The organism is Ottowia sp. VDI28 (genome assembly GCF_049532675.1).
Classification (GTDB): Bacteria; Pseudomonadota; Gammaproteobacteria; order Burkholderiales; family Burkholderiaceae_C; genus Ottowia.
Window position 1 is genome coordinate 969,638 of sequence record NZ_CP149820.1, and the last position, 55,188, is coordinate 1,024,825.

General features: G+C 61.9%; 57 protein-coding genes and 4 pseudogenes (2 of these 61 only partly in view). 25 read left to right on the forward strand and 36 right to left on the reverse strand.

What is annotated here, in order from left to right:
- The 5 genes in view from WJU18_RS04520 to WJU18_RS04540 are tightly spaced (at most 45 nt apart) and all read left to right on the forward strand, a layout consistent with a single transcriptional unit that may run on beyond the window.
- A protein-coding gene (locus tag WJU18_RS04520) for a bifunctional 3-(3-hydroxy-phenyl)propionate/3-hydroxycinnamic acid hydroxylase (protein ID WP_423458948.1) crosses the window boundary here: on the forward strand, positions 1–61 show its final stretch. Its footprint begins 1,535 nt before the window's first position; the window shows 61 of its 1,596 coding nt (coding positions 1,536–1,596); its start codon lies off the left edge, out of view; its stop codon occupies positions 59–61.
- Positions 62–106: 45 nt separating this feature from the next.
- The gene (locus tag WJU18_RS04525; protein ID WP_423458949.1) at positions 107–1,081 is read left to right on the forward strand and encodes a Bug family tripartite tricarboxylate transporter substrate binding protein; all 975 of its coding nucleotides are present in this window, start codon (positions 107–109) and stop codon (positions 1,079–1,081) included.
- Between the two features lie 42 nt (positions 1,082–1,123).
- Complete coding sequence (locus WJU18_RS04530; protein WP_423458950.1) at positions 1,124–2,104, forward strand: tripartite tricarboxylate transporter substrate-binding protein; 981 nt, start codon at positions 1,124–1,126, stop codon at positions 2,102–2,104.
- Position 2,105: 1 nt separating this feature from the next.
- On the forward strand, positions 2,106–3,833 hold the full coding sequence (locus WJU18_RS04535; protein ID WP_423458951.1) for a thiamine pyrophosphate-binding protein: 1,728 nt from the start codon (positions 2,106–2,108) through the stop codon (positions 3,831–3,833).
- 43 nt (positions 3,834–3,876) lie between these two features.
- Entirely contained in the window at positions 3,877–4,302 is a 426-nt protein-coding gene (locus tag WJU18_RS04540) for a GlcG/HbpS family heme-binding protein (protein WP_423458952.1), read from the forward strand.
- Between the two features lie 89 nt (positions 4,303–4,391).
- On the opposite strand, the gene WJU18_RS04545 is transcribed toward WJU18_RS04540, so the two are convergent.
- The 3 genes from WJU18_RS04545 to WJU18_RS04555 are packed head-to-tail and all read right to left on the reverse strand — an operon-like array spanning position 4,392 to position 7,248.
- On the reverse strand, positions 4,392–5,084 hold the full coding sequence (locus WJU18_RS04545) for a nitroreductase (RefSeq protein WP_423458953.1): 693 nt from the start codon (positions 5,082–5,084) through the stop codon (positions 4,392–4,394).
- A gap of 20 nt (positions 5,085–5,104) precedes the next feature.
- Positions 5,105–6,067, reverse strand: a complete 963-nt coding sequence (locus WJU18_RS04550) for a Bug family tripartite tricarboxylate transporter substrate binding protein (RefSeq protein ID WP_423458954.1) — start codon at positions 6,065–6,067, stop codon at positions 5,105–5,107.
- Positions 6,068–6,108: 41 nt separating this feature from the next.
- Complete coding sequence (locus WJU18_RS04555) at positions 6,109–7,248, reverse strand: CaiB/BaiF CoA transferase family protein (RefSeq protein WP_423458955.1); 1,140 nt, start codon at positions 7,246–7,248, stop codon at positions 6,109–6,111.
- Between the two features lie 122 nt (positions 7,249–7,370).
- Between WJU18_RS04555 and WJU18_RS04560 the strand changes: the two genes are divergently transcribed.
- A complete protein-coding gene (locus WJU18_RS04560; protein ID WP_423458956.1) occupies positions 7,371–8,312 on the forward strand; it encodes a LysR family transcriptional regulator in 942 nt (313 codons plus the stop codon).
- Positions 8,313–8,348: 36 nt separating this feature from the next.
- On the opposite strand, the gene WJU18_RS04565 is transcribed toward WJU18_RS04560, so the two are convergent.
- The 3 genes from WJU18_RS04565 to WJU18_RS04575 form a co-directional block, all read right to left on the reverse strand.
- Positions 8,349–8,675 carry an RNA recognition motif domain-containing protein gene (locus WJU18_RS04565; RefSeq protein WP_423458957.1) on the reverse strand — a complete coding sequence of 109 codons (327 nt, stop codon included), beginning with the start codon at positions 8,673–8,675 and terminating at the stop codon, positions 8,349–8,351.
- Between the two features lie 69 nt (positions 8,676–8,744).
- Complete coding sequence (gene infA, locus WJU18_RS04570; RefSeq protein ID WP_423458958.1) at positions 8,745–9,011, reverse strand: translation initiation factor IF-1; 267 nt, start codon at positions 9,009–9,011, stop codon at positions 8,745–8,747.
- A gap of 32 nt (positions 9,012–9,043) precedes the next feature.
- The gene (locus WJU18_RS04575; RefSeq protein WP_423458959.1) at positions 9,044–9,259 is read right to left on the reverse strand and encodes a hypothetical protein; all 216 of its coding nucleotides are present in this window, start codon (positions 9,257–9,259) and stop codon (positions 9,044–9,046) included.
- Positions 9,260–9,625: 366 nt separating this feature from the next.
- On the opposite strand from WJU18_RS04575, the gene WJU18_RS04580 reads away from it, so the two are divergent.
- Positions 9,626–9,838 (forward strand): hypothetical protein, encoded by a 213-nt coding sequence (locus WJU18_RS04580; RefSeq protein WP_423458960.1) that lies wholly within the window; start codon positions 9,626–9,628, stop codon positions 9,836–9,838.
- A gap of 26 nt (positions 9,839–9,864) precedes the next feature.
- On the opposite strand, the gene WJU18_RS04585 is transcribed toward WJU18_RS04580, so the two are convergent.
- The 3 genes from WJU18_RS04585 to WJU18_RS04595 form a co-directional block, all read right to left on the reverse strand.
- Entirely contained in the window at positions 9,865–10,692 is an 828-nt protein-coding gene (locus tag WJU18_RS04585; RefSeq protein WP_423458961.1) for a TauD/TfdA dioxygenase family protein, read from the reverse strand.
- Between the two features lie 10 nt (positions 10,693–10,702).
- The gene (locus WJU18_RS04590; RefSeq protein ID WP_423458962.1) at positions 10,703–11,053 is read right to left on the reverse strand and encodes a RidA family protein; all 351 of its coding nucleotides are present in this window, start codon (positions 11,051–11,053) and stop codon (positions 10,703–10,705) included.
- A gap of 67 nt (positions 11,054–11,120) precedes the next feature.
- Positions 11,121–12,182 carry a Bug family tripartite tricarboxylate transporter substrate binding protein gene (locus WJU18_RS04595; RefSeq protein ID WP_423458963.1) on the reverse strand — a complete coding sequence of 354 codons (1,062 nt, stop codon included), beginning with the start codon at positions 12,180–12,182 and terminating at the stop codon, positions 11,121–11,123.
- A gap of 196 nt (positions 12,183–12,378) precedes the next feature.
- Here WJU18_RS04595 and WJU18_RS04600 point away from each other — a divergent pair.
- Both WJU18_RS04600 and WJU18_RS04605 read left to right on the forward strand, forming a co-directional pair.
- Positions 12,379–12,645 (forward strand): annotated as a pseudogene (locus WJU18_RS04600) (helix-turn-helix domain-containing protein); the annotation flags it as partial.
- A gap of 218 nt (positions 12,646–12,863) precedes the next feature.
- The gene (locus tag WJU18_RS04605) at positions 12,864–13,025 is read left to right on the forward strand and encodes a cupin domain-containing protein (protein ID WP_423460934.1); all 162 of its coding nucleotides are present in this window, start codon (positions 12,864–12,866) and stop codon (positions 13,023–13,025) included.
- Here the strand turns inward: WJU18_RS04605 and WJU18_RS04610 are convergent.
- Positions 13,003–14,067, reverse strand: coding sequence for an AraC family transcriptional regulator (locus tag WJU18_RS04610; protein WP_423458964.1), 1,065 nt, complete (start codon positions 14,065–14,067; stop codon positions 13,003–13,005). The genes WJU18_RS04605 and WJU18_RS04610 overlap by 23 nt on opposite strands.
- Positions 14,068–14,177: 110 nt before the next feature.
- Between WJU18_RS04610 and WJU18_RS04615 the strand changes: the two are divergent.
- The 5 genes and pseudogenes from WJU18_RS04615 to WJU18_RS04635 all read left to right on the forward strand — a co-directional run bounded on the left by WJU18_RS04615 (position 14,178) and on the right by WJU18_RS04635 (position 18,233).
- Positions 14,178–15,360, forward strand: a pseudogene (locus WJU18_RS04615) (lipid-transfer protein).
- Between the two features lie 13 nt (positions 15,361–15,373).
- Positions 15,374–15,814 (forward strand): MaoC family dehydratase N-terminal domain-containing protein, encoded by a 441-nt coding sequence (locus tag WJU18_RS04620; protein WP_423458965.1) that lies wholly within the window; start codon positions 15,374–15,376, stop codon positions 15,812–15,814.
- Positions 15,815–15,824: 10 nt separating this feature from the next.
- The gene (locus WJU18_RS04625) at positions 15,825–16,238 is read left to right on the forward strand and encodes a MaoC family dehydratase (RefSeq protein WP_423458966.1); all 414 of its coding nucleotides are present in this window, start codon (positions 15,825–15,827) and stop codon (positions 16,236–16,238) included.
- A gap of 30 nt (positions 16,239–16,268) precedes the next feature.
- Positions 16,269–17,099: an SDR family NAD(P)-dependent oxidoreductase gene (locus tag WJU18_RS04630; RefSeq protein WP_423458967.1), complete on the forward strand. Its 831-nt coding sequence runs from the start codon at positions 16,269–16,271 to the stop codon at positions 17,097–17,099.
- A gap of 2 nt (positions 17,100–17,101) precedes the next feature.
- Positions 17,102–18,233: pseudogene (locus WJU18_RS04635) on the forward strand (acyl-CoA dehydrogenase family protein).
- Between the two features lie 192 nt (positions 18,234–18,425).
- Here the strand turns inward: WJU18_RS04635 and WJU18_RS04640 are convergent.
- Genes WJU18_RS04640 through WJU18_RS04695 form a run of 12 tightly spaced genes read right to left on the reverse strand, consistent with a single transcriptional unit; the run spans position 18,426 to position 29,512 of the window.
- Positions 18,426–18,995 carry a carboxymuconolactone decarboxylase family protein gene (locus WJU18_RS04640; protein ID WP_423458968.1) on the reverse strand — a complete coding sequence of 190 codons (570 nt, stop codon included), beginning with the start codon at positions 18,993–18,995 and terminating at the stop codon, positions 18,426–18,428.
- Positions 18,996–19,005: 10 nt separating this feature from the next.
- A complete protein-coding gene (locus WJU18_RS04645) occupies positions 19,006–19,998 on the reverse strand; it encodes a Bug family tripartite tricarboxylate transporter substrate binding protein (protein WP_423458969.1) in 993 nt (330 codons plus the stop codon).
- 42 nt (positions 19,999–20,040) lie between these two features.
- Positions 20,041–21,672, reverse strand: coding sequence for an AMP-binding protein (locus tag WJU18_RS04650; protein ID WP_423458970.1), 1,632 nt, complete (start codon positions 21,670–21,672; stop codon positions 20,041–20,043).
- Between the two features lie 32 nt (positions 21,673–21,704).
- The gene (locus WJU18_RS04655; RefSeq protein WP_423458971.1) at positions 21,705–22,406 is read right to left on the reverse strand and encodes an ABC transporter ATP-binding protein; all 702 of its coding nucleotides are present in this window, start codon (positions 22,404–22,406) and stop codon (positions 21,705–21,707) included.
- Positions 22,399–23,244, reverse strand: coding sequence for an ABC transporter ATP-binding protein (locus WJU18_RS04660; RefSeq protein ID WP_423458972.1), 846 nt, complete (start codon positions 23,242–23,244; stop codon positions 22,399–22,401). The genes WJU18_RS04655 and WJU18_RS04660 overlap by 8 nt, the downstream gene beginning before the upstream one ends.
- Entirely contained in the window at positions 23,195–24,187 is a 993-nt protein-coding gene (locus WJU18_RS04665; protein WP_423458973.1) for a branched-chain amino acid ABC transporter permease, read from the reverse strand. Before WJU18_RS04665 ends, WJU18_RS04660 begins: the two co-directional genes overlap by 50 nt.
- A 27-nt stretch (positions 24,188–24,214) precedes the next feature.
- On the reverse strand, positions 24,215–25,108 hold the full coding sequence (locus tag WJU18_RS04670) for a branched-chain amino acid ABC transporter permease (protein ID WP_423458974.1): 894 nt from the start codon (positions 25,106–25,108) through the stop codon (positions 24,215–24,217).
- Between the two features lie 15 nt (positions 25,109–25,123).
- Positions 25,124–26,383, reverse strand: coding sequence for an ABC transporter substrate-binding protein (locus tag WJU18_RS04675; RefSeq protein WP_423458975.1), 1,260 nt, complete (start codon positions 26,381–26,383; stop codon positions 25,124–25,126).
- Positions 26,384–26,432: 49 nt separating this feature from the next.
- Positions 26,433–27,227, reverse strand: a complete 795-nt coding sequence (locus WJU18_RS04680; protein WP_423458976.1) for an enoyl-CoA hydratase-related protein — start codon at positions 27,225–27,227, stop codon at positions 26,433–26,435.
- Between the two features lie 14 nt (positions 27,228–27,241).
- Positions 27,242–28,303 carry an acyl-CoA dehydrogenase family protein gene (locus tag WJU18_RS04685; protein WP_423460935.1) on the reverse strand — a complete coding sequence of 354 codons (1,062 nt, stop codon included), beginning with the start codon at positions 28,301–28,303 and terminating at the stop codon, positions 27,242–27,244.
- 5 nt (positions 28,304–28,308) lie between these two features.
- Complete coding sequence (locus WJU18_RS04690) at positions 28,309–29,076, reverse strand: acyl-CoA dehydrogenase family protein (protein ID WP_423458977.1); 768 nt, start codon at positions 29,074–29,076, stop codon at positions 28,309–28,311.
- Positions 29,063–29,512: an acyl-CoA dehydrogenase family protein gene (locus tag WJU18_RS04695; protein WP_423458978.1), complete on the reverse strand. Its 450-nt coding sequence runs from the start codon at positions 29,510–29,512 to the stop codon at positions 29,063–29,065. The genes WJU18_RS04690 and WJU18_RS04695 overlap by 14 nt, the downstream gene beginning before the upstream one ends.
- A gap of 186 nt (positions 29,513–29,698) precedes the next feature.
- Between WJU18_RS04695 and WJU18_RS04700 the strand changes: the two genes are divergently transcribed.
- A complete protein-coding gene (locus WJU18_RS04700) occupies positions 29,699–30,376 on the forward strand; it encodes a TetR/AcrR family transcriptional regulator (protein WP_423458979.1) in 678 nt (225 codons plus the stop codon).
- Positions 30,377–30,379: 3 nt separating this feature from the next.
- Here WJU18_RS04700 and WJU18_RS04705 read toward each other — a convergent pair whose 3' ends face one another.
- A complete protein-coding gene (locus WJU18_RS04705) occupies positions 30,380–31,327 on the reverse strand; it encodes a LysR family transcriptional regulator (RefSeq protein WP_423458980.1) in 948 nt (315 codons plus the stop codon).
- A 107-nt stretch (positions 31,328–31,434) separates the two neighbouring features.
- On the opposite strand from WJU18_RS04705, the gene WJU18_RS04710 reads away from it, so the two are divergent.
- Complete coding sequence (locus tag WJU18_RS04710; protein ID WP_423458981.1) at positions 31,435–32,463, forward strand: Bug family tripartite tricarboxylate transporter substrate binding protein; 1,029 nt, start codon at positions 31,435–31,437, stop codon at positions 32,461–32,463.
- A gap of 58 nt (positions 32,464–32,521) precedes the next feature.
- A complete protein-coding gene (locus WJU18_RS04715; protein ID WP_423460936.1) occupies positions 32,522–33,646 on the forward strand; it encodes a CaiB/BaiF CoA transferase family protein in 1,125 nt (374 codons plus the stop codon).
- 2 nt (positions 33,647–33,648) lie between these two features.
- On the opposite strand, the gene WJU18_RS04720 is transcribed toward WJU18_RS04715, so the two are convergent.
- On the reverse strand, positions 33,649–35,187 hold the full coding sequence (locus WJU18_RS04720; RefSeq protein ID WP_423458982.1) for an ATP-binding protein: 1,539 nt from the start codon (positions 35,185–35,187) through the stop codon (positions 33,649–33,651).
- A 228-nt stretch (positions 35,188–35,415) separates the two neighbouring features.
- Here WJU18_RS04720 and phnD point away from each other — a divergent pair, with 228 nt between their 5' ends.
- The gene (gene phnD, locus WJU18_RS04725; protein WP_423458983.1) at positions 35,416–36,438 is read left to right on the forward strand and encodes a phosphate/phosphite/phosphonate ABC transporter substrate-binding protein; all 1,023 of its coding nucleotides are present in this window, start codon (positions 35,416–35,418) and stop codon (positions 36,436–36,438) included.
- A complete protein-coding gene (locus WJU18_RS04730; protein ID WP_423458984.1) occupies positions 36,435–37,433 on the forward strand; it encodes a PfkB family carbohydrate kinase in 999 nt (332 codons plus the stop codon). Before phnD ends, WJU18_RS04730 begins: the two co-directional genes overlap by 4 nt.
- A gap of 56 nt (positions 37,434–37,489) precedes the next feature.
- On the opposite strand, the gene WJU18_RS04735 is transcribed toward WJU18_RS04730, so the two are convergent.
- The 3 genes from WJU18_RS04735 to tssJ form a co-directional block, all read right to left on the reverse strand.
- Positions 37,490–38,311, reverse strand: a complete 822-nt coding sequence (locus WJU18_RS04735; protein ID WP_423458985.1) for a GntR family transcriptional regulator — start codon at positions 38,309–38,311, stop codon at positions 37,490–37,492.
- 169 nt (positions 38,312–38,480) lie between these two features.
- On the reverse strand, positions 38,481–39,176 hold the full coding sequence (locus WJU18_RS04740; protein WP_423458986.1) for a response regulator: 696 nt from the start codon (positions 39,174–39,176) through the stop codon (positions 38,481–38,483).
- A gap of 138 nt (positions 39,177–39,314) precedes the next feature.
- Positions 39,315–39,833, reverse strand: coding sequence for a type VI secretion system lipoprotein TssJ (gene tssJ, locus WJU18_RS04745; protein WP_423458987.1), 519 nt, complete (start codon positions 39,831–39,833; stop codon positions 39,315–39,317).
- Between the two features lie 73 nt (positions 39,834–39,906).
- On the opposite strand from tssJ, the gene tssA reads away from it, so the two are divergent.
- The 6 genes from tssA (at position 39,907) to WJU18_RS04775 (ending at position 45,003) form a co-directional block, all read left to right on the forward strand.
- On the forward strand, positions 39,907–40,932 hold the full coding sequence (gene tssA / locus WJU18_RS04750; RefSeq protein WP_423458988.1) for a type VI secretion system protein TssA: 1,026 nt from the start codon (positions 39,907–39,909) through the stop codon (positions 40,930–40,932).
- 148 nt (positions 40,933–41,080) lie between these two features.
- Positions 41,081–41,602, forward strand: coding sequence for a type VI secretion system contractile sheath small subunit (gene tssB / locus WJU18_RS04755; protein ID WP_423458989.1), 522 nt, complete (start codon positions 41,081–41,083; stop codon positions 41,600–41,602).
- A gap of 33 nt (positions 41,603–41,635) precedes the next feature.
- A complete protein-coding gene (gene tssC / locus WJU18_RS04760) occupies positions 41,636–43,132 on the forward strand; it encodes a type VI secretion system contractile sheath large subunit (RefSeq protein ID WP_423458990.1) in 1,497 nt (498 codons plus the stop codon).
- A 143-nt stretch (positions 43,133–43,275) separates the two neighbouring features.
- Entirely contained in the window at positions 43,276–43,755 is a 480-nt protein-coding gene (locus WJU18_RS04765; RefSeq protein WP_423458991.1) for an Hcp family type VI secretion system effector, read from the forward strand.
- A 37-nt stretch (positions 43,756–43,792) separates the two neighbouring features.
- On the forward strand, positions 43,793–44,350 hold the full coding sequence (locus WJU18_RS04770) for a peptidoglycan-binding protein (protein WP_423458992.1): 558 nt from the start codon (positions 43,793–43,795) through the stop codon (positions 44,348–44,350).
- A 95-nt stretch (positions 44,351–44,445) separates the two neighbouring features.
- The gene (locus WJU18_RS04775) at positions 44,446–45,003 is read left to right on the forward strand and encodes a peptidoglycan-binding protein (protein WP_423458993.1); all 558 of its coding nucleotides are present in this window, start codon (positions 44,446–44,448) and stop codon (positions 45,001–45,003) included.
- Positions 45,004–45,035: 32 nt separating this feature from the next.
- On the opposite strand, the gene WJU18_RS04780 is transcribed toward WJU18_RS04775, so the two are convergent.
- From WJU18_RS04780 to tssH, 9 genes and pseudogenes are all read right to left on the reverse strand, one after another.
- Complete coding sequence (locus WJU18_RS04780; RefSeq protein ID WP_423458994.1) at positions 45,036–45,812, reverse strand: PP2C family protein-serine/threonine phosphatase; 777 nt, start codon at positions 45,810–45,812, stop codon at positions 45,036–45,038.
- 10 nt (positions 45,813–45,822) lie between these two features.
- Positions 45,823–47,436 carry a type VI secretion system-associated FHA domain protein TagH gene (gene tagH, locus WJU18_RS04785; protein ID WP_423458995.1) on the reverse strand — a complete coding sequence of 538 codons (1,614 nt, stop codon included), beginning with the start codon at positions 47,434–47,436 and terminating at the stop codon, positions 45,823–45,825.
- Between the two features lie 16 nt (positions 47,437–47,452).
- Positions 47,453–47,848 (reverse strand): DUF4150 domain-containing protein, encoded by a 396-nt coding sequence (locus tag WJU18_RS04790; protein ID WP_423458996.1) that lies wholly within the window; start codon positions 47,846–47,848, stop codon positions 47,453–47,455.
- A 15-nt stretch (positions 47,849–47,863) separates the two neighbouring features.
- Positions 47,864–48,505, reverse strand: coding sequence for a DUF3540 domain-containing protein (locus tag WJU18_RS04795; protein ID WP_423458997.1), 642 nt, complete (start codon positions 48,503–48,505; stop codon positions 47,864–47,866).
- Positions 48,506–48,515: 10 nt separating this feature from the next.
- Positions 48,516–49,565: a pentapeptide repeat-containing protein gene (locus WJU18_RS04800; protein ID WP_423458998.1), complete on the reverse strand. Its 1,050-nt coding sequence runs from the start codon at positions 49,563–49,565 to the stop codon at positions 48,516–48,518.
- The gene (locus WJU18_RS04805; RefSeq protein WP_423458999.1) at positions 49,562–51,028 is read right to left on the reverse strand and encodes a pentapeptide repeat-containing protein; all 1,467 of its coding nucleotides are present in this window, start codon (positions 51,026–51,028) and stop codon (positions 49,562–49,564) included. The genes WJU18_RS04800 and WJU18_RS04805 overlap by 4 nt, the downstream gene beginning before the upstream one ends.
- On the reverse strand, positions 50,914–52,206 hold the full coding sequence (locus WJU18_RS04810) for a DUF2169 family type VI secretion system accessory protein (RefSeq protein WP_423459000.1): 1,293 nt from the start codon (positions 52,204–52,206) through the stop codon (positions 50,914–50,916). Before WJU18_RS04810 ends, WJU18_RS04805 begins: the two co-directional genes overlap by 115 nt.
- A gap of 16 nt (positions 52,207–52,222) precedes the next feature.
- The gene (locus WJU18_RS04815; protein WP_423459001.1) at positions 52,223–54,619 is read right to left on the reverse strand and encodes a type VI secretion system Vgr family protein; all 2,397 of its coding nucleotides are present in this window, start codon (positions 54,617–54,619) and stop codon (positions 52,223–52,225) included.
- Between the two features lie 10 nt (positions 54,620–54,629).
- Positions 54,630–55,188 (reverse strand): annotated as a pseudogene (gene tssH, locus WJU18_RS04820) (type VI secretion system ATPase TssH) (it continues 2,139 nt past the right edge of the window).

Consider the following 55,188-nt stretch of genomic DNA (forward strand, 5'->3'; position numbering starts at 1 on the left):
TGCAGCGCTGCTGGACGACGCGGCTACCCAGTTGGGCCTCGGGCTTGCCTGCGAGGCATGACACTGATCACGACACGACATATCCACCTGGAAGAAGGAGACAAACATGAACCGTAGGCATATTCAACTGGGCGCCATTGTCTTGGCGCTGTCGCTTGCCGCGCCCCTCGCGGCGGCCCAGAGTTGGCCCAGCAAGCCCGTCAAGCTGATCCTGTCGCAGCCAGCAGGCTCGGGCCCCGATTCGGTAGCCCGCCTGATCGGCGACCAGCTTTCCCGCAAGTGGGGGCAGCCGGTCATCGTCGAGAACCGTCCGGGCGGCCAGAATGCCATCGGCGCCCAGGCCGCCGCAAAGGCCGCGCCAGACGGCTACACCTTCTATTTCGCGACGGCGGCAGCGCTGGTCACGAACGTCTACCTTTTCAAGAACCTGCCCTACGATCCGCAGAAGAACTTCACGCCTGTGGGCATGATCGGGAAGGTGCCTTTCGCGGTCTCGGTCAATGCGGCGTCGAAGCTCAAATCCTGGCCCGAACTGGTGGCCTTTGCCAAATCGAATCCCGGCAAGCTCACGGTGGCCAACGAAGGGCCGAAGACCTTCAGCGGCATGGTGACGCGCATCCTGGGATCGAACTTGGGCGTGGAGGTGAATTCGGTACCGTTCTCCTCGGTGTCGGCGGCGGTGACCGACACGATTGGCGGACAGACGGAGGTGCTGGTGAGCGATGTCCCTTCTGTGGCGCAAATGGTCTCCACCGGCAAGCTGCGTCCGCTGGCCGTCACCACGGCTCGCCGCATCGTGGGATGGGATGCCGTGCCTGCCATCGCCGAATCGCTGCCGGGTTTCGACTACGCCGGCTGGATGAGCATCGTCGCGCCGGCGGGAACGCCGGCGGCGGTGGTGGAGCGCTTCAACCGCGACCTGGATACGGTCCTGAAGGACAAGGACATGACGGCCCGCCTGCTGGCCATCGGCCCCATGACTGAAGGGGCTGGCACCGTGCCGCAGATGAATGCCTTCCTGACGGAGGAGCATGCGCGCTGGTCCAAGCTTTCGGTGGAACTGAACATCCTGCCTGAATAGAAAGTAGAAAGGCGCCTGTCGGGATCAAACCAGAGGTCCATCATGCAACGACGAATCGTGCTCAAGCGTGCGGGAGGCATGGCCCTGTCCGCTACCCTTGTCCCGGCCGCCCTGGCCCAGAGTGACAAGACGGCCTTCATCATCTCGGGATTCCCCGCTGGTGGCATGGGCGATCAGGTCGCGCGGCCGATGGCCGAGAAGCTGCGAGGCAGCTATGCTTCCAGCGTGGTGGCTGATTCCCGGGTAGGGGCGGGCGGGCGCATTGCGGTGGATTTCGTCCGCCGTGCGCAGGCAGACGGGATGACTATCCTGCAGATACCGAGTTCGCCCATGACGCTGTATCCGAACACATACCGGAAGCTTTCCTACGATCCGCTGGCAGACTTCATTCCCGTCACCAGCACGGTGAAGTATTCATTCGTGTTCACCGCGGGGCCAGGTGTGCCGCCCGAGGTCAAGTCGATCGCCGATTACATCAAGTGGGTGCAAGCCCATCCGAGGGAAGCGAATTATGGCGTGCCCGCCGCCGGATCGGCGCTGCACTTCGTGGGGATGCTGCTGGACAAACATATTGGCCAGCGCCTGACGGCGGTGCCTTACAAAGGCGGTGCACCGCTGCTCAACGACGTGCTCGGCGGGCAGGTGCCAGTCAGCGTGAGCGTGCTCGGCGAGGTGATGCCGTATATCCGCAGCGGCCGCTTGCGCGGGCTCGCCGTATCCAGCGCGGAGCGTTCGCCTTTTCTTCCCGGCGTGCCGACCTTTTCCGAGCAGGGCTTTCGGGACATCGTGGTACAGGAGTGGCTGGGTTGGTTTCTGCCGGCGAAGTCGCCTCAGGAGCGTGTGCAGTTGCTGAACAAGCTGGTGCGCGATGGATTGCAGGATCCGGCGCTTGTCGAATCGTTGGCCAAGAATGGGCTGCAACCTTTTCACCAGTCGCCAGAGGAGTTCGCACAGCTGATGCGCGGCGATCTTGCGCGCTGGACGCCGATCGTGAAAGCATCGGGTTTCACGGCGGAGGATTGAAATGGCATTGAAAATGACGGGTGCGCAGGCGCTGGTTCGTGTATGGCTGGGCGAGCAGGTGCGGCATGTGTACGGCATCGTCGGGGGCAAGCTCGGGCCGCTGCTGCAAGCCATTTCGGAACAGTCTCAACTGCGCTTCATCGGCACCCGTCACGAAGGCGTGGCACCGATGATGGCGGCTGCGGCTTTCGCCGGAACGGGCCAGTTGGCCGTTGCCATCGCGGAGATGGGGCCGGGGGGGCTGAACCTGATCTCGGGCTTGGGTGTGGCATTCAACAACAATCTGCCGTTGTTGGCGATCACGACCAACCAGCACCGGGCGGCCGCTTATCCGCACAGTGGGATGTTCATGGATCTCGACTCCGTGGCGGTGAGCCGGCCCATCACCAAATGGAACGCTGTCGTTCACGATGCGCGCCGCATGCCCGAGCTCGCGCGGCGGGCCTTGCGCGAAGCACTGAGCGGCCGGCCGGGGCCGGTACATCTGGATGTTCCGCAGGACGTGCTCGGCCAGGTATGCGAGTTCGCCGATGATGAGTTCGATCTCGTGCCCGCACAGTACAGGCCCATTGGCCGCGTGCGGCCGGATGCGCAGGCCGTTAAGCAAGCCGTCGAGATGCTTCGGGCCGCGCGCAGGCCGTTGATTGTGGCTGGAGGTGGTGTGGTCGCCAGCGAGGCGGCCAGGCAGGTGCGCGCATTGGCCGAGAGCTTGAATGCGCCCGTCATCCCTACCCAGATGGCCCTTGGTGTCGTGCCCACCAGCAGCCCCCACTTCATCGGCCATGGCGGATTGATCGCTGGCGCGCCGGTCAAGGAAGCGTTCGAGCAGGCCGACGTGATCCTGAGCGTGGGCTGCCGCTGGTCCTCCTGGATGTGGGACGAGATGGGACCACTCGCGCGGCGCGGGCACCGTTCCATTGCCATCAACATCGATCCATCCGCCCTGGGGCAACCGGTGATTCATCAGGTGGCCATGCAGGCGGACGCGGGCGCGGCGCTGGATGAACTGCTCGTCGCCATGAGCGGAGTGTGGGAGACCGGGACGGAGGAGGGCTGGCTGGCGCGGCTCAAGGGCGCGCGTGAGCGCTATGAGCAGGCGTTTGCGGCAGGAGCGGCAGAGGCCGGGCCGGTGATGCATCCGGCCGCGCTCGCACGAGAGATCGCCGCCGCACTGCCTGCCGATACGTTGGCCGTCTACGATGGCGGCCATACGACCTTCTGGTCCAACGACCTGACACCAGCCCATGAGGTGCGGTCGCACTTTCATGAACCAGGCATGAGCCATCTGGGCTTTGGCTTGCCCTACGCCTTGGCACTCAAGGCCGCACGGCCGGAGCGTCCCGTGGTGCTGATCACGGGTGATGGATCCTTCGGCTTCACCATGAACGAGCTCGACACCGCGCGGCGCTATGGCTTGGCGGTGGTCACCATCATTCACAACAACGAGAGCTGGGGCACCATCCGTTCGGGTCAGCGGAACGCGCTGGATTTCGAGTTGGGCACTTCGCTGGAGGGTTCGGACTACGCGGCCATCGCCCGAGGCTTTGGCTGCCATGGCGAGCGCGCCGATGCGCTGGAGGCGGTGGCGCCGGCGGTCAGGCGCGCGCTTGCCAGCGGCCTGCCCGCGGTGATCGACTGCCGGACACGCTTCGTACCGCACCCTGCCGCCCCGATGTTTGGCAGCATGAATCGCTACGGTTTTGCTGCGTTGACGAACCCGGCGGCCTAGCGGGCCGCCCCGCAATGAGCGATTGACTCTGGAGATACATATCGTGAATAGCCTGACCTTGGAACAAGCCAACAACATCATCGCCGGCGCCCTGGCTCGATCGAAGACATCCGGCTTCAAGCCCATGGGTATCGCCGTGCTGGATGCCGCCGGCAACCTCAAGGCCTTTGCCAGCGAGGACGGTGCCAGCATGTTCCGCTTCGATGTGGCCCGGGCCAAGGCCTGGGGAGCCATTGGCATGGGCGTGTCCAGCCGCGCGCTGGCCGAACGCGCAAAAGACAACCCGAACTTCTTCGTCTCGCTGGCCGCGACAGCCCAAGGCCGGTTTCTGCCGCAAACAGGGGCCGTGGTTATCAAGGATGCCAGCGGCGTCATCATGGGCGCGGTGGGCGCCAGCGGCGGAACAGGTGATGAGGATGAGTTGATCTGTATCGCGGGCGTGGAGGCTGCAGGTCTCTTGCACGGTTAGATCAGACCGGTGGCTATACGCACAAGCAGGTGCTTGTCCGGGGATATTTGCCGAACATCTGGACACGCCGTAGCAGGGCGAGGCGGGAATCAATCACGGAATTCCGCGAAGCTGTTCAAAGGCTCCCGCTCAGACCTCAGTGCATTTTCGGGTTTGCTCAGGTCCGCATAGCCCAGGCTCAGGCCGCAGACGATGATCTCGTCGTTCGAGAGCGCAAGCTGTTCCCGTATCACTTGATGAAGGGGCGCGAATGCCGCCTGGATGCATGTGCCCAGGCCTCTTGCTTGAGCCGCGATGGCGATGCTTTGCAAGAATCCGCCGTAGTCGATCCAAGAGCCGAGTTCGAGCTGCCGGCTGATCGTGAAAATCATGCCCACGGGCGCATCGAAGAAGGACAGGTTGCGCCCATGCTGGTGCAGCATCCCTTTTCTGTTGCCCCGTGTGATGCCGAGCAGGCCGTACAGATCCCAGCCCAGCTTGCGACGGCGCGCGAGATAGGGCTCTGGCCATTGATCGGGGTAGTAGGGCTTCTCGTGCCGGTGCATGCGCGCCGCTTCGGGATCGTCATGCACTTCCAGCAGTGCGCGCGAGAGCGTGGCCTTGGATGCGCCTGTGAGTACATAGGCCCGCCAGGGTTGGATGTTGGTTCCCGAGGGGGACCGGCTGGCGACGCGAAGAATGTCTTCGATGACCTTTCGTGCCACGGGCGTGGGCAGAAAGGCGCGAACCGATCGCCGGCCCTCGATGGCTTCGTCTACCGCGGCGGCCGGATCAAGTGCCATGGATGGTTCGGACCGCTTCATTATTCAAGGGGGATGTGGGCCGCGGCGGCGATTTTCTTGTACTTTTCAATCTCGCTTGCATGAAAGCGGGACATCTGCTTGTCGTCGTAGGCCAGCAGGAAGGCGCCTTGCTTGTCGGAAAACTCTTTGGTGGCGGGTTCGGCCAGGATCTTCATCATGGTCGCCGTCAGCTTGGCGGCGATGGGATTCGGCGTATCCGCCCGCACGGCAACTGAGACCCAGGCCGATTTCCCGTAGGCGGGTAGCCCTGCTTCACGCAGCGTCGGCGTTTGCGGCAGCAGGGGATGGCGCTCATCACCGGTGACTACGAGGGCGCGCAGCTGGCCTCCCTGGATGAGCGGTGCCACCGCCACGGAGTCGACCATGGCGAAATCGAGCTGGCCGCCGATCAGATCAGTGGTGACCTGTGGCGCGCCTTTGTAGGGGATGAACGAGGTCTGGATGCCCGTGGCCTGGTTGAACCACTCCGTGGACAACCTGTAGGCGGCCGCATAGCTGCCGTAGTTGAGCTTCTTGGGTTGGGCTTTCGCGGCGGCGATCAGCGCGTTGACTGTCGTGTAGGGCGAGTTGGCGGGTACGACCAGAACCGCCATGCCTTCGAAGATGCCGGAGATCCAGCGGAAATCCTTCACAGGGTCATACGGCATGGACTTGAACAGCGCCATGTTCTGGGCCATCGGCGAGCTGCCCGCGATAAAGACGGTATAGCCATCCGGCGGCGCCTGGGTGACGGTGGTGGCGCCAATGAAGCCATTGCCTCCCGCACGGTTCTCCACGGTGACTGGTTGTCCCAGCAGCGTGGTCAGACGTCCGGCGAAATAGCGCGCATAGATGTCGGAGGAGTTTCCGGGGGGCCCAGGAACCACCAGCCGGATGGGCTTGGCCGGCCAGTCCTGGGCCACGGCCGGAGCTCCCGCCCACAGGGCGGCCGCTGAGAAGAGGGCAAGAAAGAGTGAACGCATGGTGTGTCTCCTGGGTGAATCTGTTTTAGGCTTTATCCCGATTAAAGGCGCGGCGAATTCTGGAACCGGGCATCATGTTCACCTAGTTTGGGCGCCGGTCGTTCCACGGGCGGGCGGCTGCCGTGCAATGTGAACGGCAAGGCCGTGAGCCGCATGGGTGTGCCGCCCACGGTTTGCACCATCGCCAGGGCTTGTACTTGAGGATGTGAGAGGGCCTCGGCGACGGAGTTGAGTTCGCAGCAGGGAACGCCCGCCAGTTTGAAGGACTCGATCCACGCATCGCGGCTGCGTTCGAGCAGCAGGGCCTTCAGTTCACCGAGAAGCGAATCCTTGTTCAGCAACCGTTGGCGGTTGGTGGCATAGCGAGGGTCGGCCGCCCAGTCCGGCCTTTGCATGACGGCTGAGAGCTTCGCGAAGAGGCGGTCGTTGCCGCAGCAGATCAGCATGGGATCATCGGCGGTGTCGAACATTTCATAGGGGCACAACTGCGGGTGTCCTGAGCGATGCCGTGGGGGAATCATTCCCTCGTTGAGCCAGCCGTCGGACTTCTGTGCATTCCAGGCGAGAGCGGTTTCCAGCAGGGAGAGCTGGACGATCCCGCCCTGCCCTGTGCGCTGACGCTCTGACAGCATCGCGAGCGCACCGATCACCGCCCACATGCCGGTGCCCTGGTCGCACACGGAGGCGCCCAGACGCGTCGGCGGGTCCTCCGGGCCGCCATTCATGCTCGAGAGGCCGCTGAAGGCTTGCACGAGGGGCTCGAAGCCCGGCTCCATCCGCATGGGCCCGGTGTGTCCAAACGCGGAGATATGGGCATAGATCAGCTGCGGATACCGGCTGCACATGGCGGGTCCGTCGATGCCAAAGCGCTCGGAAACGCCGGGGCGCAGATTGTTGATCAGGATGTCGCACTCACTCGCCAGTGCATGAAAAGCCTCGAGATCCGGTGCCACCTCCATGTCGAGCGCGACAGATTTTTTCCCGCGGTTGAAGACATGGAACGCCAGCGCGTCCTCGTTGAAAAAGGCGGCCCCCATCCGCCGGGCATCATCGCCGATGCCGGGGCGCTCGACCTTGATGACCTCAGCACCGAGGTCGGCCAAGATCGAGCCCGCATAAGGGCCGGCAAGCATCTGCCCAAGCTCCAGTACCTTGATCCCCGCGAGCACCTGTCTTGCCATGCTGCCTCCTCCTTGCGGTCACGCCGCGTTCCATGGACTTTAGCCCTGCAAATTCATAACAGGAAATACAATTGTTCTATGTCAGTCATGCAATATGCTGATGAATGGAGCAGAGCGGAGATATGGCAGCACCTCACTCGCACAGACTTCCTTCCCTCAAACAGCTGGAGGCGTTTCTGGTGATCGAATCCACCCGGAACCTGACTGAAGCGGCGAATCGCCTTCATGTATCGCAGCCAGCGCTCAGCCGGACGCTCCAGTTGATGGAGGAGGCCGTGCAGGCACGGTTATTCGAACGCAATACACGCTCCATGGAACTCACGCCGGCAGGCGTGGCCATGCTGCCGATTGCCAAGCGCCTGGTGGGGGAGTTCCACGAGTCGTTCGGCCGATTTGGAGAGTTTCTCGGCGGGCAACGCGGGCAGGTGGTGGTTGCCGGACTTCCTTCGGTCGTGGTGGCCTTGATGCCCCTTGCCATCCAGCGCCTGGCTCAGGTCTCACCGGGTGTCGAGGTAAAAGTGCTGAGCTTCGTGGAGCAGCAAGTGCTGGCGGCTGTCCGGGCGGGCAGCGTCGACTTTGCGCTGGCCACGCAGCCGGCATCAAGCGGCGGCCTGAGTTTCGAGCAGCTCTTGAACGACGAGTACGTGCTGGTCTGCAGAAAGGATGATCCGCTTGCGCGGCGCAGAACGGCTCCGTGGTCCGCTGTCGAGCGCCGGTCCTTCGTGGCCATGGCCCCTTCAAGCAGCGTGCGTCCCGTGACCGATCGGGTGTTCGTGGAGCTTGGTATTGCAGTGGAGGTGCGCTATGAGTCCGACAACATCAGCCTGATGGGACCGATGGTTGCGGCGGGCCTTGGCGTGTCGGTATTGCCTCGGCTTGCGCTTGCATTGACAGACTGCTCCCAGTTGGCCGTCGTGCGGCTGACGAGTCCGGAGGTCAGCCGGTCCGTGGGGTTGTTGCAGCGAGTGGATGCACCGCTGTCGCCTGTGGCTGGGCGTCTGCTGGAAATACTCCGGGAGACGCCGAGGCATGCCGGTTACAAGCGAGCCTCGCGGCAGACTTAACGGCTACCATGCATGGCTGGCGTGAACCCACCCAGTTTAGTAGCGCTGGCGCGAACCGCCATAGCCGCCACCACCACCGCGGCGATCGCCACCACCGAAGCCGCCGGAGCGTGGTTCCATCGGCTTCGCGATGTTGACCGTCAGGGCTCGGCCGTCCACTTGCTTGCCATTGAGGCCTTCGATGGCCGCTTGGGCTTCTGCCGGCGAGCCCATTTCCACAAAGCCGAAGCCCTTGGAGCGGCCGGTGTCGCGCTCCATCATAACTTTGGCGGAAGTCACGTGGCCAAAGGCCGCGAATTGCTGTTGCAGCGTGTCATCGCGCATCGAGTAGGAGAGATTGCCAACGTAGAGTCTGTTTTCCATGAGTTGCTTTCTTGAGTGATTTTCTGAGGCTGTATTGTGAGGGCCTCGGGGGAAATCGCAGCCGCCTGCCTATCTGGCAGGACGTCGTGCGGGGGAGGACCCACCTTGAGCGCGGGGTTCGAGATGGCGGAACGTAATCCGTCCCTTGTTGAGATCATAAGGCGACATTTCGAGTGAAACCCTGTCGCCAGCAAGCACGCGGATCCGGTGCTTGCGCATCTTGCCGCCCGAGTAGCAGATCAGACTATGGCCGTTGTCGAGGGTAACGCGAAAACGCGAATCGGGCAGCACTTCCTGGACGCGGCCTTGCATTTCAATCAGTTCTTCTTTGCTCACGAAGCTCCTTCAGTGATTGGTCCGAGATGTGCTCAGGCCAGTTGATTGTTCAGAACGAAGTGACGCCCTTGCGCCAGCGCGTAGCGTGCCGCTTGGGCTGAATTGCTGAAGCGAGGAATGAGCCGGAACACCCGGTCGTGCGCGCCGCGGCGGATGGAGACCGAGGCAGCGTATTGACCGGTCTCGATGAGTTTCGTCATCGGTGTGACGTGATACTTGCCCACTGCGTGGGTCTGAGGAGTTTGCATGTAATGGAATGTGTGGCCGCCGGGTGGCTAGCCAAGGTGGGCGTGCGGCTAATAGCCATGCAGGCACGCAGGTTGAATCCGTGGAGGAAACTGGAACGGTCCGTAGGCTGTTCTGTTGAACGGACCGACGATGAAGCTCGCCGATGAAAAGTGACGTTCGGTGGGAAGAGCGAGGCGAGGGCTCTTCCGAACTGAAACCTCTGCGGCCAACGATTGCCGCAAGGTGTCACTCAAGGACCGAGGCAACGAGCAAGCCAACGGTCGATTCGTGAATTATAGTGATTTTCCGGGTTGAGTGCTTTTAAATGACCCATATAGGGCTCGCGAGTGGTACGCTGGCTTGATCCGATGGCATGAAAGGCCAGCATGAATACCGCGCTCTTTTCCCAGCACCGACGGGAAGCGCTTCGCGTTGAACTGCCCCGCGTGGCCGACCTTCTGCGCCAGCGGCGCGCTGGTGAGATCGACGAGGCCATGGTGGACGATCTGATCTCGTTGTCTTGGCTGGAATGGCTGGGCGGATCGTTGCAACTTACCACCACAGGCATGAACATCTGCCGCCAGCAAATACCCAAGTAGGCCGTAGCGCACAAGAGAGATGCCTTCTACGACTTTCCGGTACGGCGGACGACTTCAACTCCATTCTTGGTGTTGTGAAAGATGCGTACTTGAACTTCGTGAATGACCCGGCGCTCCGGGACGTCAAAGCCCAGGCTGTGGTGCATCAGTGGAATGTTGTGCCAGGCAATCAGATCGTGCGGCTGCCAGGTGTGCCGGTAGACGTTGCTGGAACGGGTGGCACGCTGCATCAGTTCACCGAGAAGACCGTCGCTGGCTTTGCGCTCCATTCCTATCACCTGCGCCGCATGAAAGCCGAGCAGCAGATAGGGGTCCTGCGTGCCTCCTACCAGCGGCATGGTGCCTTTGCGTGAGGGATCCTCCAGGCGCGCGGTGGTGTGCCTTACAGATGTGAAATCATGCGCCACTTCCAGCGAACGCAGCCGGTGCTGATCTTCGGGGGGCAGCTCCGACCAGGCGCGCCGGTTGGACACAAGTTCGAACTCGCCATCTTCCGAGGGAAACTCACGGATGGACATGACCGTCAACTCACAGGCCCTGCCATCGACCAGATTGCCGACGTGATGCCAGCGCGATTGGCCAGACGGGCCGGTGGGACCCTCGACGACAAAGCGTTTGACTTCGCTGCACCCCTGGCCAAGCTGTCCGCCAACCTCGGCCAACTGCTCGTCGTCAAGCGGTGCATTGCGGATGATCACCAGGTCGTGATCCGAGAGCAATCGGTGCAACGTATCCGTGATGCTCTCTGTATCCTGCCGCGTCATCCTGACCTCCACGCTATGCGGGATGATGGCGTTCAGTGCGCGGCTGGCGTCATCGACGAGGAGCGCCGCGGGAGTGGAGTGGGTGTTCATGCCATGGCACCTATTTCTTGGCAGCGACCAGCATGATCTCAACCAGCATGCGCGGATTGCCGAGCTTGGCTTCGACCGTGGCACGAGCCGGAAGATGTGCAGGATCAGCCCATTCGATCCAGGCCTCATTCATCTCGTCACGCGTGCGGATGTCCGCCAGCCAGATGTTGACCGAGAGGATATGAGATTTGTCTGAACCGACGCTTGCCAACAGCCGATCGATTGTGGCGAGAATCTCCCTGGTCTGGCCCCGCACGTCCTGATCCAGATTGTCTGCCACCTGGCCGGCCAGGTAGATGCGCCCGTCGTGTTCGACGATGTCGCTAAGGACTTTGCTGGGCAAATGGCGTGTGATGGTCATGCGTGTGCTTTCAGTGAAGAAAATAAGGAACGATCCTGCGCGAGTAGTGCGAGGTATTTGCGCGGGCCTAATTGAGGGCTGCGCCGGTGGTCTGAACGATCTTGGCCCAGTGAGCCGTCTCGCCGCGGATACGGGTCGCGAATTCCTCGGGCGTCAGTGCCATCGGTTCGGCGGCTTGGCCTTCCACGAGTGTTCGCATTTCACTTGTGGCCATGATCTTGGCAATTTCGGAATAGAGCCGCTTGACGATCGGAGCGGGTGTTCCGGCAGGTGCGAAGAGGCCAACCCAGGAGTTGATGTCCTCCATGCCTTTCACGCCTTGTTCGGCCAAGGTCGGGATATTCGGCAGCACGGGACTGCGCTTGGCCGACGTGAGGCCGATGGCGCGCAGCTTGTGGTCTCTCAGGTAGCCAAAAGTGCTGGGGCCGCCTGCGCAGTACAACTGCACCCGCCCTGCCAGAAGATCTGTAGTGGCGACCGAGCCGCCCTTGTAGGGCACATGCACGATGTCGATGCCAGCTTGCCGCTTGAACCATTCGCCGCACAGGTGAGGCGTGGTGCCGTTGCCGGAGGAGACAAAGTTCAAGGTGCCAGGCTGCGTCCTGGCCAGCTTGATGAAATCCTGCGCGTTGTGGGCAGGAACAGTGGGCGGTACCACGAGCATGTAGGGCACCAGGGCGAACAACGATATGGGCTGCAGATCTTTTTGGGGATCAAAGGGCATTTTCGGGCCGTAGACGCTAGGCGAGATCGTGATCGTTCCGTTGGCCGCAAGCAGCAGCGTGTAGCCATCCGGTGCCGACTTGGCCACCTGGTCGGCGCCCAACGTACCCCCCGCGCCAGGCTTGTTCTCGACGACCACGGTCTGGCCGAGCGCTTGCCCCAGTTTGTCAGCCATGGCACGCCCGAACACGTCGCTGCTGGTCTGGCCGGGCGGGAAGGGAATGATCATCTTGATGACCCGTTTCGGCCAATCATCAGCCGCAGAGGCGTTGCCAACTGCCGCGAGCGCCAGAGTCATCACCGAGGCTGCCGCGCATGCCAGGCGGCACCACCGGGCTTTCACCTGACGGGGCCGCGTTGAGGCCGGTACGCTCTTGCGGGATGCATTCAGTGACGTAGCTTTCATGTCGGGTGCCCCTTTGCTGTGATGATCAATCGCCCGGTGGCGGAAATTCACTGTAGTGAGATTCGGCGGTTGAAAATTAAAATCATTGAAAATTTTCATGATCTTATGCCGATAAATTATTCTTCCATTGAAATTAAAGGTCAAATGATAGGGAAAACGCTAAGAGAAGTTCATCTAAAATGAAAAGAACGCTCTTGTGGAGCCAAAGCCTCCTTGGCCACCGAAGGACAGAACCTTGCTCACCTCCATCACGACACCTCTTCAGGAAGAAAGCGATTACGACGCCCTGGGCGATCTGGGTGCGCGATTGCGCGAGCTGCGCAATGAAAAGAAGATGACACTGGCCGAGCTGTCGCTGCGCAGCCAGGTATCGATCGGGATGCTCAGCCACATTGAGCGCGGGCAAACTTCACCTTCATTGAAAACGCTCGAGCGGTTGCGTCTGGCGCTGGAGGTGCCGTTGGCCAGCTTCTTCGAGCGCGAGGACCCTGCTCCGAAGAACGAGGGCACCGTGGTGCGTGCCCATGCGCGCGCGCGCTTGCCTTTCAAGAAACTGGGTCTGGTGAAGGAGCGCCTGTCGCCGCCGGGGCACTCAGACCTGGATGTCCTGATGCTGGTGATCGAGCCGGGGGAGGCTCAGGAGCTGAACCATGGACTCGCCAGGGCGAAAAAGCCGGTCTGGTGCTGGAGGGAACCTTTGAGTTGCACGTGGGCGATGCCAGTCACGTGCTTCGAGAAGGCGACAGTTTCCAGTTTGATGGCAGTCAACCTCATACCTTTCGCAATCCGAACGAGACCACAGCGCGCGTGTTGTGGATCATCAAGTCGGATGAGGCGGGCTGAGCGGTTGAGCCACAAAGCCAGGTGATCTTGAAGGGGCCAGGCGCGTCCGGTAGGCACCAGGTGGGCTCCCCGTCCAGGCTTTGAACGCCCGTTGGAAAGTCGCCGAATCGGCAAAGCCTAGTTCGATGGCCAGGTCGCCAGCAGTCGTGCTCCTGTTGCCCAGGTGAGCGATGGCAATATCCCGTCGCAACTCGTCCCGCAGCGCCTTGAATGATGTTCCGGCTGTCGCCAAATGACGCTGCAGCGTAGGCGCCGACATGTGCAGCGCAGCGGCTGTGGCTTCCAGCCCTGGCCACTGCGGCCGCGTTCTGGCCAGGTGCGCATGTACGCGAGCGACTATGCCTTCGTTGCTGGGCTGTGGAATGATGGCCGAGGCTGGCCAGCTTGCAATGAATTCCTGTAGCGCGGCGTCGTCGCGGCCCACGGGCCGGGAGAGCCGCCGAGCGTCGAACCAGAAGGCCGAGGCGCCTTGGGCGAAACGCAGGGGCGCCGGGAAGACATTGGCGTATTGCTTGACGTAGGAGGGCTCTTCGAAAGCAAAATCGAAGCGCTGCACCTTCAGCGAACCGCCGGCCATCCAGGCGGCCAGCCGCCAGATGGTGCGGATCATGTATTCATGAAGAAAGCGCGGGTATTTCCTGATACCGGGCAGCCGGACGGTCAGCCCGGCCAAGGCGCCTTCGTGTTCGATGGCCAGAGCCATGTCGTCTTGCAGCAGATACACCACATGGCATGCCCTGCGCAGGCCTGCCTCCAGATCGGGCGCGCCAATGGCCGAGCGCGCAATCAAGGCGAGGCTGCCACGCTTGAGCGGCCGCGAGAGAAGGCCCAGTGCCTCGTCGTCCAACCGCTCGATCAGCAAGCGAAGCAGGGCAATGAAATGATCTGTCGTGACCCGGCCACCTTCATGGGCCATCAACTGTGGCGCAATGCCCGCTTCAGTGAGCAGTGATGCGACGGGCAAGCCGTGTATCCGCGCACCTTCCACCATGCCCCGCACCAGGGCCATTGAAGCGGTGAAAGGGGTGATGGTTCTCGGCACGTGCGTGGGTTGAGGTCTTTTGCAATAGTGATGAGGCCCTCAGCCATGGGCCAAATCCTTGCCGGATTCTACGATTTGCAGTCTTCCACCCTCATTCAATGGACCACCACATGACTCGCGAAGTGTTCGTCTCCGGCGTCGGCATGATTCCGTTCGCCAAACCCGGCAATCATGAGCCCTATCCACTGATGGCGGCCACGGCCGCAAGAAAGGCCTTGGCCGATGCGGGTATTGGCTATGACAAGGTGCAGCAAGCCTATGTCGGGTACGTCTACGGCGACTCCACGGCAGGCCAGCGCGCCCTGTATGAAGTCGGCATGACGGGTATCCCCGTGGTGAATGTCAATAACAACTGCTCCACAGGGTCGACCGCCCTGTTCCTGGCGCGCCAGGCGATCGCCAGCGGCGCGGCGGAGTGCGTGCTGGCTCTGGGGTTCGAGCACATGAATCCCGGCGCCCTCGGCGCGGTGTTCAGCGATCGCCCCAGCCCGTTCGAACACTTCGACAGCGTGACCGATGAGCTGGTGGGCAATTCCCAGATTCCCCTCGCCTTGCGCTACTTCGGCGGTGCGGGAAAAGCGCATATGGACCAGTATGGCACCAAGCTGTCTACCTTCGCCAAGATTCGTGCCAAGGCCAGCCGCCATGCGGCTAATAACCCGGTCGCCTTGTTCCGCAAGGAAGTGACGGAAGAGGAGGTGCTGGCTGCACCCGTGATGTGGGAGGGCGTGATGACCCGCCTGATGGCCTGCCCCCACCTGCGGCGCCGCTGCCGCCATCTTGTGTTCTGCGGAGTTCGCGGCCCGCCATGGCCTGGACCGCCGGGTGCGCATAAAGGCGCAGGCTATGACCACCGACACCGCCAAGACCTTCGAGGCGCGCGATATGCGCGAAGTCGTCGGCTTCAGCATGGCTCGCACGGCCGCCCAACAGGTTTACAACGAGGCCGGCATCAGCCCTTCCGACGTCGACGTGGTGGAGCTTCATGATTGCTTTGCTCATAACGAATTGATCACCTATGAAGCCCTGGGCCTGTGCGGCATCGGAGAAGCGGAGAGATTCGTTTGCGACGGTGACAACACCTATGGCGGCAAGTTCGTGACGAATCCTTCAGGCGGACTGTTGTCCAAGGGCCACCCGCTAGGCGCTACCGGCCTGGCGCAATGCACGGAGTTGGTCGAGCAACTGCGCGGACAAGCCGACAAACGGCAAGTGACGGACGCACGTCTTGCGCTCCAGCACAACCTTGGTCTGGGCGGTGCTTGCGTCGTGACCTTGTACGAACGCCTTTGAGACGGGCCGGCCCATGATTGACAAGAAATGGATCGGCCACGAGTTGCCGGCTTCGGTGCTGCCCGTGGAGCGCACGCGCCTGCAGTTCTTTGCCAAGGCCACGGGTGAGACCCGCTTGGTCTATACAGAGGTGTCGGCGGCGCGTGATGCCGGCTACCCGGATCTGCCGGCTCCGCCGACCTTCCTGTTCAGTGCCGAGCTGGATTCGGGCGCGCTTGATGCTCTGCTGGAAGCGCTTCAGGTGCCCATTGCCAAGATTCTGCACGGCGAGCAAGGCTTCACTTATCACAAGCCGGTGTGCGCAGGCGACACCATCACCGTGCGTTCGCGCATTGACGATATCTACGACAAGAAGAACGGCGCATTGGAGTTTGTCGTGAAGTCATCGTGTGCCACCAATGAGGCTGGAGAGCTGGTGGCAGAGATGCGTTCTGTCATCGTCGTTCGCAACTGAGGAGCCGGATATGAACGCACCCACTTTCGATTCCGTGCAGGTTGGCGACGAGTTGCCCGCGTTGGCGCTGTCCGCGGTAGACCGCACCACGCTGGCCCTGTTCGCGGGCGCTTCGGGCGATCACAACCCCATTCACATCGACATCGATTTTGCCCGCAAGGCTGGCATGCCTGATGTGTTCGCGCACGGCATGCTGGGCATGGCCTGGGTCAGCCGCATGGTGACTGGCTGGGCGCCGCAAGCGCAGATGCGCTGCTATGACGTGCGCTTTGCAGGTATTACCCATCTGGGCAACGTCATCCGCTGTTCGGGCAAGGTGGTTGAAAAGCTGGAAGCCGAGCGTTGCGTGCGTGTGGAAGTGCAAAGCGCCAATCAATACGGGCAGACCAAGATTGCGGGCGACGTGCTGGTTGTGCTGCCTTGACAGATTTCAATTGATTTCAGGAACAACACCATGAGTAAAAATCTAGACGGCAAGGTGGCACTTGTGACCGGCTCCGGCCGAGGCATTGGCCGCTCCATCGCCATGAAACTTGCCTCGCAGGGCGCGCGTTTGGTCATCAACGATCTTGATGCCGCACCAGCGGAAGAAACTGCGGCAGAGATCCGTGCGCAAGGCGGTAAGGCTGTTGTGTGTGCGGGTAGCGTCACGGCCCCCGATTTTGCGGAGCGCTTCATCGGCACCGCCGTGAGTGAGTACAAGGGCCTCGACATCATCGTCAACAACGCTGGCTACACCTGGGACAGCGTCATCCAGAAGATGACGGACGAGCAGTGGTACGCCATCATGGACTGCCACCTGACGGCCCCTTTCCGCATTCTGCGCGCCGCCCAGCCAGTGATCCGCAACTTGGCGAAAGCTGAAGCCGATGCAGGCCAGCGCGTGATGCGCAAGGTGGTCAATATCTCCTCCGTGGCAGGCGTGTTTGGCAATGCGGGCCAAGCCAATTATTCGGCCGCCAAGGCGGGCATCGTGGGCATGACCCAGACATTGGCCAAGGAGTGGGGGCGCATGAACGTGACCGTCAATTGCGTGGCCTTCGGGTTGATCAAAACACGTTTGACTGGCAATGCCAATGAGGGCGGTACCGCCAACATCGAGGGCCGGGAAATCAAAGTCGGTGTGAACCCCGGATTGCTGGCTGCCATGGAACAGACGATTCCTCTTGGCCGGGGCGGCACACCGGAGGAAGCCGCGGGCGCCGTGTACCTGTTCTGCCAACCTGAGTCAGACTATGTCAGCGGCCAAGTGTTGTTGTGCACGGGCGGCCTTACCGGGATCTGAGCATGTTGCCGCAATTGCATCAACACGCATGGATGGACGCCGAGATCGAGGCGTTCCGTGAACAGGCGCGCCGCTACATCGCGGGCGAGATGGCGCCGGCAGGGCCATGTGCCGCGCGACATCTGGCGCGGTTTTGGGGAAATGGGCTTTCTGTTGCCCGAGATGGATGAAACCTACGGCGGCGCTGGCTGCAGCCTGGCGTACCAGTTGGTGGTGCAAGATGAGCTGGCCAAGCAGGAAATGCCGCTGAACACCAGCGTGCACACCATTGCGGCGCACTACATTCTGGATTACGGCACCGAAGCGCAAAAGCAGCGCTGGCTGCCCGGCCTGGTGAGCGGCGAGTTCCTGGCCGGCATTGCCATGACCGAGCCAGGGGCAGGCTCCGACCTGAAAGCCATCCGTACCCGAGCACGCCTCGAAGGGAATCACTATGTGATCGACGGTGCCAAGACCTTCATTACCAATGGCTTCTCGGCCAACCTGCTGGTGATGGTGGTGCGCACAGGTGATCACCCCAGCCGGGGCGTGTCGCTGATTGTGCTGGAGACACAGGATCTTCCTGGATTCCGCGTGGGCCGCAAGCTGGAAAAGCTGGGGCAGCATGCATCAGATACGGCGGAGCTGTACCTGGACAATGTGCGTGTGCCGGTCAACCACCTGCTGGGGGGCGTCGAAGGCGAGGGCTTCATCCAGTTGATGAGCCAACTTCCGTACGAACGCATGCTACTGGCGGTGCCAGCGGCGGCAGCCATCGAGCGGGCGGTGGAGCTGACGGTGGAATACACCAAGCAGCGCAAGGCGTTCGGCCAGACGGTCGCTGATTTTCAGAATACGCGCTTCAAGCTGGCGGAATGCGCCACCATGGCGCATGTCGTGCGAACCTTCGTCAACGACTGTATTCAGCGCCTGCTGGACGGCAAGCTGGATAACGAAGCCGCCTACATGGCGAAATGGTGGTGCTCCGAGCAACAGTGCCGTGTCACTGACGAATGCCTGCAGTTGTTCGGCGGCTATGGCTACATGGCCGAATATCCCATTGCACGTTTGTATGCCGATGCCCGCATTCAGAAGATCTATGGCGGGGCCAATGAGGTCATGAAGGACCTCATCGCGCGGAAAGTGTTTGAATAGTTCAGAGTGCGAACCGGTCCATGCCGAGCCCATGTACGACGCTGTGCTGGCCTCGGGTGAGGGATCGTCGAGTTCGCCGCACGTTTGTTGGTGCCTGTGGCCCAACAATTGGAGATGAACCAGATCATGCAATATCAGGGGGCATGTATATACGCCCTCTCGAAACAGCTGCAGGGCGTTTGAGGGCTAAGGTCAGAATCTCGGGGTGGATGGGTAGTAGCCATTCGAGATGATGTCCACGCCGTCTGGTTCGATTTCGACTTCCAGATTCTCGAGCACGCGGGATACCATCATGTAAGTGCCGATCGTCAGCAGCAGCTCGGTGAGTTGGCGCGGTGAAAGAAGGTCCTTTACCGCTTCAAACTGCGAGGCGGGTGCTTTGACGTCGCGGACAACACTATCGGTGAAACGCAGCAAAATGTCTTCAGCACGCTCGCCGTGGACGCCGCCATCCGCGTCATCCAGTGACAGTGCTTTCCTGATGCGCTCCTCCGTCACCCCTACATATCGTGCAAGGCGGGTGTGCTGATGAATCTCGTAGGCGGAGCCGCACAACGCACCTACGCGCAGGATCACCATCTCGCGTAGTTGGGCGTCGAGTTCTGTTTTTGTCAATAGAGCGCCAGCGAGTTGCACGAAGCCGGGTAGCAGGGTGGGCGCGTTCGCGAGGATTCTGTAGATGTTGTAGGGTGGCCGGGTGCTGAGCAATTCGGCGGTATCTGGCGAGAGCGCATCCGAGGGAACGGGGGAGATGCGGGTCATAGGGAGCCTCCTACTGAAGTTTGAGGCCGATACGCTGGATCACGTTGCCCCAGAAATCGGTTTGCGTCTTCATGAAAGCGCCGAATTCCTGAGGAGTACTGGAGCGTGTGCGCAGGTTCAGTTGCGCGAAACGCGCTCGGACTTCAGGTAGATCCAGCAACTGTTTCAGTTCGGTGTTGAGTCGCGTGATGATGGGCAAGGGCGTGCCGGCGGGTGCCACCACGCCGCTCCAGCCTTCGATTGCAAAATCGGGATAGCCGGATTCGGCGACGGTGGGAACCTGTTCCAACCCCGGCAGCCGCGAAGGGGACGTGACGGCGATGGGTTTGAGCTTGCCACTTTGAATGAAGGACATGGTCGGCGCTACGTTCTCGAAGACCAGTGGTATATGGCCCGCTATCACGTCGGTGATGGCCGGGCTCGCGCCCTTGTAGGGCACAAGCTGCATCTGCACGCCTGCCACATCTTTGAAAACCTCGGCTGTGAGATGCGGTGAGCCGCCAGGTACAGCCGCGAAGTTGTAGGCACCAGGAGTCTTCCTCAGTAGCGCCACCAGCTCCTTGACGTTGTTGGCCGGAAACTGGGGGTTGGCCGCGATGATATTAGGCAGCATCGCGACCAGCGATACAGGCGCGAAATCCTTGAGGTGATCAAAGGGAAGGTTGTGGTAGAGATGTGGGTTGATCGCATGGGTGGGAATGGTGCACAACATCAGCGTGTAGCCATCGGGTGCTGACTTGGCGACGAAGTCAGTGGCGATATTGCCGCTGGCTCCAGGCTTGTTCTCCACCACTACGCTCTGGCCCAGGCGTTGCCCCAGGTACTGGGCAATGATGCGCGCAGCCAAGTCGGTGGAGCCACCGGGCGTAAAGCCTACGATCAGCTTGATGGGGCGGTGCGGCCACTCGTTTTGTGCCGCTGCTGGCGTGCCGGTCAGCGTTCCCAGAGCGGCCAGGGTGCCCGTGGCCAAGGCCTGGCGCCGCGTGATGTGACGTTGCTTCATAATGGTCTCCTTGCGTTTTGTTATCCGATGTTGGTGGCTGCCTCAGGCCTTCTCCAAACGTCGCAGGACGTCGGCGCGCAGCAGATCCTTCTTGATTTTTCCGGAGGCGGTCGTCGGAAACTCCGGAACCAGGATGACGCGCTCCGGATACTTCTGGCGTGCTACCCCGGCCGCTTCCAATAGGGCGACGATGTCTTCCTGGTTCACCGTGGTGTCCGGGCGAACGATGATGTAGGCGCATACGGTTTCGCCCAGGCGGGGGTGTGGCATAGCGACTACCGCAGCACTCATGACTGCCGGATGGGCGTGCAGCAGGTCCTCCACCTCCTTGGCGCTGATTTTTTCTCCACCGCGATTGATCAAGTCCTTGATGCGGCCAGTGAAAACAACGGCTTTTTCAGAGGTCAGAAAGCCGATGTCGCCGGTGTGGAAGAAGCCCTCGGCATCGAAGGAGTCGGCCGTATGCGCGGGATTGGCATAGCCCACGAAGAGGGACGGGCCGCGCGCGCAGATTTCGCCCTCGGTGCCGGCCGGCACCGGCTGTCCCTCTGTGTCGATCACGCGTACTTCATAGTCGATGACTTCGCCGTCAGTGGAGGCAGCCAGGGCTTCCTGTCCCGGTGCGACAAACCCTAGCGTGATCATGGGCGCTTCGCTTGATCCGTAGACGCGGAAGGCTCGGCAATTTGGCAGCACTCGCGCCACTCTGAGAATGACTTCAGGGGCCACCGCCGCACCACCGCAGGGAAAGAGGCGTAAAGAAGGCAGGGAGAGGTGCTTTTGCTCCACCACATCCATCAGTTCCTGCAGAAAAGGTGTGGCGCCAATGGTGAAGGCAACCTGTTCTCGCGCGATGATGTCTGCGGCTTCCGCCGCATCCCACTTTTCCATCAGCACGCAGCGCGTGCCACCGTAGAACGGCATCTCCAGTGCATGGCTGAAACCGGTGACATGCGTGACAGGCGAAGGCATCAGGGTGGTGTCTCCTTCGGCGATGCCCCAATGGCTTGCGCACATCAGTGTGGCGCGAATGAGCGTGTTGTGCGTATGCAGCACGGCTTTGGGATGGCCGGTGGTGCCCGAGGTATAGAGCACCAGTTTGACCGCGTCTGGTGAAATCACCGGCCATTCGGCAGGCGGTTGGGGTGCGCCGTCGAGTAGTACGCGCAGATCATTGGGGCCAGTGCCGCGGACGGTCCATACATGCTGAAGGGCAGGCAGGCCTGGTTGAAGGCGTGCCATCATCCCGGCGAAGTCGAAGCCCCGGAAGTGCTCTGCAATGAAGATGCCCTTGGCGCGGCTATCGGAGAGAATGAGCTCTACCTCACGATCGCGGTAGATGGTGACGATCGGGCACACGACCAACCCGAGCAGCGCTGCGGCCACATCGATAAAGGCGCTTTCGTGCCAGTTGGGTGTCTGGAAGGCAATCACATCACCGGGCCGATAGCCTTCCTGCCACAGCGCTGAAGCAAGGCGGGTGCTTTGTGTCCAGGCCTCCCCGGCGGTGATAGGCCGGCCGCCACACACTTGCGTGACGCGTTCAGGGTGGCTGTATGCCAGTTCACGGGCGGCTTGGGCCACGGTGCGATCGATCCATTGGCCGCCAGCCCGCCAGGCGCGAGCGCGAGTCTCGTCCCAGTGGATGTCCCAGCCGCTGATGTCGTGTTTCAAGAATGTCTCCCGTTCGTGATCTGTTGCAGGCCTCAGACGGCCAGGTAACGTGCTTTGAGAGCTGGCCGTGCGTCGAATGCTGCCCAATCGCCAGCGAACACCTGATTGCCGCTATCCAGCAGCACCACGTGTTCCGTGCACTGCCGTGCGTAGGTGATGCTTTGCTCCGCCACCAGCACGGTAAGACCGAGCTTCTCACGTGCGCTGCGGACTTCGCGCGCGAGATCGTGTGCGACCTTGGGGGCCAACCCTTCAGATGGTTCGTCGAGCAGCAGCAACGCAGGAGCTGCCATAAGGCCACGCGCTACTGCGACCAGTTGTTGCTGGCCGCCCGAGAGTTGATAGCCCATGCGGTCAAGCAGTCCTTCCAACAAGGGAAAGAGGGCGCAGACCTCGCCTACGCTCATGCGCCTGCGTCTGTCGGCCGCATGCCATGCGAGCTCGAGGTTCTGGCGTACGGTGAGGGTAGTGAACACGCGCCGATCCTCAGGCACCAGAGCCAGGCCGCGCTTGGCGCGCCTTTCGGTTGAGAGTCCATCGAGTGGCTCACCACCGAGGCGGATCGAGCCGGTGGTCTGGGGGCCGGCGTCCAGCAGCGACTTCATCAAGGTGGATTTGCCAGCGCCATTGCGTCCTAGGAGCGCAACGCCACCGCGGGCAGGTACGTCGAGATCGATGCCGAAAAGCGCCTGGCTGTCGCCATACCGGGCATGAAGGTTGCGCACTTCAAGCATGGGAACCTGCTTCAACTGTGACGCCTGCGTCGGTATCGGCCTCATTGCCTAGATAGACCTCGCGTACACGCGCATCGGCTCGTATCTCGGCAGGTGAGCCAGAAGCGATCAGTCTCCCGTGATGCAATACCGAGATGCGGTCTGCCAGGCCGAATACCACTTCCATATCGTGTTCCGTCATCAACATTGAAAGGCTGCGCCTGGCTTTTACGCGTTGCAGCAGCTTCACTGTCGCGAGCCGGTCGGCCGCGGACATGCCTGCAGTCGGCTCATCGAGAAAAAGGACTGTGGGTTCGAGTGCGAGCACCATGGCGAGCTCAAGCCGCTTGCGATCGCCGTAGGCGAGCGATCCCGAGACCGCATCGCGTTGCGCGCCGAAGCCGGTGTCTTCCAACAGGGTGTCGATCACGGCGGGAAAGCTGGCGGCCGCCTTGGCGCCCACTTTTGCCCAGGGGTTGGCCCGGCGAACCCGAGCCTCCAATGCGATCTGCAGATTGTCCCGCACGCTCAGATGGGGGAACACCTGGGCGACCTGGAACGTTCGCCCGAAGCCGCGATGCACACGCCGGTGGGCAGGCTCGCGTGTGACATTCTCCTGGCGAAAGTGTATAGAGCCCCGATCGGGAAAAAGTTCACCGGTCAAGACCTTGAACAGCGTGGTCTTCCCAGCGCCGTTGGGGCCGATCACTACGTGGGACTCCCCGATGCCGATGGCAAGACTTACGTCGTGCAGCACGGCAATGCGGCCGTAGGCTTTGTCCAGGCTCTCGGCATGTAGCAGGGGGTGCTCATGGCCTACCTCCTTCAGGCGGAGCGGACTGGGGTTCGCGCTTGGCAAGAAGCCCCAGGATTCCCCCCGGTAGAGCGACCACCACCACGAGCAGAAGCAGACCCGTGGTCAGGTCCGACATGCCCGCCAGCGTACGAGTGAGATAGAAGACGGCAGAAAGGACGACTGCGCCCAGCGCGGGACCCCAGAAGTGAGCAGAGCCTCCGAGTAAGGTGTAGAGGATAGGGCTGGTGGAGTTGGACCAGTGGGCGAGCTCTGGCGTGACGATCTGTGCCCATGGCGCAACCAGTGAACCGGCCGCTGCCGTGGTAGCGCCAGCCAGTACGAAGATGGCGAGGCGATGCCGCCGTACGGGGATCCCCAGGAACTCCGCGCGTTCGGGCGATTGCTTGACAGCCTGCAGGGCGCGGCCGAACGAGGTGCCGATCAGCCAGCGTATGAAGCCGATGAGCAAGCCACAGACCACCACAATGAGATAGTAGAAGTTGTCTCCGGCCCCGAGGTCAAGCTGGACGCCAGCCCATTCGAGTACCGGGCGCTGCAGACCGGCCAAGCCGTCATTGCGGCCGAGTGCCGCCGTGTTTGCGATAAGCAGGTGCACTAGTTCCGCAAAGGCCAAAGTGAGGATGGCAAAGTACACCCCTTCACTGCGCCGGAGCGCTACCGCACCTACGCAGGCTGCGAGCAGCGCACCGATCAGGGTAGCCACCGGCAGCGCCATCAAGAATGGCAAGCCGGCCTGTTGAGTGAATACCGCCGCAGCATAGGCGCCTGCTGCGAAGAACATCGCCTGGCCGAAGCTCAGAACACCCGACAGACCGAACAGCAGATTGAATGACAGCCCGAAAACGGCGTTGATCCAGATCATGCCGGCGATGAAGACCAGCCCGCGGTTCAACAGCGAAGGCATCGCCAGTCCGGCGGCCATCACGAGCAGCAGAATGACCGCGTCACGGCGGCCACGACTACCGAGGAAGAGAGAGGCGCTCATGGATTGAGAAATAGGCGAAAGTCGCTGTCAATGGTGGATGGCCCGTCCCATCAGCCCTTGAGGACGAACCAGCAGGATGAGGGTCATGGCTGCGAAGAAGGGCAAACCGGGCAGGCCTGGGATGATCCATTGGCCTATGGCGTCGACCAGGCCCAACAGGATCGAGCCGAGGAAAGCGCCGCTGATACTGCCCATGCCGCCGATGATGATCACGCCGAAGGCCTGGATCACGAACGCACTTGCCAGGGTGGGCGAGAGCGTCTGGTTCGACATCAACAGCCCCCCTGCCAAGCCTGCGAGGGCGAAGCCAAGAGCCACCGTGCCTGTGTAGACCCAGCGCACCCGTATGCCCAGCAGGCGTGCCATCCACGGATCGGCCGAGATGGCCTTGACCAGCCGGCCTGGTCCGGTGCCGTTGAGGAAAAATTCCAAAGCCGCGTAGCAGACGATGCCCGCTGCTACGATGAAGAGTGACATTTTCGGCAGCACCGCATCGCCGATCAACCAGGCACCGTCCAGCGCCGCCGGCGGCATCACGCTATGGTAGTTGAGGCCCCACAGCAGCTTGGTTGAGCCCTCGCACACCAGCAGCAACGCATAGGTGGCGATCAGCACATAGGCGTCTTCCACGCCCTGCAACCTTCGCAACACCAGCCGATCGACCACCAGTCCGAGCAGCGCGACAACAGCGCCGGCGGCGAGCGCGCCGAACAGATAGAGCGCCACGGAAGTTTCAGCGCCGCCGATCGTACCGATGAGCGAATAGGCTGCGTAGGCCCCGATCATGAAGAAGCCGCCGTGCGAGAAATTGAGGATGTGGAGCGTGCCGAACACCAATGTCAATCCAGCGGCGACCAGAAAGGTCGCCATGGCCCAGGTGAGGCTGTTGACCAGAAGCGTCACGATATCCGCAGCTTGCATGGTGTGCCCGTGTCCTCAGGCTGTGCGCAGGTTGAGCTTCTTGCCGGGCGTTGCTGGGAACAGCACCGTTTTTCCGGCGATCTTGGTGTAGTTGCTTACCTTGTAGCCCTTGGCATTGGAGGCAGGCTCGATATAGACCAGTTCCACGTCCTTGATCGCCTGATTGTCTTCGGCGCGCATCGTTCGAATACCGGTCACCGTTTCCCAGGTCAATCCCTTGAGTGCGGCAATGACTGCGGCGGTATCGGTGGACTTTGCTTTCTCGATGGCCTGCTTGTAGGCATAGAGGCTGGCATGTGCCTCCGCGGCCCAGCCCAGGGGCTCGGGGTCTTTCGTCTTGGCCAGATAGTCGGCTACGAAGCGGTCGCTCATCGGATTGCCTTTGTTGGCATCGGCGTAGTAGTGCATGCCGGTCCAATGAGCGGGCGTCTGCTGCTTCATCCCGCGCGCCACCAGGAACTCGTTGGCGGCATCGCACAAGACCTTGTAGCGCTTCATCAACCCGAAACCGCGTGCTTGCTGGAACATGGTGATGGCATCGCCGCCGTAGGTGCAATTGAAAACGCCATCAGCCTGTTGGCGTAGAGCTTGGGTGATGGAATTTCGGTAGTCAGCCACGCCATACGGCATGAGAATCGGTTGCAGAATCTCGGGCTTCTTCTTCGCGATCGATGGATAGTATTCAAGCAGGCCATCGACGAAGATGCTCCAGGTCGTGCGCCCGTACTCGTGGTCGGGCACCAAGCCCGTCCAGCGTGTGATGTCAGGGTATTTTTCCGCCATCAGCTTGGCTTGAGCGCGGGTGCGTGCATCGGGCGCGTCACCGGGGCGAAACAGATTGGGCGAATAGTTCTCGTGGTTCATCTTCTCGGTGCCCGCACCGCAGGTCATGAAAACGCCCTTCTCCTGCTGCATGACCGGCCCGAGGGCCAGCACGACCGAACTAGAGATCCCTCCGGTATGCAGGTTGATGCCGGCACCGAGCAATTCGCGTGCCGCGGCGAGAGCCGCAGCGGGGTTGGCTTTGTCGTCCCGGATTTCCAGGGCGATTTGGCGGCCGGCGATACCTCCAGCCTTGTTGATCTGATCGACGGCGATCTCCGCACCGTTCTTCACATAGGAGCCTATGAATTCCTGAGGGCCACTCAAGGGGGTGATCAGGCCAATGCGCAGTGGTCCGCTTTGGGCGCGCACCAAGCCGGGAAAGCCAGCGCTGGCGGCAGTTGCGGCGGCCGAATATTGAATGATCTGGCGGCGGGTGAGTTGTGGATTCACGTTTCCTGTCTCCGTGTTGATTTCTATGACTGGGGAATACGAGGGGGCATCAGCGGCCGGTGAACACCGGCTTGCGCTTTTCCCGGAATGCGCGCACGGCCTCAGCGTGGTCGGCTGTCAGGTTCGACATACATTCGTAGGCCACGCCGGCATCGAAGTAGCTGTGAAAGAGTTGGCGCAACGGCAGGTTGGCGGTGATCTTGCTCCAGCGAATCGCCTTGGTGGCGCCGGTGACGAGGCGCTGGGCAATATCGTCTACCTTGGCATCGAGTTCGGTGCGCGGTACCACGTCGGTGATCAGGCCGATGCGTTCGGCCTCACCAGCGCTCATGAGTTCACCAGTCAAAAGGTATTTTTTGGCCTTCGCGTAGCCGACGATCTGAGGCCAGATCAAGGCACCGCCGTCACCGGCAACCAGACCGACGCTGACGTGGGGGTCACCGATCTTCGCCTCTTCGCTGGCCACGATGATGTCGCACAGCAGCGCGAGGCTGGCACCGAGGCCAGTAGCATGGCCGTTGAGCTTGCATATCAGCGGCTTTTCGAGGTCCAGTTGTGAATAGACAATGTCTTTCGCCTCGCGTGCGGTACGTTCGAATTCCTCGGGTTCGTCGATTGATTTTTGCATCCACTCGATGTCTCCACCAGCGCAGAAGGCGGCTCCATGGCCGGTCAGGATGACGACGTCGGACCCTGTATCGCGCTGTGCGTCAGTGAACACGCGTGAGAGCTCCCGGTGGAGTTGCGCATTGGTGGCGTTGCGTTGGGCGGGACGGTTCAGCGCAATGGTGAGGATGCGGCCTTGCCGCGAGAACTCGATGCATTGATAGGAAGCGAAGTCCATGGCGATGTTTCTGGTCAGTGAAAGGAAGACGGAGCCAGGGCGAAGGCGCGCAGGTGTTCTTCGGCGGAGCCGTGCAATTGTTCGTTGACACGTACGCGCCGAAGGTAGTGGCTTATGGCGTACTCCTCGGTGATGCCAATACCGCCGGAGAGTTGCACAGCATCCTGCAAGGCTTGGCGAGCGCTTTCGCATACGAAGCTCTTGGCCGCGTGCGCGTCGCGCGCGGCATAGGGGCTTTCGGCTTGCACCGAGGCCACGGCCTGGTTGACGACCGCACGGCTTTCAGCGATGCGCACATAAATGTCGACCGCACGGTGCTGAAGGGACTGGTTGACGCCCAGCGGCGCACCGAACTGACGCCGGGTCTTGAGGTGTTCCAGGGTGAGTTCAAATGCAGCGCGCATTGCACCCAATGAGTCTGCAGCGGTGGCCAACGCTGCCAGATGGAGGGCGGTCGCCATATGGACCGCGGAAGCATCGGAACTGCCGAGGGATGTGCAAGAGGCATGTTCGAGTGTCACGGTGGCGGCGCCGCGACCGTCCAGCAGGGGGTAGCTGGCGACTGTGACGCCCGGCGCTTCGGCTTCCACCAGCCACAATGTGCCGGCTGCCTCGATGAGGAAGCGTGCGGCGATATCGGCATCGAGAACAACCTCGCAGCGGCCCGAGAGGCGGCCTTCGCTGACCCTGAAATTGCCATCGCCGAGCACGCAGGCCACACGCAGTTCTCCAGCGAGCATGGGCGGCAAGAGCATTTCGCGTTGTGCGCCGCTGGCATGGTGTGCCACCACGAAGGGCGCAAGTATGCCCATTCCAATCAATGGCTCATTGATCAGCGAGCGTCCTGCTGTCTCGCTCAGCAATGCGATGGAAGCGGCACGAACGCCGAACCCACCGTGCGCTTCAGGCGTGGCAACCGAGAGCCAGCCCATCTCGGCCATGTCGCGCCAGGCGGCAGCGTTGAAGCGACGCTCCGCGGTGCTCAGACGCAGGCGAGCTGAGAATTCGTAACGCTCTCTGGCGTATCGGTGTGCCGCGTCATCAAGTGCGGCGTCTGTGTCGTCTTGCCAAGTCATGGTGGTCACAGGCCAAGCTCCGCCTTGCTGATGATGTTGCGCTGAATCTCGTTTGATCCGCCATAGATGGTCGAGGCGCGCCCGTGAAGGTATTCCCGCACTGCGCCGCTGGTATCTGCGGGGCCCACAGGCGAATGGGCGATTGCGCCATTGACGTCGGCTGGGTCGTAGACGACGGCCGCCGCTCCCAGCCAATCGAGCGTGGTTTCGGCGATCTGCTGTTGCAGCTCGGTGCCGCGGATCTTCATCACAGAGGCTTCCACTCCGGGGGGGCCGTCGGCCGACATGTTCCGTGCATACGAAAGGCAGAAGGCGCGCAGGGCGTGCAGCTTGAGTTCGAGATGCGCGATGCGGTGTTCGAAGTGCGCGCTATCGGGGCGGGGCGTGCCGGCTTGTGAACTGGCTGTTGCCACCAGCAACTTCAAGTGTGCGAGTTGGCGGGCGGATCGTCCCGTTTCGGCCGAGAGAATGCGTTCATTGCTTAAGAGGAACTTGGCGTAGGTCCACCCCTTGCCTTCCTCGCCCACGAGGTTTTGGAGGGGCACCTTGACATCGTCGAGGAAGACTTCATTGACATGGTGGCAACCGTCCATGGTCCGGATCGGGCGGACTTCAATGCCGGGCGTTTTCATGTCGATCAGGAGGAAGGAAATGCCTTGCTGCGGACGGCTTTCGTCGCTGGTACGGACCAGGCAGAACATCCAGTCGGCCCATTGCACGTAACTGGTCCAGATCTTCTGGCCGCTGACACGGTAGTGATCACCCGATCGCACAGCCCTGGTTTTCAGGCCGGCGAGGTCGGAGCCCGCACCAGGTTCGGAATAGCCTTGCGCCCACCATTCCTTCGAAGCCAGGATGGGGGAGAAAGCGTTGTTTCTGGGCTTCGGAGCCGAAGGTGTAGATCACCGGGCCGACGTAGTTGATGCCAAAAGGGATCAACCACGGCGCGCCATGGCGCATGCTTTCCTCCTCGAAGACGAAGCGCTGCAGTGGAGTCCATGCGGCACCGCCATAGGCTACCGGCCAGTGGCCGGCCGTCCAGCCGCGCCGTGCCAGCGAGCGCAAAAAGGCGAGGTTGTCTTCCTTGGTGAGGAAGAGATTCGCGAGCACTTTCGCGCGCACCTCGCGCGGCAATTCGTTATTGCAATAGTCGCGTACCTGCTGCCGGAACTCGGCTTCGGAAACACTCTGACCGGGGATCTGGACCATCGGCATGGATTCGTTGTGGGATTAAACTGAATGTTGATTCATTATTCAATTCATGTCAATCGTGATCAGTCGAACTAGGTGAAAACGCGAATTCCCGCACCAGAGGACTTGATCCGGTAGACTGAAAAAGAAGATGACGCCGCGGATACCGAGTGATCGTGGCGAGACGACATAGGAGCAGCTTTCTTGGCCACCACCGCGAAAAAGAGAACACCACGCAAGATGTCCCCGGACGTGCAGACCTCCCGCGAGCAGCGGGCTGCCAGGACGCGCGAACAACTTCTCTATTCAGCTGCTCGCGTGGTTGGTGAATTCGGCTACCGCGACGCTTCGATCCAGCGCATCACGGCCCATGCAGGCATGGCGCTGGGCACTTTCTACCTGTATTTCGATTCCCGCCAGACCCTGTTCGACGAACTACTGCCGCACTACGGCGTCCAGATGTTGGAGCGCGTGCGGGAGCGTGCTCATGGCGCCAAGGGTTTCTACGAGGTGGAGGAGATCGGGGCGCGGGTAGTCTTCGAGTACCTGTGTGAAAACCCCTGGTTCTGGCGCGTGCTCAATGAAGCCGAAGTCGAGGCGCCGCAGGCTTGGGCGAGCCATCACCGGGAGGTTACGCGCCGCTATAACAAGTTTTTGCAGCGCGCCAAGAGCGAGGGCGAGATTGCGGGTTATGACGTAGATGAACTCGACACGTTGGCGTACCTGTTGATCGCCGCGCGAGACTACCTTTATCTGCATCATCTGGCGAAATCTCCGCAGAATAGCCAAGTGCCTGAGCGAGCGATCCATACCTACATGCAGTTTCTGCGGCATGGGCTGGGCGGAGGGAAGTCGGCCAAGAAGGTGGTGAAACCCGGCTGATGGTTAGGGGCGCACCGACGTCAGCGCTCGCTTGACTGCGACCACAGCCGGGATTGCGAGTGCATCCCGGCGTATGGCCAGGACCATCCTGTCTTCCGGAAACGGGACACGCAATTTGACTGGTTTGATCTTTCCGAGCGCTTCGTAGTAACGCACGGAGCTTCTGGGCGCGATGGTGAGAAACGAAGTGTTCTCCGCCATGATGGCGAAGCTCGCGTGAAAGGAGGGGGATTCGATGACAGGCACTGGAGGTTGCATGCCCAGTCCCAGAAAGGCGACGTCGAATGCCTGACGGGTGTATGTTTCCTTGGGGGTGACGATCCAGGGATGATCGACCAGTTCGTCCAGCCGGACGGACCGCCGGTTGGCCAGCTTCGAAGTGGTCGCGCAGGCCATCTCGTAGGGGTCGTTCTGCAACAGCGAGATATCGAAGCGTTCCATCCAGCCTGGCTCTTCGCTGACTTCCAAGCGGCTGATCACGATGTCCAGCGCGCCCGATACCAGATCGGCCATCAGGCCAGACACGGAGGCCTCATGCAACAGAAGGCGTGGCAGCGACTCCTGTTTTTCCAGTTGATGAACCAGCCCGGGAAGGATCGAGATGCCTGCCAGCCGAAGGATGCCCATGCGTACCAAGGGCCGTTCCGGCCGCGTGCCGAGTTGCTCATCAAGCGCATGGAGCGCGTGGATGGCGATGCGGCCTCTCTCCAGCGCCCGCTGTCCGGCCGCCGTCAGCACGCCGCCGCGCGTGCCGCGATCCACCAGCGTTTGCCTGAGTGCGATTTCCATTTCCTGCAGGAGCTTGGTGGCCCTGGGCTGGCTGATGCGAAGGGCCTCGGACGCGGCGGTCAGCGACCCATGGCGCGCAATGAGCGCCAGCAGCTTGAAGTGCTTGAGCCGCAGGTGATCCGAGCGGGAAGGCCTGTTTGGCTCTAGATCAAGTTCGTCCATATTTCATTTCGATTTGGAATGGCTCCATTTCTAAATCATAGTATTCAGGAAATCAATGCTCGACCACAATCCGACTCTTTGAATCCAATAATCAAGGAGACGGCCGTATGTGGTTGAGGACTGAACATTCGAACGAACTGGCGCCGTGGCAAAGCCCGTGGCAGCGCGGCTCCGCATGCAAGGCTTTGCTCGGGACGGTGTTGGCCGTGACTGCGGCCTTCGCTTCAGCCAATGAACCGAATTACCCCGCACGGCCTGTCCGGATGATCGTCAGCTACGCGGCGGGCAATGTCACCGATACTCTGGCCCGCATCGTCAGCGACGGCCTGAGCGCTAAATGGGGACAGCCCGTGACCGTCGAGAACAAGCCGGGATCGGGCGGCAGCCTGGGCGCTCAGACGGCTGTCAAGGCACCGGCTGACGGATACACGCTGCTGGTGTCCGCCATGGCAGCCATGGCGATCAACCCGCATGTCTATTCCAATGTGGGGTATGACGTTCGCAAGGATTTCGTGCCCATCGTGAGCATGGCTTATCCGGACATGATCATGGCAGTGACGCCCAGCCTCAAGATCGATTCGATGGCGAAGCTGGTAGAGTTCAGCAAGGCCAATCCCTCCGTCCTGAACTACGGAACCGCTGGCAACGGTACCGTGCCGCACCTGAACATGGAGCAGCTGAAGGTGCGTTCCGGATTGGTGGCGCAGCATGTGCCCTATAAGGCAGCCGCCGCGGTGCTGACGGATCTTATCGGGGGCCGCGTGCAGATTCAGCAAGAGGCTTCGTCTGTGCTGCTTCCACAGGTCAAGGCGGGCAAGGTCGTGCCGATCGCCGTGGCTCCTCAGCGTAACCGGCAGTTGCCGGACGTGCCCACTTTGTCTGAGCTTTATCCGGGGTTTGAGCCGGTGACGCCTTGGTTGGGTGTCTTCGCGCCGGCAGGCACGCCGCCCGCCATCGTGGAAAAAATCAACCAGGATGTGCGCGAGATACTGGCCCGTCCTGCCGTTCAGAAACAGCTCGCGGACAACGGCATGACTGTGTCCGCAGGCCCTCAGAAGGAGTTCGAGGCCACCGTGCGCAAGGACTACGACCGGTTGAGCGCTTTGGTGCGCAAGATGAATCTCAAGGTGGATTGAGCATGGACGCTTCTGTTGTACAAGCGCATGTCGATGCAAGGCCTACCCCCTGAAAGGCATCAGGGTGTTGGATCTGACCACGGTGTTGGCGGGGCCTTATTGCACCTATCAGCTGTCGTTGCTGGGGGCTGAAGTCATCAAGCTGGAGAAGCCGGGCACGGGTGATTGGGCCAGGCAGGGCCAGGGCGTGCGCGGACTTCCCGAATTCTCTGCCCAGTTTGTGGCCCAGAACGCGGGCAAGAAATCGATCGAGTTGGATCTGAAATCGGAAAACGGGCTCCGGCAGGCGCTGGAACTGGCCAAGACCTGCGATGTGGTGGTCGAGAACTTTTCACCAGGGGTGGCTGATCGCCTGGGGATCGGCTACGAGGATGTGCGCCGGGTGAAGCCGGACGTGGTTTACTGTGCCATGTCCGGGTATGGGCAGGAAGGTGAGATGAGCAAACGGCCGGCCTATGACCACGTCATACAGGCGGCCTCCGGCATCACCATGCTGACAGGAACGCCGGAATCGGTGCCGAACCGGATCGGTCCCCCGCTGGTGGATTACCTGGCCGGCATTTACGGCGCGTTCGCCGTACTGGCCGCGCTTCGTGAGCGCGACCGCACGGGCGCGCCGCAGTTCCTGGACGTGGCCATGCTGGACGCGGCTGTGGTGGCCATGGCGTCCACTGTTTCGCTTTGCGCCAACGCGGGAAAGGTGCCGGTGGCGAACGGCAATACGGCGGCGAGTGGCAGCCCGATGTCCGGCATATTCAAGACGCGGGACGGCCTGCTTTCAATGACGGCCAATCAGCACGGACAGTTTGTCCGGGCCTTGCGAGCGATGGAACTCGAGGCGCTCATGGAAGACCCCCGGTTCCGGGAGGAGGATGCGCGCCAGGCGCATGCGGCCGAACTCAAGGAGGCCTTGTCCCTGCGCTTGCTGGACAAGCCCGCGATAGAGTGGGAGCGCATTCTTTCTGAAGTGCATGTGCCGGCGGCCAAAGTCCGGACGGTGCCGGAGCTCTTGGGCAGCGAGCATCTCGCGCAGCGCGGCACCATTGCGCGAGTGATGGATGAGCGTTCCCAGGTGACGATGGAGGTGCCGGCGATTGGCTTTCGCTGGAACCGTGCGCCGCTGGGGCCGGTATCCGGCCCGCCGAGGCTGGGAGAGCACACCGAGCAGGTTCTCGGCGGATGAGGCTAAGCCATCGACGGCTTGGCCCGTGACCGGGTTGATTTGGCTGACCTGGGGGGCTTGTAGGCTGGACGTTGTGCGTGCGCGAGGCTTTCCTGGATCACGGCGTCGACGATCGACGGGGTGATGAGCGGTGGCGATGCCAGCTCCATGGTGGCAGAGACCAGCGGTACTTCGATACGGAACCAACTGCCTTGTCCCAGCACGGAGTTCAGCGATACCTTCAACTCGAGCAAGCTGGCCAGCCGCTGTACTGTGGCCAGGCCTAGGCCCAAGCCTCGTTCCGCCGGGCCACCGCTGGGGTTGACCTGGAAATATTCGTCGAAAATGCGCTGCTGATGATCGGGTGCAATGCCCAGGCCAGTATCGACGACGTCGATGCGCACGGATTTGCCTCGGCGGCGTGCGGCCACCAACACGCCCCCGGTACGGGTGTAGCGCACCGCGTTGGCCACGAGGTTGCCGACGATGCGCGAGAGCATGAAATAGTCTGAGTTGACCCAGAGGTCGGTGTGGCGTACGACAAGGCGGAGCTGCTGCTGCTCGGCCACCGGGCGGAAGTTGCGGCTGATGTCGTCCAGCAACCGGTTCAGCGAGAAATCCGAACGCCTGGGGCGCAGTACGCCTGAATCGATTTGCGAGATGTTCAGCAGCTCCGCAAAAAGCTGATCCAGCGAAGTGATGCACTCGCGCATCTGACGGATACGCTCGCGCTGCACGGGGTCGGCTTCAGCCTGCGCCAAGCCGTCCGAGAAGAGAGCCAGGGCGTGCAGCGGCTGGCGCAAGTCGTGGCTGGCGGCGGCGAGCAGGCGAGTCTTGGCCTGGCTGACCCGCTCAATGACACAGTTCTTTTCAGCCAACTCGGCAGTGGCTTCGCGGACGCGTTCTTCCAGCAATTGGCGGCTGTCGTGCAATGCCGTCGCGGCGGTGTTGAAGCCTTTCTGCAGATGCCGCACCTCACCGGTGCCCGCGATGCCTACTTGCACGGGCTCTCCCGCAGCCAGGCGGTCGACGGCACTGGCCAGTTCGCGTATTGGTGCGCTAATGCGCCGCGCTGCCCAGATACCGGCCAGCAGTACCGCCGCGAGACTCAGCGTCACGGCCAGCAGGACGTTGATCCAGGCACGTGCCTGAGCGGCATGGAGGTCATCCAGGCCGCGCTCCACGGTGACGGTGCCCGATGGGCCTCCAGCCGGGTCAAGGACCGGCGCACTGACACGGAAACCATCACCACGGCGCAGGTCAGCGGTTTCCACATTGGTCAGCAATTCTCCTTCAGACGACCAGATCTGGACCTGCTGAAGATGAGACTGGGTCATGGTGGCCTGGGCGAGACGCATCAATGCGCGCTTGTCCTCGGTCGCCATGGGCGTCTGCGCCAGAACCGCCAATTGTTGAGCCAGCGTTTGAGCCTGGCGCTGAACATATTCTTCGGCGCTTCGCACATATTCACGCATGGCGAGCGCCAGCAATACCCCCATCGCCAGGAGAGCAGGCAGCACGGCCAGAAGCCCCAGCTGCCACACGAGAGGCAGACGGGTCACCTTGCACGATCGGAATGAAAGTGTCCGGTTCATGGGGGCGGTTGTCGGCGAATCCAATCAGAATACACTATTGGAAGGCGCCATAAAAGCATCAAACATTTTTGGATGCTTATTGGATATGTGCAAATAAGTGACCATTTCCAGGATTTTTGAGGAAGCGAATTCGGTTTGCAGATCCATCTCCCGGATTCGCCTATAAGACGAACGAGCATGTGGAGGTTTCAAGGGATGACGAGTTTTGGCATACCCGAGGGTCTCAGGCGCCGCGCCTTGCTGGCCGCGCTGGCGTCCGGGGCATTGGCACCGCCATGGCGTTCTGCATGGGCTGCCGAGAACGGAGCGTTGATCTTTGGCATCCTGCCCATCGGGGGCACGGTGGATTCACGCGTCAGTTGGGAGCCTCTGCTGGGATCTTTGTCCCAGGCGCTGGGAAGCAGCATCAGTATCCTTTCGGTCACCGCCTACAGCATGCTGGGCGATGCGGTGAAGCGTGGCGAAGTGGACATGGCTTTTCTGTCCGGCAAGATGGCATTGGATGCGGTTACCTTGTACGACATGGCCGTGGTGGCCCAGGTCACGCGCCACGATGGCCTGCCCGGATACCGAGCCACGCTGCTTTCGCGTGTGGGAGGTCCCGTGCGTGATCTGGAAGCGGTGTTAGCCAATCCAGGCCGCTGGCGGCTGGCGCGTGGCGAAAAACGCTCGATGTCGGGTTACCTGATTCCCAAGCTCCAGCTTTTCCTGCCGCGCCACATTGATATCGAGACGGGCTTTGCTGGCGACATTGTGGGGACCCATCAGCGCACGGCTCTGGCAGTGGCCAATGGCGAAGCCGACGTGGCGACCAACAATACTGCGGATTTCGAGCGTTTCAGCAGCCAGTTTCCGGCCGAGACGGCGCGTCTTCGCGTGATCTGGGAGTCGGATCTGATTCCCCACGGCGTCATCGTGATGCGCCGCCGGCTGGGGAGTGCCCTGCAGCAGGCTGCGAGACAATTTTTTGCACAGTTTGGCCGTGGCCAAGGGCGGCAGGCCGAGCAGGAGCGGGCGGCGCTCAAGGGTTTGCACGACCTGGCGGGTTTTCTGGGCGCCGACAATCGCGCGCTGTTGCCGGTGGCGCACCTGACGCATCAGTTGGAACTCGACAGCGCTCATTCCGCGCAATGGATCAACGATGCAGCCCTGCGGACACGGCTCAGGCGCATTGAGGATGAATATGCGGCGCAACTCAAGCAGCTGAAGGCCGGATGAGGGCGGTCGCGCCACTGGAGGCTCTGATTGTCGGCAGCTATGTGCAGGCCTGTTGCTGGCATGTCGATCGTTTGCCGCGACCAGGCGAGAGCGTGACGGCAGAGCGCTATACCCAGGAGATGGGCGGCAAGGGATTGAACGTGGCCGTTGGGCTGGCCCGGCTTCGGCGGCAACCGGAGGGCGTAGCTGCCTTGATCGGCTGCGGCAGGGATGCAGCGGGTGATGCGCTGCTCGATCTGCTGAAGGCCGAGGGGCTGGATGCGGCACACGTCTCGCGGCTGCCTGGTACTTCGGGCATGGGCAGCGGATTGATCGGCCCGGACGGAGAAAACCAGATCGCTGTGGCGCCTGGGGCCAATGCGCTGCTGACGGCCGCGCACGTGGACGCCGCCGCCGCGTCGCTGGCCGCCGCACGGGTGGTGTATGGGCAGTTCGAGGCTGCGCAGCCGGCGGTGGAGCGTGCGCTGTCCATCGCTGCTGGCGCGGGTGTGTTGACGGTGCTCAACCCCTCGCCCTGGCATAGGCCTTCGGCGGCGTTGCGCCAGGCTACGCGGGTATTGATCGTCAACAGGATGGAGGCCGCGGCCCTGTGGGAGGATGATGCTGCTTTGCGGCCGGAAAGCATGCCGCATGCATTGGCGCGCTTGGCGCAGACATGGCCCAACCTGACGCGGCTGCTGGTCACGCTGGGTCCTGAAGGCAGCCTGGGGTTTGTGCGCGATGCGCCGGGGGGCGGCTGGCGAGGATGGAAGGCGGATGCCTGCGCGGTGCAGGCGATGGACGGTGTGGGAGCGGGCGATGCTTTCTCCGCGGCCTGTCTGGATGCCTGGCTTGCTGGCTGCGACATGGCGCAGACGTTGCAGCGTGCGCAGCGCTGCGCTGCGCATGTGGTGGAGGGGGTGGGTGTACTGGCGCGGTTGCCGTATCGCGGTCAGCTTGAGTCCTGGCTTCAGGATGCCGGAATGCCCGTGGTGAGGGAAATGGCGCTGGGGTGACCCCCGGTTCGCGGAGGCAGGCCATCCAGCTAAAGCCGCTTCTGCATTCGCGGCGCCTACACCGTCAGCTGTGCCCGGTACACGTAGGCATCGCCGCGGAAGGTGCCTTCCACGTACTCGATCAGCAACGGGACCGACGTATTGCTGGCGTACGTGCGGCGCTTGAGCAGCAGGCACGGTTGCGGCGTGGTGAAGCCGAAGGCTTCGGACTCTTCTTCTGCGCTGAAGATCGCCTCGACCGTTTGCTCAGCGTGCGTGAGATCGAGCTTGCAGTGCTCGCGCAGCCAGGCATAGGCAGAGCCTTCACCGTCCCAATGGGCGAGCGCGGGAGCGGCAGAGAGGTCATACCAGGCCAGTTCGCGAGACATTGGCGTGCCGTTGCCCAGGCGAATTCGTGCCACATGCAACAGGGGGGTGCCAGAGGGGCGCCCGAAGATCGAGGCCACGTGCCGGTTCTGCACATTCATGCGTCGCAGCAACCGGGTCGAGGGCTGCATGCCTAGCTCTCGCATTTCTTCCGTGAAGCCCTTGAGCTTGCCCAGCGTAGGCTGCGCCCGCACCAGCGCCCTTTTTTGCACGACAGTACCCGCCCGCCCACGTCCGCCCAGAATGTTGCGCCAGCGGAGCTCGTCGTAGCAGCGCTTGACGGTGATGCGGCTCACATTCAGCGCCAAGGCCAAGTCTCGTTCGGTGGGCAGGCTCATGCCTTCGGTCAGCGTGCCGTTGGAAAGCATTTGGTTGATCTGCAGGAAGAGCTGCCGCCACAGGGGCTCATGGTTCGAACCATTCAAGACCAGAGACGAAAACGGAGCCACCAGCTTGTGCAAGGCTGACGCTTGAGCTGGCTGAGGAAGCGAGCCCGGATGAGTTTGAGACATGACCAAATTATGCCCGCTTACGCCGTTTCAGGCTTAGCACGTAAGAGGAGAAAATCTGGTTTTCTGTGAAGAATTGGTGTGAAATATCGTGAGAATTGGCTGTATTAAATAAATCCAATGCACTGAGGCTGTATCCAAAGCAAATGAATGATTTACTGCGAGCGCTTTGTCAGCCGTTTTCCAGTGCACGTGCGGCGACTACTGCCTCGGTTCGGTTACGCACACCGAGGGCCCGGAAAATTGCCGCCAGGTGGATCTTCACCGTGCCTTCGCTGATGCCGAGGTTGCGGCTGATGAGCTTGTTGGGCTTGCCCTCGGACAGGAGCGCCAGCACGTTCATCTGGCGCTCGGTGAGCACGCTGCGCAGCTGAGGCATCGAGTTGCGGCCAGCACCGCCAGGGGCTTCGTTCCTGTTTTCAGGCGCGGGCGCATGAGAAGCGGCAACTGGGGTTTCTCGTGTGGGCGTCAGGTCCATGCCGGTCAGCATCATGGGTGGCACGTAAACGCCGCCGGAAAGGACCAGGCGCACGGCCGAAAGCATCACGGCGGGGGAGTAGGCCTTCGGAATGAAGCCCATGACCCCTGCCTCCAGCGCCTCGCGCATGAGTTCCCGGTCTTCCTGGCCCGACAGCACGATCACGCGCACATCCGGATAGCGACGGCGTACTTCGAGCACGTGGCTCAGTCCTTCTGCACCGGGCATGACCAGATCGACCAGCAGCAGATCGACATCGGCTGTTACGCTGGTGAGCAGTTCGGGCACGGACATCGCTTGCACGAAGGTAACTCCGGGGCCCAGCTCCGACAATTTATCAACCACGGCCTCGACAATCAGGCGATGGTCGTCGGCGATCACGATCTTCATGGAGTGACGCTCCGCTGCGTTGAATTTCTTTAGTGCGTTAACAATAATCCCGGCGGCACACGCGGGCAAGTCTTACATACCTGCCAAATGGCATAGCTCCGGCGGTGGAGCCATGCCGGAGGCCACAGAGGCAACGCGCTAGCGCCGCTGCAGCGTGATGGCACGGGCCCCGAAGACGGCATTCATGTTGACCGGCTGGCCTGGCACCAGAGGAATGGTCTGGCGCCATTGGGCACGCGACAGATCCCGGTAGGCCGCCAGAATGCCCAAGGCCATGGCGTCTGCCTGGAGCACGAAGGCGAGAGGGTGCGATTCGCCTGGTTTGAGCAGCACTTCTTCCTTTTTGATGAGGTCTCCGCCCAGTGTGGCCGTGTCTTTTTCGAACAGTGCGAAGAAATCGGCGGTGTCGAAGCCGCTACTGGTTTTCAGGGCATAGACGCGCAAAGCCATGGGCGAGGCGCGTCCGCGCGTATCGGGATTCATGTCGGCCGCGCCCACCAACTGCAGGTTGACGGGTGTGGTGATGGGGGCAGGCGGCTTGGCACAACCGGCGGCCAGCACGCTGCCGAAGGCCAGTCCTCCCCAGCGCAGGAGGTCGCGCCGGGTGGCCATGTCCTGCCTTACATAGGACGAATGGTAGGTGCGCACATATTCCATGCTAGTTCCTTCGTTGCATTGACCCGATTCGATGGCTCTTTGATTATCTCTACTCACCATCGAATGGCAACACATGCTCACAGCACAGGTCGTCGAGGAGCTCTTGAAGCCGGTCAGCGAGGATTCGCCTTGCGGGCCGGATCTTGAGTACGACCCGGAATTTCTGGCGCTGCAGACTGAAGCGCAAGGCAAGCCCGAGCAGCAGTTCGGCGACACGGTGATCGCTGCGGTCGAGCCCGATTGGCGTGAGATTCAAAGCAAATCCATCGCGCTGCTCGGGCGCACGAAGGATTTGCGGCCGGCGCTGCTGCTGCTGCGCGCCAGCACGCGCGCAGGAGGATTGCCGGGGTTCCTGATGGGGGCCCGGTTGGTGAGCCAACTGCTGGAGGCGTATTGGCCTGCGCTCTATCCGCTGCTGGATGCGGACGACGGCGATGATCCGACCATGCGCCTGAATGCGTTGGCGCCGCTCGCCGACGAGTCGACGCTGATCCGCGATCTTTATGAAGTTCGCCTGGGTACGGCTGCGGGCCTTGGGCCAATCCGTGTGCGCGATGTGCTGACCGCGCGCAATGCGTTGGCGCCGATGAATGGTACTGAGGCCATGCCGCAGGCGGCTGTGGAAGGAGGCCTGCACGAAATCGTGCAGGCTGGCGGTGAGTCGGTGGAGGCGATCCGCGCGCTGCCGGCGATCGTCACCCAGTTGGGAGCGGTCATCAATGATCGGACTGGCCGCGCCGACGCCATGGACCTCAGCCGGCTGCGTACGATTGCCCAGCACCTGAAGCTGGCAGTTGGAGGCTCCCCAAGCGGAGATCCCGTCACTGAAGTGGAGGGCGAATCTGCCGGAACAGCTGTTCCGGTTGGCGCGGCTGCGGACGGGCCGCGTGGCGACATTCGCAGCCGGCAGGATGCGATCCAGGCGCTGAACCGCGTCATCCATTATCTGGAGCAGGCTGAGCCCGGCAATCCAGCGCCCCTGCTCATCGAACGTGCCAAGAAGCTCATTGGCGTGAGCTTCCTGGACATCATGGCTGACCTTGCTCCGAACGCGCTCGAAACGATTGAGCTCGTGACGGGCAGGCGCGTCCAGGAGTGATGGATGCCCATGGAAATGACACATGGGGTCGCTACGCACGCACAGACGGCGATCCTGTGCGTCCCTTCAGCGCCACCGCTGGATTCCCGCCTGCGCGGGAATGACGGAGGTGTAAGCCCCAGCCCTTGCCAATCCTAGGAGAAAACTCATGGCACAAAGCAGTCAGAAGTTCATCGCCCGCAACCGTGCGCCTCGTGTGCAGATCGAGTACGACGTCGAGTTGTATGGCGCCGAAAAGAAAATCCAGCTGCCCTTCGTGATGGGGGTGATGGCTGACCTGTCGGGCAAACCCGCAGACCCGCTGGCGCCGGTGGGTGACCGCAAGTTCCTCGAATTCGACGTGGACAATTTCGAGAGCCGGATGAAGTCCATGAAGCCCAGGACGGCATTTTCAGTGGACAACACTCTGACCGGTGAAGGCCAGATGAAAGTCGAGCTCACCTTCGAGAGCATGGATGACTTTTCGCCTGCCGCCGTGGCGCGCAAGGTGGATGCACTCAACAAGCTGCTCGAAGCGCGTAACCAGCTCTCGAACCTGGTGACCTATATGGACGGCAAAACCGGCGCCGAAGACCTGTTAGCCAAGGTGCTGGACGATCCGGCACTGCTCAAATCGCTGGCCACCACCGCCAAGCCCGAGGCCGAAGGCGAGCCGCCGGCAGCCGCCTGACCACCCCCACCCATCAGCTCACGGAGAAGCACCATGGCCGAAACCGCTGCACAGCAAAGCGCGCTCAAGGATGTCGAATACGCCGGTGGCGATTTTGCGTCGCTCCTGCAAAAGGAGTTCAAGCCCCGAAGTGACGAGGCGCGCAGCGCCGTAGAAGCCGCGGTGCAGACACTGGCGCAGCAGGCGCTGGCTCAGACTCAGCTCATCGGCAAGGATGTCACGAAGTCGATCGAATCGATGATCGCGGCCATCGACGCCAAGCTGACCGAGCAGATCAACAGGATTATCCATCACCCCGAGTACCAGCAGCTCGAAAGCGCATGGCGTGGCCTGCACTATATGGTGAACAACACCGAGACGGACGAAAACCTGAAGATCCGGGTGATGGACATCTCCAAGAAGGAACTGGCCAAGAACCTCAAGAAGTTCAAAGGGACGGCCTGGGACCAGAGTCCGATTTTCAAGCGCGTGTATGAAGAGGAGTATGGCCAGTTCGGTGGTGAGCCCTTCGGCGCTATTGTGGGGGACTACTTCTTCGATCAGACGCCGGCTGACGTGGAGTTGCTGGGTGAAATGGCCAAGATCGCGGCCTCTGCGCACGCGCCGTTCATCAGCGGCGCCAGCCCCAACTTGATGCAGATGGAAAGCTGGCAGGAGTTGGCCAATCCGCGGGATTTGACCAAGATCTTCCTGACACCGGAGTATGCGGCCTGGCGCAGCCTGCGTGAATCGGACGACTCCAAATATATTGGCCTGTGCATGCCGCGTTTCCTGGCACGCCCGCCTTACGGGGCCACCACCAATCCGGTGGAGGAGTTCGATTTTGAGGAAGACACGGCGGGGGCCGACCACAACAAGTACTCGTGGGCCAATGCCGCTTATGCCATGGCTACGAATATCAACCGGTCTTACAAGTTGTATGGCTGGGGTTCGCGCATTCGCGGCATTGAATCAGGTGGTGCGGTGGAGAACCTGCCTCTGCACACCTTCCCGAGCGACGACGGCGGGGTAGACCAAAAATGCCCCACCGAGATAGCTATCAGCGACAGGCGGGAGGCCGAGTTGTCCAAGGCGGGCCTGCTCTCGCTTATTCACCGCAAGAACAGTGATTTCGCGGCCTTCATCGGTGCGCAGTCGCTCAACAAACCGTTCGAGTATGACGACCCGGACGCGACCGCCAATGCCAATCTCGCCGCGCGGCTGCCTTACCTGTTCGCCTGCAACCGCTTTGCGCACTACCTGAAGTGCATCGTGCGCGACAAGATCGGCAGCTTCAAGGAGCGCGAGGACATGCAGCGCTGGTTGAACAAGTGGATCATGAACTACGTCGATGGCGACCCCGCCAACTCGTCGGAGATCACCAAGTCGCAGAAACCTCTGGCGGCTGCCGAAGTGGTGGTGGAGGAGGTGGAGGGCAATCCTGGCTACTACACCTCCAAGTTCTTCCTGCGGCCGCACTACCAGCTCGAAGGGCTCACGGTATCGCTGAGGCTGGTGTCCAAGCTGCCTTCGACCAAAGGCGCTGCATAGGCCAAATGGCCGGTTCATACCGGCTTTTAAAAGCGGAAGCTGATTCGTTATTCATGCAGCCGGCCTGAAATCTTGCGCGAAAGCGCCGGACGGCTGAATTCCTCAACAAGCAACTACCCGAGAAGGGTCTAAGGAGAAGCCAAATGTCATCAGATTTCCATGTCAAGCTGGCCGGTGTCGACGGCGAGTCCGAGCACAAGGACCACAAGGGTGAGATTGAAATCCACTCCTGGAGCTGGACGGTCTCCAATGCGTCGTCGGCGGCTTCCGGCGGTGGCTCTGGCAAAGGCAAAGCTGTGGCGGGCGATTTCGTATTCACCCACGACTACGACAAGGCTTCTCCCAACCTGGCCAAGAAATGCGTGGAGGGCAAGCACTTCGACAGCCTGGAGCTGACATGCCGGAAGTCGGGCGAAGGTCAGAAGGAGTATCTGAAGATCAAGCTGAAAGAGGCTTTCATCACCTCCGCGCACCCGAGCGGTGCCACCGGCGGCGATGTAGTGGAGACAGTGACCTGCACGTACAAGGACATCGAGTTCACCTATAAGCCGCAGGCGGCTACGGGTAGCACCGGTGGTGATGTCAAGTTCGGCTGGAATGTCGGCACCACGGAATTGCGCTGATTAGCGCAGTTCCGAGTTCCGAAGCAAGGGGCGCGCCATGGCTTTCACTTACATGACGGCAGAGGGTGATTTCAACTACAACGTCGATTGGGCGGTTGGGGGGTCAGGGGCGCCTAGCCACAAGATCGATACGATGCTGGTGCAGGCCATGATGCACGTCTTCTACTACGAGCAAGGGGGGATGGTGGTTCCTACTCCATGGGAGAGCCTCGATCGAGTTCGCTTCGATCCTCCCGCTGGACAGACGTCCATTGCGATCGACGGTGTCATTGGCCCGATCACGCGTGCGCATATCGATACGTTTCAGGACAGCTTGCGCAAGATGGGCTGGAAGATGAAGGTGGATCATCGCATGGACCCGTTCCGGGGAGGCGAAGACCCGTTGAGCTTCAAGCAACGGCAGGGATACTCCCTTGGACGGCTTGGCGGTGCTTGCAAGTTCAACGACTCTCTTGATGGAACCGGGTTTTACCTGAATCTTCGCTGGCGCGAGGATATGCCAGCAACGCTGCGCGCTGCGCTGAAGACTGAAAAAATGAAGGCTGACCAGTACAAGGCGAGTTGGTACAACGTACCGGAAACCGGTGGTGGTTGACTTTCAACAACGTCTTCGCCCAAGGGGGCCGCACGGATAAAGTGACTTCATGTTGTCGAGCTGGTCGGTTTCAAATTCGATGCACAGGAGGCATCATGGCTTTTACCCTTACAGCGTTGAACTCAGCCGGTGCAACCAGGCTTTTCTATAACGTGGACTGGGCTGTGGGGTACGGAGCACCCAGCCATAAGGTCGACACGATGCTGGTGCAGGCCTTGATGCAGATTTTTTACTATGAGCAAGGCGGGAAGTATCAATCGACCGTCAGCAACCCCATTCAACTGGCGCCTCCGGCTGGATACTCGTCCATCGAGGTGGATGGCCTTCTCGGGCCAGCCACGCGAGCGCATATCGATACGTTTCAAGGCAGTATGTGTCTACACGGCTGGATGTTGCGCGTGGACCATCGAATGGATCCCATGCGTGAGAATCCTCGTGCCAAGAGCACCATTCAGCAAAGGCTATATGCCCTCGGGCTTCTCAATATGGCCTGCAACAACAATGACCTCACCGACGGAACGCAGTTCTTCCTGGGGCTTCGCTGGCGCGAGGACATGCCTGCACCGCTGATCAGTGCGCTAAAGACCGAGAAGAAGATGCCGGACCAGTACACCACACCAGTGCGTGTGGTGCCTGAGACGGGTGGTGTCTGAGAGGAGAATTGGTGCGTGAGCCGCACCAATTTTCAGATCTGAGTGCTCACGATGCGTGTGACCTCGTCATCTTCTTGCACGATCCACGCAGCGACCGCTGAATAATTGTCCTGGTCTGTTTTGGCTTGGTTGAACACTGCCTTGCGCAGGCCCGCCGCCCACTGAGACGCCGAGCCTGAAGCGCCCAGGCTGGAGGCCAATACTGCATCGCCAATGGGCTCCCAGATGCCATCGCTGCACAGCAGCACCGCATCGCTTGGTGCAACGCGCATGGGATCGGAGACTTTGATCTCCAGATCTTCCGGGGTTGTGCCCAACGCCGACAGCAGCACATTGCGTTGCGGGTGCAGGCGGGCTTGCTCGTCATCGAGCATGCCGCTGTCCACCATTTGCTGCACCAGGCTGTGATCGATGGTGCGCGCGACGATGGCATGGCCGCGGAAGAGATAGGCCCGGCTGTCGCCTGAGTGAACCCAGATCATGCGAGACGCCGCCAGATCGAAAACGGCCAGCACCAAGGTGGAGCGCATGCTGGCGAGGCGCCCGCCTTCGCGCTGTCCGGCCAAAATCTGATCATTGGCTCGGATCACGAGCGATGTGAGTTGCTGCGGATCGAGCGAGGGAGAAGCGGCGAAGCCATCGAGTACGCAGTCGCGGACGCGGCTGGCGGCGACGTCGCCTCCGCCATGTCCCCCGGCGCCATCGGCCACCAGCAGTGCGGCATAGCGCCCATCCGACCAGTGCCCGATGCGGTCTTCGTTGTATCCGCGAGCGCCTTGCTCGGTCAACGTGGCGATTTCCAGTTGCATATCAGCTCTCTCAGGTCTGGCTGCCATTGGCGTCGTGGGCCTTCAGGCGTTCCATTTGCTCTTCGTAGGCCTTCAGGAAGGCTTTTCCGAAGAGGCTGTGAAAGTCGTCCTCAGCTTCCTTTGCGATGGAGCCGTACAGGGCCACGAATTGATCCCACAGCTTGGCTTTTCTGTTGGCGGAGAAGATCGCATCGAGCTTGGATTTGGCTGCGATGTTCTTTTCCAGTTCCGACGGTTCGAAGCGTTCGATCACGTGGGCGAGGGCGGCGCGCATGCCCACCATGACGCCGAATTCGTGCGCGCGGAGGTCTTGGTAGGCGTCGCGCATCGCGGCCTGCGCGGGCATGAAGCCCCGCATGCCGGGGCCAAGTAGATGGGCCAGGGCGACTTCCACGGTGGGGGAAAACTTGAGCGGGTTGTTAGCCTGGGCGGCGATCATGGTGGCCTGGGCACGCACTTCTTTCTTGAATTCCTGGCGGGTGAGCAGGAGTTGCAGCGTGCCTTCCGTGGAGGTGCGCAGCATTTCACCCACGCGTTCCATGAGGCCGGGAGTCAATTGGGCGGGCGATTGCTGAAGGGGGCCGAGCCCGCGCAGAAAAGCGGCCAGCAACTCGTGGTCGGCCGCCTGGCTGGCAGGGGAGGCCGGGGCCTGCGTGGGGGGGGCGGCGTCCGGCTTTGAGGGCTGCGGTATGGCCTGCGGCGGGGGCACGGCAGGTCGGGCTGGCGGTGGCGCAGGGTCGGCGAGGCCGGCGAAAGGGTCGATGGCTTCGAGGGTGGGCTGGCTGTGCTGTGCTGCTGAAGATTGCGGCGGCACGAAGCCGAACTGGCCCACGGGGAGGTGGTCGCTGCGCACGGGCGGCCTCAGGGGAGCTTCTTGCGACAGGGCGGCCAGCGGATCCTGAGAGGATGCCGTGTTGGGTTGCAGCAGCGGGTCGGCCAGCGGTGTCATGGCCAGCGGATCGCTTCCGGAGGGCGTGCCGAGACCGAACAGGGCGTCGATCGATTCGGCCTTGGGGCTGCGCGCAGGGGTGATCAGATCCGAGAAATCGTCAGGCTGACGCTCTTCCGTGGCTGGTGACCCTTGATCCGGGCCGCTGCCGAGCAGATCGGCGAATGGGTCAGAGGGGGCGGAAGAACTCATTCCCAAGGGGTCGGGAAAAGGTCCTTCGTCCACGGGTGATGCAGGCAAGGGCTTCTGGGGCGAGGCGGCAGGGGGGACGAGGCCTTCCAGAAGATCGGCGAAAGGATCGTCAGTGGCTGGCGCAGATGCGGCATGAGCGGGCAAGGCACTGGCCGCGCTGCCGTCGCCGGTTTCCAACTGCGACACCACCAGCTCGAAGCCGCCGATGGTCAGGCGGTCGCCCAGGTTCAGCGGAGCCTCGCTGCCGGTGCCGAGGGGGTGGCCGTTGAGCTGCATGGGGTTGCTGCCCCGGTCGATGATGGCATAGAGGCCGTCCTTGCAGACGACCTGAGCGTGTACGCGCGAGACGGTGCGGTCAGGATCGTCGAGCACCAGCCGATTGGTGTCGGCCCGGCCGATGGTGCCGCCATCGGCGTCAAAGCGAGTGGCAACGCCGTTCGCCTCGGCGAGGCCTTGTCTGGCAGTGACCGTGATCTCAAGCACATTGGCCTCCTGTGTTTTAGGGCGCCAGAAGCAGGATCTTGGGCTGGCTTGGGACCAGGCGGCAGCCGACTGCGTTCGTGGAGTTTTGCTGGGAGACGCTGGTCATGCGTGAGGCAGGGAGTCCCTTGAGCAATATGCTGAACGCGCCGGTGAGGTGCCGGCTGGGACCCATGACCAGGCCCGAGGCGACGCCCAGGGCCAGACCGGGGTTGTCGCCATTGGTCATGGGGATGGTCGTGCCCAGGTTGTGGGCTGGCGCGCCGGCGAACAGGATGGTCGGGACGTTGGGGATGGCCATGGGGCCGGCGGCGATGTTGGGGTAGGTAATGGGGACAGGGCCGGCGGGGGTGGGTGTGAGGCACACGTCGGGAAAGGCCATGTCCATTCCCATGAGTTGGCAGTTGGCGAACATGTTGATTCTCCGTTTCTAGCCCAAATGAATTTGGTCGCTGTCGGCTTTGAAGAGCTTGTCGGCGCTGGCGATCAGGGCCTGGGCTTGTAGTTGCATCGTTTGCTCGGCGCGGTAGTCGATTTGGCGGGCGCGCACTTGATCAGGGCCGTCGACCATGCGCTGGCTCCAGCGCGAAAACTGGAGCACGCGTTCGGCGAATGACTCCATCAGGTCGGCTGTGAACTTCACGGCACCGAAGGACCAGGAGGCGCGCTGGCCGACGCCGACCACCTGCTCGACATTGAGGTGTGCCTGCTCGCTTTCCAGGCTGAGTGCCCGGGCACGGAAAGCCAGGGTGTCGGCCCTCAGTTCCAACGCGCCGTCTTCGGCGTGGATCACGGTGCCGGGCGGCAGTTTCAGCGTGAGGGGGGCGCCGTTCGGGCGTTCGAGTACGGCCGTGACATAGGCGCTGCTTTCCCCGTCCGCGATGAAGGCCACGATATCGCCTGCCTGGGGCTGCACCAGGCAGCTGCGGGCGCGAAGGGCTTGTTGCGTGGTCTGGGGGCCTGTTTCCAGTACGAAGCGGTCTTGCGTGATGTCCGCCTCCTTCACCAGAGCCGTGCCGGGGGAGTGGGCGGTGCGGGGCCGCTCGGAGATTACGTCGTCTTTGATGGTCATCTGAATCACCTCACGTCGGGGGCTGCCAGCGTTCGGCCGCCAGCAGGTCTGGGTCTGATTCGAGCGCGCGGGTGCGATCGGAAAAGCGGGCGCCGCGGTCGGAGATCTGGTGCAGCTTGGCTCGGTACAAGGTGCTGCCCTGCAGATTGCTTTCGTCCATGATGGCGTGCGAGAAATCCGCGTAGGTGAGCTCGCAGTCGCGGAGGCTGGCGCGAGGCAGGGCTGCACGGGTCCAGTTGGTCTGGTACAGGTCAGCGCCGTCGAAACGGCATTCCCTCGCTTGAGCTCCGTTGAACAAGGCTTGCCTGAGTGCCGCGCCTTCGAAGCTGGCACCTTCCATCTGGGCGTCGACAAAGAGAGCGCCCGGGGCTTGGGTGTTCTTGAAGATCGCGCCGGCCAGCTTGGCTTGCTGAAAGTTGGTCTGCGTCAGATGGGTGTTCGAAAAATCGCATTCCGTGAGGTCGGCGCCGATGAACTGCACGTTCGTCATCGATTGGCCCGCGAAGGATTGCCCGGCCAGCAGGCTCTTGATCATGACCACGGTGTTGAGCGACGCACCCCGGAAATCGGCTTTCTTCAGGTCGCACTCCATCAGTGCCGCGCGCTCAAGCGTGCAGCGCGCGAAGCTGAGAGCGGCCGTGCGGCAACTGGTCAGGGTGAGCATCTCCAGGCGGCTGTCGTCGAACAGCAGCCGGTCTATCTTGCAGTCGGCGAAGTTCACGAAATCTCCGGTGCACCGCACCAGCGCCAGGCCGTTGATGGCGCATTTCAGCCAGCTCACGTTGTCGAGCTTGGTGTCGGCCATGGCTACCCGCTCAAAGCGGGTTTCGATAAAGGCCGTGCCTTTGGTGACGCAGCGGTTCAATGCCGATCGGGCGAAGGTGCAGCAGAGGAACTGGGCTTCCGTCAGGTCGGCACCTTCCAGATTGGCGCTGCTGAAGTCACAGCGCTCGAATAGCGTGGCCGAAAGGTCGCATCCCGAGAAATCGAGGCCTGTGAGATTCTGCTCGCGCACAGGCTCCGCGTCCTGGACGGTTTGCAGAACGCTGTCGCGTGTCATGGCGCCGCTCCTCCCGCGGTGTTGCCGTGATGGCGCGGCAACGTGCGCATGCGGGTGCAGAGCGCTTCGGTGAAAGTGACGCCAGGCGCCACCCGAACGCGAGCGAAGTCACTCTGGAACAGGTTGGCGCGGCGGTAGTCGGTATCTTCCAGATGCGCGTGCTGGAGCACGGCGTCCATCAGGTTCGCGCCTTCGAACCGCGCGCTTGCCAGGCGCGCACGAACGAAGCGGGCTGAGCGCGCATCGGCGCGGCTGAGATTGGCTTGTTCGAGGTCGCACTCGCTGAAGTCCGAGCCGCGCAGCACGGCACCCTCCAGGGAGGCGCCTTTCAGCAAGGCGCCGCGAAAGCTCATGTTCTGCAGGAAGGCGCCGCTGAAGTCGGCACCGCTCAGATCGCAGTGCTGCACGAAGCAACCCGAGTCGATGCGCATGCCGTTGAAGCGCGTACCCTTGGCTTTCAGGGTGACGAATGCGCATTTTTCGAACACCGTACCGCTGAAGTCCACGCCGCTGACATCGCATTCGATGAAGGCGCCGAAACGCAACTGGGCCTTGGAAAAGCTGAAGCTTCGCAGATCGAGCTTGTAGAAGGTGAGCAACTGATCCGAACGAGCGCCGCTGCAGTCGAGGCCGTCTACTTTGGCTTCTTCCAGACGGACATCGTCGATTCTGGCGCCGCGCCAGCTGACTTGGCCGAGGCGTGCTTTCGTGAAGATGACGCCTTTCAGGTCGGCGCCTTCGAAATCGGCTTTTTCGATGCGGGTAGCGCCCAGGTTGGCGTCGGTGAAGAAGGCTTGCTGGCACTGTGTGGACAGCAGATCCGCATGGGAGAGGACGGCGTTGCGCAGGTTGGCGCCGCGCAGGATGCTCCCGGTCAGATTGACCCGCTCCATCAGCGCGCCTTCCAGGTTGGCACCGGAAAGATCCAGTCCAGACAGGTCTGCCCCAGTCAGGTCCCAGCCCTGGAAATCGCCCCCGGCCGCCTGTCGTGCCATCACGCGGCGGCGCGTGGCTTGGGCAGCCTCGCCGAGGGCGCGATCCACGGGAACCTGGTAGTGCGCCGTCATGCGGTAGGCCATGAGCTGCTTGGTTTCACTGGCACGCCATTGGGTGTGCATCTTCCCGTTGGTGGCCAGGCCTTCCAGCTCCTCTTTGATGGCTGGATCGTTTTGGCCTACCAAGTGGCCGCGAAAGGTCTGGAGCAGCTCCTCCACAAAAGGCTTGGGTGGGCCGCGGGTCTCAAGGCCGGCCATCTCGCGCTCGATCAGGCTGAAATCCTGCCCTTCGCGTTTGAACAGCGCTTTGGCTTCTGCCAGGCTTCTGGCTTTCTCGGCTTCACCGGTTTTCTTCATCTGGGCCAGGCGCTGCTCCATCTCGGCGCGCAAGCGCAGCAGATCATCCAGATTGCGGACCTCTGGCGGGGGCTCGCCCTTGACGGCGGGGGCGTGTTCGTCGGGGTCCATGCCGCTGCTGGCGACTTCGGCGCGTGCCTTGGTGCGCTCGGCTTCGGCGCGCTTCTGGCCGCGCTCAAGCGCGCGGTGTTCGCGAGGGTGAAGTCGATCAGGGGGACAGCCAGATCGGCGGGCATCAGGTCATCTTCGCGCAGCGATTCGACGGCGCCGTTTTCCTTGTCCAGACGCTTGTCGCGCACATGCAGGTAGTGTTCGGCAGGCCGTGGCTGGTTGATGTATTCCACGGCCGACAGCAGATGCAGGATGTCGGCGCCATCGTCCTCGGCGATTTCGTGCATGCCTTGGAAGACCAGGATGGCTCGCTCCGCATCGGGGAAGAACCAGAGCGTGTTGAGCCGAGTCTTGATTTCCTTGAACTTCTCTTCGGACCCGACGCGCTGCGTGACGAAGGCGCGTATGCGCAGCCCTGGCAGCCGGCCAGCCAGGCGGGGTTGCGTGGGGTGCAGGTTGCTGAAGGCGTAGGGCTCGGTGCCGCTGAACGGTTGATCTTGCTGCTGGTCCTCGGGGGCGACATTGAAGTAGCGCCAGTCGGTGTCCGAGGCCACCGCGGGGAACTGCGTTTTCAGCCAGTCGTCGCCGTAGGTGCCTTGATAGCGGGTCCGCTGGGGCCACATGGTGTCGATCGGGCCGAAGCCTGCGGGTGATGCGCGGTCGCCCGGTGAGGCCAGGGGCTTGGCGGGGTCTTCGATGTTGGGGAGCCAGTGGTGGCGCACGCCATCTTGCACTGTAGCCGCTGCGCCCTTGCCGCGCGGATTCTCGGCGACATCCTTTCCGCCGTAGGCCTGCTCCCAGGCGAGAGGCAGCGCGCTGAAGGGTTGGGGCCTGCTGCGCTGGTTCCCGTCCCAGTAGCGGTCGCCAAAGACCAGTAGGCGTTTTCGGAGCGTGCCTACCTCGGCCTCTACGGCGCAGGCAAGGCCGTCGGTGCCGTGCGGATACGCCACACCAGACACCAGATACTCCGAGCGGGCTCGCAGAACGCCTTCGTCCAGCGGCCCTGCAGCCGCTTCCGGCCGCTTCAGCCAGAACGGCCACAAGGCCTGCTCGGAAAGCACACGGACTTCCTCACCCAGACCGATCATCAGCATGCCGGTGAATCCAAACCAGCACTTGCCGCGATACTCAAAGCAGCGCACCAGCGGTGACACGGCCATGGGTTTGGAGACTCTCATGGGTGTCGTTCAATGGTCAAAGGAACAGCTTGGCGGCGGCCATCGTCAAGGCGACGCCCGGGAACACACCGATCAGCGCTTCGGACTTCTTGAGTTCGCAGTCCTTGTCGAGAAGATCGAACATGGTCTTGTCCATCTTGATGCCGGTGGACTCGATCTTGACGCCGTTGATCGCCATGACGGCGTTGTCCAGGGAGAGCTTGGCCAGATTGATGGTGAAGCTCATGCCGTAGCCTTCCTTGACGACCCCGCCAAATTGGTCCAGCGTCTGATCGAAAACCTTCGTGCCGCCGGGGGCGATGATGGTGAAGCCACCATTGGCCAAGAAGGTGGTCGGCCCACCGGCGGTGACGGTGATGGGGCCGCCCACGACCTGCGTGAAAGCCGCTCCGATGTTGTGCGTGGCGGCCGCGCCGACTGTCTGGGTCAGTGCGCCGCCGATCAGCTCGGTGCGCGCGCCGCCGACTGTCAGCGTATCGGTGGCGCCTACCGTATGCGAGCGGGTTGCACCGATCGACACCGTTTCGCTGGCGCCCACGCTTTCGGTGCGCGAAACCCCTATGACGGTGGATTCCTCCTGGCCCACGGTCTTGATGCGGTTGCTGGTGATGGTGATGGTCTCGTTGTTGCCCACGGTTTCGGTCCGGTCATGGCCGATCGTGGTGGTCTCGTTGTTGTCGATGTTCTTGGTGCGGTCATGCCCCACGTGGTGGGTTTCGTCGGCCTCGACCTCGATGTCGTAGTTTTTCTCGGCATGCAGGTAGACCTGCTCGCTGCCCTTCTCATCCTCGAAACGGAACTCGTTGAAGTTGCTTGCGCTGCCGTTCGGTGTAGACCGTGTCTTGAAGCCGCTCTGGGTGGGTGATTCGTAGGGAATAGGCTGGTCGTCGTTGTAGACGCGGCCCATGATGATGGGACGGTCCGGATCGCCATTGATGAAATCGACGATGACTTCCTGGCCGATGCGCGGAGCGAAGTAGCCGCCCCAGCTTTTCCCGGCCCAGGGTTGCGACACGCGCACCCAACAGGTGGAGTTTTCGTCGCTCTTGTCATAGCGGTCCCAGTGGAAGTGCACCTTGACACGGCCCATGGGGTCGACATGCAGTTCCTTGCCCTTGGGCCCGACCACGATGGCGCTCTGGGGGCCAGGCATGACGCGGGTAGGTGTGACGCGGCCAGGCTTATAGAGCGAATCCTTGGGCAGGCAGGAGATGAGAAAGGTGCGCGTGCCGGGGGCGCCCGCGCGCAGGCCTTCGTGGGCTTCGATCAGGTCATGCAGCACGTCGGCGGCCCCGGCATTGAAGTTGTCGTTGGCCAAAGCGGCCTCCAGGGCGGCGCGCATGGATCGGGCAGCCTGTGTGTCGCCGATGCCTTCGTAGCCGGGGTGGCAGACCGCGAGCGTGCAACCGGCGATGATGTATTCGCCGTTGCGGCTGTCGTCCGGGTCGCCCTTGTATTTGAAGCTCTTGCCGGGGGCCACGTCGGGCCATTGCGTGAGTGCCCAGTGGCGGTGGCGCAGGCCGATGATTTCCTTGCCGCGCACCTTGCCGGTGTTTTCCACGTCGGAATCGGGAATGTCTTTATCCTCGTTCTTGAGGTAGTTGCCGGGGAATTCGAAGACCTCCAGATCCGGGAGTTCGTGATCGGCGGGTACGGGATTCTTGGCGGCCAGTTTTTTCTTGATGGTGAAATACTGGCTGTCTTGCGAGGCATATTTGCCGGATTCGAAGCGGCGCCCCGCGACCCACTCGATGATTTCGTTGAAGCGTGCATCACCCGCTCGCGCGCCGGAGCGGTATTCGAGCGTGGACTTCACGGGCAGCGGATCGTGCGCGCTGGCGCTGCTGTCCGAGAGGTGCATGGTACCGGGCGCGTCGTGCGCGTCGAACCAGTAGTAAATGCCTTCTTCTTCCATCAGGCGTGAGAGGAATTGATGGTCGGTTTCCTGGAACTGCACGCAGTAGTGGCGCTCGGAGTGCGGCTCGGTCACGTGCGCTTTCTTGACCTTGTTGAGCTTGCTGATGGGGCTGTCGTTCACGGTGTCGTCGAACACCTGCAGCACCTGTTTGTCCTGGTGGATGCGCGAGTTGTGCCGCTTGGTGAGCAGCCAGAACCAGGAGCGCAGCGAGATACGGTACTCGTGATAGCGCCCCACCTGGCGCACGCCTAGAAAGCGCACCGCATGGCCTTGGAAATGCCGCGTGTGCTTGGCCTTGCCTTCGTCGTGGAAGTTGACCTTCACGTCAAACGAATAACCCAGGATGTCCTTGGGATCGATGGTCTTCTTCTTGGAGAGGACCGTGAGTTCATAGGCAGAGGGGCGCGAGAAGCCTTCGTGGCCGACGATGCTCCAGAAGAGCAGGTCGCCTTTCACCGGCGAATCGCCTTCGATTACATGCAGTTCATCGGCCATGGCGTTTCCTTCAATCGAATGCGTAGGTGAAATCGCTGTCCTTCACATCGAGCGCCACCCGCCGGATCTCGCCTCCGGTGGCCAGACGCTGGAGGTACTCGACCGAAATCGTGGGCAGCACGGTGTTGGTGAGAATGGCGTCGATCACGCGGCCGCCGGATTCGGGATCCTGGCAGCGGGCCACGACCTGCTCGACGACGGCATCCGAGTATTCGAAGGGCACGCCGTGGTTCTGCTCCACGCGCCGCTTGATACGGCCGAGCTGCAAGCGCACGATCTGCTTCATCATCTCGGACGAGAGCGGGTAGTAGGGAATGGTGACGATGCGCCCGAGCAGCGCAGGCGGGAACACCTTCATCAGCGGCCCCTTGAGCGAGTCGGCCAGCGCCTGGGGGCCGGGCAGCAGCTCGGGGTCCTTGCACATGCTCATGATCAGTTCGCTGCCCGCATTGGTGGTGAGCAGGATGATGGTGTTCTTGAAGTCGATGAAGCGGCCCTCGCCGTCTTCCATCCAGCCTTTGTCGAACACCTGGAAGAAGATCTCATGCACGTCGGAATGGGCTTTTTCG

Excerpts from the sequence above, each read along its gene's own strand:
- WJU18_RS04525 (WP_423458949.1), top strand. The coding sequence starts at position 107 with ATGAACCGTAGGCATATTCAACTGGGCGCCATTGTCTTGGCGCTGTCG.
- WJU18_RS04530 (WP_423458950.1), top strand. The coding sequence starts at position 1,124 with ATGCAACGACGAATCGTGCTCAAGCGTGCGGGAGGCATGGCCCTGTCC.
- WJU18_RS04535 (WP_423458951.1), top strand. The coding sequence starts at position 2,106 with ATGGCATTGAAAATGACGGGTGCGCAGGCGCTGGTTCGTGTATGGCTG.
- WJU18_RS04545 (WP_423458953.1), bottom strand. The coding sequence starts at position 5,084 with ATGGCACTTGATCCGGCCGCCGCGGTAGACGAAGCCATCGAGGGCCGG.
- WJU18_RS04550 (WP_423458954.1), bottom strand. The coding sequence starts at position 6,067 with ATGCGTTCACTCTTTCTTGCCCTCTTCTCAGCGGCCGCCCTGTGGGCG.
- WJU18_RS04555 (WP_423458955.1), bottom strand. The coding sequence starts at position 7,248 with ATGGCAAGACAGGTGCTCGCGGGGATCAAGGTACTGGAGCTTGGGCAG.
- WJU18_RS04560 (WP_423458956.1), top strand. The coding sequence starts at position 7,371 with ATGGCAGCACCTCACTCGCACAGACTTCCTTCCCTCAAACAGCTGGAG.
- WJU18_RS04565 (WP_423458957.1), bottom strand. The coding sequence starts at position 8,675 with ATGGAAAACAGACTCTACGTTGGCAATCTCTCCTACTCGATGCGCGAT.
- WJU18_RS04575 (WP_423458959.1), bottom strand. The coding sequence starts at position 9,259 with ATGCAAACTCCTCAGACCCACGCAGTGGGCAAGTATCACGTCACACCG.
- WJU18_RS04580 (WP_423458960.1), top strand. The coding sequence starts at position 9,626 with ATGAATACCGCGCTCTTTTCCCAGCACCGACGGGAAGCGCTTCGCGTT.
- WJU18_RS04585 (WP_423458961.1), bottom strand. The coding sequence starts at position 10,692 with ATGAACACCCACTCCACTCCCGCGGCGCTCCTCGTCGATGACGCCAGC.
- WJU18_RS04590 (WP_423458962.1), bottom strand. The coding sequence starts at position 11,053 with ATGACCATCACACGCCATTTGCCCAGCAAAGTCCTTAGCGACATCGTC.
- WJU18_RS04595 (WP_423458963.1), bottom strand. The coding sequence starts at position 12,182 with ATGAAAGCTACGTCACTGAATGCATCCCGCAAGAGCGTACCGGCCTCA.
- WJU18_RS04620 (WP_423458965.1), top strand. The coding sequence starts at position 15,374 with ATGATTGACAAGAAATGGATCGGCCACGAGTTGCCGGCTTCGGTGCTG.
- WJU18_RS04625 (WP_423458966.1), top strand. The coding sequence starts at position 15,825 with ATGAACGCACCCACTTTCGATTCCGTGCAGGTTGGCGACGAGTTGCCC.
- WJU18_RS04630 (WP_423458967.1), top strand. The coding sequence starts at position 16,269 with ATGAGTAAAAATCTAGACGGCAAGGTGGCACTTGTGACCGGCTCCGGC.
- WJU18_RS04640 (WP_423458968.1), bottom strand. The coding sequence starts at position 18,995 with ATGACCCGCATCTCCCCCGTTCCCTCGGATGCGCTCTCGCCAGATACC.
- WJU18_RS04645 (WP_423458969.1), bottom strand. The coding sequence starts at position 19,998 with ATGAAGCAACGTCACATCACGCGGCGCCAGGCCTTGGCCACGGGCACC.
- WJU18_RS04655 (WP_423458971.1), bottom strand. The coding sequence starts at position 22,406 with ATGCTTGAAGTGCGCAACCTTCATGCCCGGTATGGCGACAGCCAGGCG.
- WJU18_RS04665 (WP_423458973.1), bottom strand. The coding sequence starts at position 24,187 with ATGAGCGCCTCTCTCTTCCTCGGTAGTCGTGGCCGCCGTGACGCGGTC.
- WJU18_RS04670 (WP_423458974.1), bottom strand. The coding sequence starts at position 25,108 with ATGCAAGCTGCGGATATCGTGACGCTTCTGGTCAACAGCCTCACCTGG.
- WJU18_RS04680 (WP_423458976.1), bottom strand. The coding sequence starts at position 27,227 with ATGGACTTCGCTTCCTATCAATGCATCGAGTTCTCGCGGCAAGGCCGC.
- WJU18_RS04685 (WP_423460935.1), bottom strand. The coding sequence starts at position 28,303 with ATGACTTGGCAAGACGACACAGACGCCGCACTTGATGACGCGGCACAC.
- WJU18_RS04695 (WP_423458978.1), bottom strand. The coding sequence starts at position 29,512 with ATGGTCCAGATCCCCGGTCAGAGTGTTTCCGAAGCCGAGTTCCGGCAG.
- WJU18_RS04705 (WP_423458980.1), bottom strand. The coding sequence starts at position 31,327 with ATGGACGAACTTGATCTAGAGCCAAACAGGCCTTCCCGCTCGGATCAC.
- WJU18_RS04710 (WP_423458981.1), top strand. The coding sequence starts at position 31,435 with ATGTGGTTGAGGACTGAACATTCGAACGAACTGGCGCCGTGGCAAAGC.
- phnD (WP_423458983.1), top strand. The coding sequence starts at position 35,416 with ATGACGAGTTTTGGCATACCCGAGGGTCTCAGGCGCCGCGCCTTGCTG.
- WJU18_RS04730 (WP_423458984.1), top strand. The coding sequence starts at position 36,435 with ATGAGGGCGGTCGCGCCACTGGAGGCTCTGATTGTCGGCAGCTATGTG.
- WJU18_RS04735 (WP_423458985.1), bottom strand. The coding sequence starts at position 38,311 with ATGTCTCAAACTCATCCGGGCTCGCTTCCTCAGCCAGCTCAAGCGTCA.
- WJU18_RS04740 (WP_423458986.1), bottom strand. The coding sequence starts at position 39,176 with ATGAAGATCGTGATCGCCGACGACCATCGCCTGATTGTCGAGGCCGTG.
- tssJ (WP_423458987.1), bottom strand. The coding sequence starts at position 39,833 with ATGGAATATGTGCGCACCTACCATTCGTCCTATGTAAGGCAGGACATG.
- tssA (WP_423458988.1), top strand. The coding sequence starts at position 39,907 with ATGCTCACAGCACAGGTCGTCGAGGAGCTCTTGAAGCCGGTCAGCGAG.
- tssB (WP_423458989.1), top strand. The coding sequence starts at position 41,081 with ATGGCACAAAGCAGTCAGAAGTTCATCGCCCGCAACCGTGCGCCTCGT.
- tssC (WP_423458990.1), top strand. The coding sequence starts at position 41,636 with ATGGCCGAAACCGCTGCACAGCAAAGCGCGCTCAAGGATGTCGAATAC.
- WJU18_RS04765 (WP_423458991.1), top strand. The coding sequence starts at position 43,276 with ATGTCATCAGATTTCCATGTCAAGCTGGCCGGTGTCGACGGCGAGTCC.
- WJU18_RS04770 (WP_423458992.1), top strand. The coding sequence starts at position 43,793 with ATGGCTTTCACTTACATGACGGCAGAGGGTGATTTCAACTACAACGTC.
- WJU18_RS04775 (WP_423458993.1), top strand. The coding sequence starts at position 44,446 with ATGGCTTTTACCCTTACAGCGTTGAACTCAGCCGGTGCAACCAGGCTT.
- WJU18_RS04780 (WP_423458994.1), bottom strand. The coding sequence starts at position 45,812 with ATGCAACTGGAAATCGCCACGTTGACCGAGCAAGGCGCTCGCGGATAC.
- WJU18_RS04790 (WP_423458996.1), bottom strand. The coding sequence starts at position 47,848 with ATGTTCGCCAACTGCCAACTCATGGGAATGGACATGGCCTTTCCCGAC.
- WJU18_RS04795 (WP_423458997.1), bottom strand. The coding sequence starts at position 48,505 with ATGACCATCAAAGACGACGTAATCTCCGAGCGGCCCCGCACCGCCCAC.
- WJU18_RS04800 (WP_423458998.1), bottom strand. The coding sequence starts at position 49,565 with ATGACACGCGACAGCGTTCTGCAAACCGTCCAGGACGCGGAGCCTGTG.
- WJU18_RS04805 (WP_423458999.1), bottom strand. The coding sequence starts at position 51,028 with ATGGACCCCGACGAACACGCCCCCGCCGTCAAGGGCGAGCCCCCGCCA.
- WJU18_RS04810 (WP_423459000.1), bottom strand. The coding sequence starts at position 52,206 with ATGAGAGTCTCCAAACCCATGGCCGTGTCACCGCTGGTGCGCTGCTTT.
- WJU18_RS04815 (WP_423459001.1), bottom strand. The coding sequence starts at position 54,619 with ATGGCCGATGAACTGCATGTAATCGAAGGCGATTCGCCGGTGAAAGGC.